We start from the raw sequence: 54,484 nt of genomic DNA, 5'->3' as shown, positions 1-54,484 counted from the left end.
GAGCGACGTGGCCGCGGAGAGCGGGATCGCCGCCTCGGCCGTGCGCTTCTACGAGCGGCAGGGCCTCATCAGCGCGGCCCGGACCGGCGGCAACCAGCGCCGGTTCGACCGCGACGCGGTGTGCCGGGTGAAGGTCGCCCGGGTCGCCCAGCGGGTCGGGCTGAGCGTCGCCGAGATCCGCGAGATGCTCGCCACACTCCCGTCCGATCCCCGGCTGGACGACTGGCTGCGGCTGCGGGTCCAGCTCGCCGACGAGGCGCACCGCCGCATCTCGGCCCTGGAGGCCGTCCTCGACGACATCGCCACCGACCAGAAGCTCTGCGACCTGTGACGGAGCCCGGCGCCATCGTCGCCCGCCCGCGGCCGGCGCCGGTCTGCGACGCGTTCGACGGCGACCTGCCTTCCCACGTCGCGAAGGCCGAGGAGTCCGACGTGCGGCAGGCGCCCGGCCGGCCCGGCCGCGAGGACGTGTTCGTCATGCAGCGCGACTGACGTCTGGTTTACCACTTCGTTTCGGGACGGATACGGCACGGCGACGGCCGGGGTGGCATCATGCGCGCGTACGTGTCCAGCCAGGGAGGATGCATGGACGAAACAACCGTCGCGCCGCACAACGGGCTCGACCGCTACTTCGAGATCAGCGCACGCGGCTCGACGCTGGGCCGGGAGATCCGGGGCGGCCTCGCCACCTTCTTCACGATGGCGTACATCGTGGTCCTCAACCCGCTGATCCTCGGCTCCGGCATCGACGGTGCAAACGGCAAGCTCGCGATCGCCGCCGTCGCCTCGGCCACCGCCCTGGTCGCCGGCGTGATGACGATCCTCATGGGCGCCGTCGCGCGGTTCCCCCTGGCCCTCGCCGCCGGGCTCGGCGTCAACGCGCTCGTCGCCTTCGAGATCGCGCCCCAGATGACCTGGGCCGACGCGATGGGCCTGGTCTTCATCGAGGGCGTGCTCATCACGGTCCTGGTCCTCACCGGGCTGCGGCAGGCGGTCTTCCGGGCGGTGCCGACGCAGCTCAAGTCCGCCATCGGCGTCGGCATCGGCCTGTTCCTGGCCCTGATCGGCTTCGTCGACGCGGGCTTCGTGCGGCGCCTGCCCGACGCGGCCAACACGACCGTGCCGGTCGGGCTGGGCATCGGCGGCAAGCTGATCAGCTGGCCCGCCCTCGCGTTCTGCGTCGGCCTGGTGCTCACGATCGTGCTGGTCGTCCGCAAGGTCCGCGGCGCCATCCTCATCGGCATCCTCGCCTCGACCGTCCTCGCCATCGTCATCGAGGCGATCGCCAAGGTCGGCCCGTCGTTCGTCGACGGCAAGCCCAACCCGAAGGGCTGGAGCCTCAACGTCCCGGCCCTGCCGGAGCAGGTCATCGACCGGCCCGACCTGTCGCTGCTCGGCCACTTCAACGTGCTGCACTCGTGGCAGACGGCCGGCGTCCTGGTCGTGATCATGTTCGTGTTCACCCTGCTCATCACCGACTTCTTCGACACCATGGGCACGATGGTCGCGGTGGGCCAGGAGGGCGGCCTGCTCGACAAGGAGAACATGCCGCCGCGCACCCGGGAGATCCTGATCGTCGACTCCCTGGCCGCCGCGGCGGGCGGTGCGGCCAGCACGTCGAGCAACACGTCGTACATCGAGAGCGCCTCCGGCGTGGCCGAGGGCGCCCGCACCGGCGTCGCCAGCCTGGTGACCGGCGCGCTGTTCCTGGTGGCGATGTTCTTCGCGCCGCTGGTGACGGTCGTGCCGTTCGAGGCGGCATCGGTCGCCCTGGTCGTCGTCGGCTTCCTCATGATGACGGCGGTCCGCACGATCGACTGGTCGGACTACGACATCGCGCTGCCGGCCTTCCTGGCCATCATCCTGATGCCGTTCACGTACTCCATCTCGAACGGCATCGGCGCGGGCATCGTCTCCTACGTGGTGATCAAGCTGGCCCGCGGCAAGGTCCGCGAGGTCCACCCGCTGCTCTACGGCGTCGCGGCGCTGTTCCTGCTGTACTTCCTCCGCGGCCCGATCGAGTCCGTCCTCGGCTGACCGCGGTGCTCCGGGGCCGGCCACGTGCGGCCGGCCCCGGGCTCGGGCCGGCTGCGGGTACACCGCGCGGCGACCGTGACCACGCCGCGTAGCCGCAAGACTACCGCCCGAGATCGCTCCGTCACCGTATGGCACCGCGCGCCGGCACGCTTCGGCCGAACCGGCCGCGAGCAGGGGCCGTGCGGATATCGCCGATGGGCGATCATGTGGTGCATGAGATTCGGCTGGCCCGTGCTCGCCGGCGTCGCGCTCGGGGTCGCCTCCGTCGCCGCCGACCGGGTGGGCGGCGCGCTGCGCACGACGCTGCAGTTCCTGGCCAGCACCGGGTTCTCGTGGGGCTGCGTCGGGTTCGTGGTCGCGCTGCCGGCCCGCACCCGCGGCGCGGCGGTCGCCGCCTCGGTCGTCGCCCTGTGCACCGCGACCGCCTGCTACTACTGGCTCAACCTCGGCGGCGGCCCGCCGGCCGGGGTGCTGCTCGCGTTCGGCTACTGGCTGGCCCTGTCGGTCGCCGGCGGCGCCGCGCTCGGCGCGCTCGCCCACGCGATCCGGCGCGACCACCCGCACCGCGCCGCGATCGCGGCCGGCATCGCGGGCGGGCTGCTGGCCGGCGCCGGGATCCAGATCGCCGTCGTCGACCCCGGACCGGCGCAGCTCATGAACGGCGGCCTGCAGGCGGTCGCCGGCCTGCTCGTCGTCGCCTGGCTGTTCGCCCGCCGCCCGGCACCGCGCCCGTGGCTGCGCTACGCCGGCGCGACGGTCCTCGCCGGCACCGTCGCGGCCCTGGCCTGGGATGCGGTCGAGTCGGTGCAGGTGGTGGGGTTCTGACGAAGCGGGGCCACCGCGGCGCGGTCGGACCATGACAGCGCGTGGCGGCCCGCCCGCGCACGGCGCCGCTGCATGGATCATGGGCGCGCGGAACGGGTGCCGCGCGGGCTACTCGGTGCGCTGGGCCGGGACGAGTGGGGTCGGGTCGGCGGGCTCCGGGTCGCCCGCCCGCGGCTCGTCCACCCACAGCGCGCGGAGCTGGCTCTGCATGAACGCCTGCAGGCGCGTGCGGTAGTCGCGGTCGAACTGCTCCAGCGCCTCGATCTGCTGCTGCAGCCCCTCGCGCTTGACGATCAGGCTGCCCACCACGTCCTGGTAGCGCAGCTCGGCCTGGTGCTTGAGCTCGTCGGCCTTGGCCTGGGCGTCCTTGGCCACCAGCTCGGCCTGCGCGCGGGCGTCGGCCAGGATCTCCTCGGCCTCGTTGCGGGCGGCCTCGGCCTGCGCCTGGGCCTCGCGGGCGATGCGGTCGGCCGTGGCGCGCGCCTCGTCGAGCGTGTCGGCGGCCTCGTCGCGGATGTCGCGGGCGTGGGCCTCGGCGTCGCGGACGATGTCCTCGGCCGCCGCCTGCGCGTCGGCGTGGATCTTGTCGGCCTGGCGGTTGGCGCTCGCCAGGTGCTCCTCGGCGGTGCGCTGGGCCAGGGTGAGCACCTGCAGCGCCTCGCGCTGGGCGACCGGCGCGGGCTTCGCCTCCATCGGGGGCTCCGGCGGGGCCTGAGGCTCCAACGCAGCATGCGGCGGACCAGCCAAGAGACCCTTCACCCGCCCTCTCATACCGTTGTCAGCCATCGCCGACCTCCCTCCGAAACGCCGCCGCATGCTACCAAGCCAGATGGCGCCGAGGCGAGAGCCGGGACGAGGTGTAGTCGGTCGGTCACGGACCGCCGGAAGGCGGACCGTCGGAACGCCGACAGTGGCGGGCGTCCTGTCCCACCACAGTGGACACTCCCCGGCCATGAGACTGACTCGGGTCCTCGTCGTCGTGGCCACGGCCGCGGCGGCCGTGGCCATCGCACCCTCGCCCGCCTTCGCCATCCCGTCCGGTGACGGCTGGTCCGGCTCCTGGAAGTACACCGGCGGCAGCAGCGTGCAGGTGAAGCTCGACGTGCCGGGCGCCAAGCTGGTCGCCAACGGCTGGGACGCGCTCGGCACCCGCGCGTTCGTGCTCAACGTCACCGACACGGTCGCCGACGGCAAGTGCGCCTACGTGAAGTGGACCGCCGCGGCCACCACCGAGCACTGGTCCTGCGGCAACGGCACGACCGTCCAGGTCGCGGGGCTGCCGACGTCGACCAACGCCGTGACGGCCGTACTCTGCCGCGACTCCCTCACCCATGACAACAAGACCAACTGCAACGTCATCGACGTGCCCTCGTCGGCGGCCGACGCGTTCATCCGCACCGAGGGCAACGGCGCGCAGTGGGCGTACTACGACGGCTACGCCGGCGAGGACTGGGGCGCCTGGATCACCATCGGCGACGTCCACTTCGACTACTTCGGCTGGGACGACTGGCCGGCCGGGCAGCGCTTGATCGAGTCGTACCTGACGTTCCTGGAGCCGGCGTGCGGGTCCGGCACGGTGCAGTCGGCCAGCCCGCCGGCCACGGTGAGCGACTGCGTCGACTACGACCTCAGCGTATCCCCGCCCGACACCCACGTCACCGGCACCGCGTGGGGCGTCGGCTGCACCTGGTCGCTGCGCGGCGTCAACCCGCCGCACCACTGCATCAAGCTGCGCGTCCCCCAGCCCAGCTGACGCACGGCCGGCCGGGCCCCCGGGCCCGGCCCGCCAACCGGTCACGGACCGGGCAGCGTGAACGAGAACGTGGCGCCCCGGCCGGGCTCGCTGGTCGCCCACACCCGGCCGCCGTGCCGGTCGACGATGCGCTGGACGGTGGTCAGGCCGATGCCGGTGCCGGGGTACTCCGAGCTGTCGTGCAGCCGCCCGAACGGCTGGAAGAGCTGGCCGGCCCGGTCGGCGGGGAAGCCGGCGCCGTTGTCGCGCACCTGGAACACGGGCTCACTGTCCACAGTGGACGTGCGGACCTCGATCGCCGGGTCGGGGGCGCGGGCGGTGAACTTCCAGGCGTTGCCGACCAGGTTGGCCAGCACCACCCGGACCAGCGGGCCGTCGCACGGTGCCCGCATCCGCGGGTCGATCGTCACCCGCACCGTCCGGGCGGGGTCGCGCTGGCGCAGCTCCTCGACGACGTCCTCGGCGAGCGCGGTGAGGTCGACCAGGGTCCGTTCGAGGGAGCCGCGGTTGGCCCGGGCCAGCTGCAGCAGCGACTCGATGAGCGCGTTCATCCGCAGGGCCGCACCGTGGATGCGGCGAAGGCCGTCGGCCACGTCGGGACCGGCGTCCGGCAGCAGCAGCTCGCTGTAGCTGAGGATGGTCTGCAGCGGCGAGCGCAGGTCGTGGGAGACCGAGCCGCTGAACGCCTCCAGCTCCTTGTTGCGCCACTCCAGCTCCTCGACCAGCTCGGCGCGGGCCTCGGCGTAGCGGCGGGCGGCCCGCTCCTCGGCCGCCTCCATCTCCCGGCGCAGCAGCTCCTCGCGGATGCGCCGGTTCTGTTCGTGCAGGTGCTGGCGGCGCAGGTGGGCCCGGACGTGGGCGCACAGCGTGCCGGTGCCGTCGGACCGGCGCACGTAGTCGTCGGCGCCGACGGCCAGGCAGTCCAGCAGCGCGTCGTCGTCGCCGACCACGATGACCGGCATGTCCCGCAGCCCCGGCACGGCCCGGATCCGCTCGCACAGCTCCCGCCCGTCGATCTCGGGCAGGTGCAGGTCGACGACCGCGCAGTCGGCCGGCTGCACCGCGAGCATCGCGAGGGCGTCGTCGGCGCACCGGGCGGGCACGCCCTCGTAGCCGTCCTCGTGCAGCTGGGCGCACATCTCGTCGAGGTACCGGCCGTCGTCGTCGACGAGCAGCACCCGCGCCACCCCGTGCGCCGTGGCGACCGGCAGCGCGGCGGTGCTCTTGCGCAGCACCGCCGCCAGCTTGGCCAGCACGACCGCCATGTCCTCCTGCTTGCGCACGAACGCGTCGGCGCCGGCGTCGAGGATCTGCAGCTCCGTCGCGTAGTCGTCGGAGGCGGTCAGCAGCAGGCACGGGACGTTGCGCAGGGCCGCGTCGAGGCGCACCCGGCGGATCACGGTGGCGCCGTCGATGCCGGGCAGCACCCCGTCGACGATGATCGCGCCCGGCGGGCGGGCCACGGCCGAGCGCAGGCCCTCCTCGCCACTGACGGTGGTGGTCACCTCGTAGCCGGCGGCGGTGAGGGCGGCGCGCAGCTGCTCGCGGTACGTGAGGCTGTCGTCGACGACGAGGACCGTCCGGCGGTGGTCCGGCGGCGCGGCCCGCAGCAGCTCCCGGCTGCGGGCGACGACGAAGTGCGCGTCGTAGGGTTTGCCGACGTACTCGTCGGCGCCGGTGCGCAGGCCGCGCAGCCGGTCGTGGACCTCGGCCTCGGTCGACAGGAGCAGCACGGCGGTCGCGGCGTGCCGGGGGTGGTCGCGCAGCCGGCGCAGCAGGTCGATGCCGTCGCCGTCGGGCAGCCGCACGTCGAGGACGGCCACCTCGAACGGCACGTGGTCGAACGCGGTGAGCGCCTCGGCGTGCCCGGCGCACAGCACCGTGCGGAACCCCTCCGCCACGAACGCCTCGTCCAGGTCCATGCGCACGGTGAGGCTGTCGTCGACGATGAGGACCGTGTTCACCGGACGGCCCCCGACCGCAGGGCGGCCAGCCGCTGCGCCATCTGCTCGGGGGTGAGCACCTCGGCGGCGGCGCCGAGCGCGACGGCCTCGCGCGGCATGCCGTAGACGACGCTCGTCGCCTCGTCCTGGGCCAGCGTCAGCCCGCCGCAGCGGCGCAGCGCCAGCAGGCCGGCGGCGCCGTCGCGGCCCATGCCGGTGAGCAGGCAGCCGACGGCGGCGCGGCCGGCCTCGGCGGCCACCGACTCGAACAGCGTGTCGACCGACGGCCGGCAGGAGTGGCGGGCCGGCCCGGCGCTCACCTGCAGGTGCCCGTCGCGCAGCAGCAGGTGCAGGTCGGGCGGGGCCATGGTGACCCGCCCGCCGAGCGCCGACAGCGCCTCGCCGCCGCGCGCGTAGCCGACGACGTGCCCGGTCTGCTCGGCCAGCCAGCCGGTGAACGCCTGCGCGAACGACTCGTTGGCCGCCATGTGCTGCACGTAGAGCACCGGCACCGGGAACCCGGGCGGCAGGCCCCGCAGCAGCCGCACGATCACGCCCGGCCCGCCGGTCGAGGCGCCGATGACGACGACCCGGGCGGCGGCGACCGGCGTGACGGGCGGTGGTTGGGGCGGCGGTACCGCGGCCAGCCGCCGCGTCACCACGCGGATCCGCGACACCACCCGCACGGCCGTGCGCAGCCGCCGGCCCCACGTGTCGTCGCCGGCGTCGCCGCGCGGCTTCTCCAGCACGTCGACGGCGCCGGCGGCGAGCGCGTCGTAGGTGGTGAACAGCTCCCGCCGGTCGGCCGAGCTGACCACCAGGATCGGGGTCGGATGCCGGGCCATGATCTGCTCGGTGGCCGCGAGCCCCGACATGACGGGCAGCACCACGTCCATCGTGATGACGTCGGGCCGCAGCCGCCGGCACAGCTCCACGGCCTGCCCGCCGTCGGTGGCCTCGCCGACGACCTGGAACCCGTCGGCGGGGGTGAGCGCCTCGCGCAGGCACTGGCGCACCGTCGCCGAGTCCTCGACGACGAGCACCCGGATCACGGCTCACCCGCCAGGGCGCGGATGTGGCCGAGCAGCTCCTCCTGGTTGAACTCGCTCTTCACCAGGTACGCGCTGGCGCCGGCGCCGAGGCCCCGCCGGCGGTCCTCGGCCGAGGCGCGGGAGCTGACCAGGATCGCCGGCACGTCCCGCTGCGCCGGGTCGGCCCGGGTCCGCTCGACGAACGTGAACCCGTCGATGCCGGGCATGTCGACGTCGACCAGGAACAGCGCGTAGCGCCGCTGGCGGATCCGTTCCAGGGCCTCCTCGGCCGACGCGGCCACGTCGACCCGGTAGCCGGCCGACTCCAGGATGCTGCGCTCCAGCATGCGCGTGGTGAGCGAGTCGTCGACCACGAGGACCGGCTCGCGGGGCGGCGCCTCGGCGGCGTCCGGCGCGGGCCCGGCGGTGCCGGTCTCGGCGGCGGCCGCGGCGAGCGTGTGCGGGTCGAGCACGATCCGCGGGTTGCCGTCGGCGTCCATCGACAGCCCGGTCACGACCGGGCCGGCCGGGGCCAGCTCGGGCAGCGGCCGCACGACGAGCGTCGACGTGCCGAGCAGCCGGTCGGCGCCGACGGCGAGCGCCTGGCCGCCGACCGTGAGCAGCACCGCCACGGCCGAGCCGGCCGGCCCGCCGTCGCCCGGCAGGACCTTGGTCAGGGGCAGGAACGGGATCACCTGGCCGTCGTGGGCGAGCGCCCCGGCGGCCGCCGCGGCGGCGGCCTCGACCGCGGGCAGGAGCACGCACGTGCGGACCGTGTCGAGGGGCAGGGCGGCCACGGTACCGCCGGAGAGCACCACCAGCCCCGACAGCGACACCAGCGACAGCGGCACCACCAGCTCGACCGCCGTGCCCCGGCCCGGCTCGGTGTCGACCGAGACCTCGCCGCCGAGCTGCTCGGCGAGGTCCCGGACGGCGTCGAGCCCGATCCCGCGCCCGGAGACCCCGGTGACCTCGGCCGACGTGCTGATCCCGCCCTGCATGAGCAGCCGCACGAGCTCCCGCACGTCGGCCTCGGCGCCGCCGGCGACCAGCCCGCGCCGCTCGGCCTGCCGGCGGACCGCGGCGAGGTCGAAGCCGCGGCCGTCGTCGTGGCAGCGGAAGGCCGCGTACCGGCCGCGCCGCCGCACGTCGACCGTCACCGTCGCCTGGGCCGGCTTGCCGGCGGCCCGCCGCTCGGCCTCGCTCTCCACGCCGTGCGACACCGCGTTGCGCACGACGTGCAGCAGCGCGTTGCCGGCCTGGGCCAGCACGTGCGGGTCGAGCCGCAGGTCGCCGCCGTGCCCGGTGAACACGACCGCCTTGCCCTCGGCGCCGGCCGCGTCGTACACCGCCCGGTGCAGCGTGGTCAGCACCGTCTCGACCGGGACGAGGCGCAACCGCTCGGCCCGGCCGCGGATGTCGTCGAGCTCCCGCTCGACCTGCTCCACCGTCTCGGCGAGCTGCCGGCCGAGCGTGAGCAGCTCGGCGGTGAGCCGGACGGCATACGCCGCGGCCCGCTCCCGCCCGCCGGTGCGCAACTGCTCGGCGATGCCCTCGGCGGTGCGCCGGGCCCGCTCGACGCTCGCCGACTGCCGGCGCAGCGGCCCGAACCGCGCGTGCGCCTCGTCCACGGCCTCGAGCAGCTCGTCGACGTCGGCCCCGGCCGCGCGGACCGGCGCGGCCGGTTCGGGGGCCTCCTCGGTGGGAGCGGTGCCGCCCGGCGGTTCGACCATGGCGGCGACGAGCGCCTGCATCTCGTCGGTGAGGCCGAGCAGCCGGGCCACGTCGTCCGGCGGGACCGGCCCGGCCCCGTCACGGTGGGGGACGAGCACGTCCTCCACCGTGTGCGCGGCGGTGGCGAGCCCGGCCTGCCGCACGACCCGCGCGGCGCCCTTGAGGGTGTGGGCGTGGCGCAGCAGCGCGGCCACGGCGGCCGCCGGGTCGTCGCCGCCGCGCAGCTCCAGCACGCCCCGGCTGAGCAGGTCGACCAGCTCGCGGGCCTCGATCCGGAAGTACCGCAGCGGATCCTTGTCCGGACTCATGCTTCGCGGTCCGCCGTCACGAGGCGCAGCAGCGACGACGACAGGCCGGCGAGGTGGGCGGCGGTCTGCCGGGTCTGCACCGCGTTGGTCTCGCTCTCCTGGGTCACCCGGGCGGTGTCGGTGACCGCGACGTTGACCTGCTCGACGGCGGTCGTCTGCTGCTTCGTCGACAGCTCGATCTCGCGCGCCGACTCGGTCGTCGTCGCGACCAGGTCGGCGATCTGCTGGAACGAGGCCGTGACGGCGTTGAACTGCCGGGTGCCGGCGTCGACCGCCTTGGCCCCGGTCTCGGTCGCCATGACCGTGGTGTTCACCGCCCCGCGGACGTCCTCGATGAGCGCCCGGATCTCCTTCGCGGACCCGGCGGTACGGTCGGCGAGCTTGCGGATCTCGTCGGCGACGACGGCGAAGCGCCGGCCCCATTCGCCGGCCCCGGAGGCCTCGATGGTGGCGTTGATGGCCAGGATGTTCGTCTGCTCGGCGAGCTCGGAGACCAGGTCGACGACCCCGCCGATCTGCTGCGAGCGCTGCCCGAGCTCCAGCATGTGCTGCACGATGAGGTCGACCTGCTGGCGGATCGCGGTGATCGAGGCGCGGGCCTCCTCGATCGTGGCGTCGCCGGAGCCGGCCGCCGTTGCCGTCTCCTCGGCGATCTTCGCCACCCGCTGGGCGCCCTCGGCGATCTGCCGCGAGGTGATGAGCAGCTCCTCGATCGTCGTGGTGATCTCGCTCATCGCGGTGGCCTGCTCGCGGGCGCCGGTCGCCTGCTGCCCGGCGGCCTGCTCCAGCTGCGCCGACGAGCTGCGGATGTGCCCGACCGTGCCGGCGACCTGGCGGCTCAGCGCGCGGCTCAGCAGCACCGCGACGACGACGCCGAACACGACGGCGAGCGCCGCGATGCCGACCACCAGCCCCACGGCGAGCGAGGCCCGGTCGGAGGCGTCGGCCTGCCGGGTCCGCAGGTCCTGCTCCAGCAGCGTGTACAGCGCGGTGATGGTCCGGTCGAGGTCGTCGCGGGCCGGGACGACGTCCTGCTCGAACTGCCCGGTGATCGCCTCGACCGACGCGCTGCGCGCCTTGAGCGCGATCGTCGCGTCGAGCGCCTGCTGGTGGCGCTGCTCGCCCTGCGCCGCCTCCTCGATGAGCCGGCGCTCGGCGGCGGTGTCGGCGACGTCGCGCAGCCGGGTCAGGGCGCCGGCGAAGTCGGCGCGGGCGGTGTCCATCTGCGTCCGGTAGCGGGCGTCGCCGGTCAGCAGGTAGCCGCGGGAGGTGCTGGACTTGGCCTCCAGCGCGACCCGCAGCTGCTGCGCCCCGACCAGCCCCTCGACGCCGACGTCGATGACCTGGTCCTTGCCGGCGACGACGGTGTCGAGCGCCCACACCGTCACCGCGCCGGTGGCGAGCGTGAGCACCATGGTGACGGCGAAGCCGAGGCCGAGCCGCTGGCCGAAGGTCCATTGTCGTGGCATGCCGGTTCCGTTTCAACTCATGAGCGTCTGGATGGCGGCGCGGACGGCGGGCACGTCGACGATCGGCCGGGCGCCGTCGTCGAGCGGCACGATGCCGCGCAGGCAGCCCCGCGGGCCGTGACCGGTCGCCTCCTCGACGACCCGGTCGCGGGGCACCCGCAGGTGCCCGTCGAGCGCCTCGAACGCGAGGGCGACGGGCGGGGCGCCGGCGGCCAGCACCAGCCACCGCGCCGTCCCGGTCCCTGCGCCGGTCCCTGCGGCGGTCCCGCCGAACACGGCCGCCAGGTCGTACACCGGCACGATCGACCCCCGGAACCCCGCCACGCCCAGCAGGGCGGGCAGCGGGCCGGGCAGCCGGGTCACCGGCCGGTCGGGGAAGAGGCCGGCCGCCTGGGTGAGCCGCAGCGCGTACCGCTGGCCGCCGGCCCGGATCGCCAGCAGGTCGTCGTGCCCGGCCACCTCCTGGCGCGGCGGCTCGGTGAACGAGCGGTCGAACGCCTCCCGCAGGTCGGCCAGGCGCTGGGCGAGCAGGGCGTTCACGACGCGGCCGCGAGCTCGGCCCGGCAGAGGGCGATCAGGACGGTACGGCCGAATCCACCGCCGAAGAGGGCGATGCGTTCGTCGCGCTCCCGGGCCAGCAGCTCGATCGCGCGGTCCAGCTCGCGCTCCGCGGTGGCCCGGTCGCCGAGCCGCCGGGCGAGCAGGCCCAGCCGCAGCCGGGGCAGCGCGAACGCGGGGTCGAGCAGGGCGGCGACCCGGTACTGCTCGATCGCCGCCGGGTGGTCCTCGTCGCCCTCCAGGCAGGTCGCGAGGAGGTGGTGCGCGTCGGGGTGCAGCGTGTCGCGGTCCAGCAGCCGCCGGCACAGCTCGGCGGCCCGGCCGGTGTCGCCGAGCTGGGTGAGCGTGGCGGCCCGCACGAGCAGCACGTCGGCCCGGTCGGCCTCGGCCCCGCCGATCGCGTCGAGCACGGCGAGGGCGTCGGCGAACCGCTCGTCGGCGAGCAGCCCGACGGCGAGCTCGCGGCGCGACCGCTCGGGCCGGGCGGCGTGCACCGGCGCCGGCGCGGCCACCTGCGGCACCTTCTCGTAGTAGAACGTGCCGTGCGACCGGTGCAGGGTCAGCGCGCCCTCGCCGAGCGTGTCGGTGGGCCCGAGGAACAGGTAGCCGCCCGGCGCGAGGGCCCGGGTGATCCGGTCGACGACGCCGGCGGCCGCGTCCGGCGTGAGGTACATGAGCACGTTGCGGCACAGCACGACGTCGTAGATGTCGGGCGCGAACAGCGCCGGGTGGTCGTCGGTGAGGTTGTGCTCGACGAACCGGACCGGGCCGCGCAGCCGCTGGTCGACCTCGACGCCGTCGCCCGCCGGGCGGAACCAGCGCCGCTGGACCGGCTCCGGCGTCTCGCGCAGCGACCACCGGGAGTACCGGCCGGCCATCGCCTTGCGCAGCGCGGACCGGCTGACGTCGAGCCCGACGATCGACAGCTCCCACCGCGAGGCCGGCACCCGGTCGGCGGCGACCATCGCCACGGTGTAGGCCTCCTCGCCGGTGGCGCAGCCGACGGACAGCAGGTTGAGCCGCCGCTGGGCCGCGCGGGCCCGCAGGCGGGCCGGGAGCACCACCTCGCCGAGCGCGTCGAACTGCTCGGCGTTGCGGAAGAAGTACGTCTCGCCGACCGTCACCGCCTCGGCGAGCGCGGCCAGCTCGGCCCGCCACGCGGTGCCGAGCCGGTCGAGGTAGCCGCGCTCGGAGAGGGCGTGCTGGGCGGCCCGCCGCTGGAGCACCCCGGCGAGCAGCTCGTCCTTGCGCGGGTCGAACGCCAGGCCGAGCCGCTCGGCGAGCAGCGCCCGCAGCCGCTCGACGGGGCCCCCGCCGGCCGCCGCGACGACCGCCCGGGCCGGCCCGCGGTCGCGCCGCCAGCCGGCGCCGTCGTCGCGGCGCCGCTCGATACGCTCGTTGCGCCCCGCCGTACCGCGGTCCGCGTGGTCGTCATGCCGCCGCGACATGGACACCTCCGTCGCTGCGCACGAACAGCAGGGGCCGCGCGTCGAGCACCCCGACCGCGGTGACGACCCGGGCGGCGCCCGCGCCGAGGGCCGGGGTCAGCGGCAGCGCCGCGCCGGACGCCACGTCGCGGACCCCGAGCACCGGCCCGGTGGCGAAGGCGACGGCCGCCCGCGTGGTGATGAACCGCTCGGCCGGCGGGGCCGGGACCCCGAGCAGCCGCGCGGTGTCCAGCACCGGCACCGCCTGCCCGCGGATGACGGCGACGCCGAGCAGGGCGTCGGCGCTGTCCGCGACGGCCTGCACCGGCAGGGGCCGGATCGTCTCGACGACGTCCCCCAACGGCAGCGCGCAGAGCAGCTCCCCGACGCTGAAGATCAGTTCCCGGTCCACCGGCCACAGAATATGTGGTTTACCTGCGGATATATCGGGAATATGGGTAAGTTTCGCTGCTTGTGCCCGCGGGCGTGGAACTTTCGCGGCGGCGATCGCGCCCGGCGGGCGGCCGCCCCGGCACGCCTTGACGGTCGTCGACGCATTGACCACTGTCGGTGCATGCGTACCCACCCGGTGCTGCGCCGGCTCGCGCCGGTCGCCGCGTTCGCGCTGCTCGCCGTCGGACTGGTCGCCGCCGGCGGCGGCCGTGGCGGCGGGATGGCGGCGGCATCCACGCCCGCCCCGCCGATCCCGTCGGTCTCGACCCCCGGCACCTCGCCGTTCCCGCCGTCCAAGCCCGGCAACGTGCGGGCCACCGCCACCGCGACGTCGGTGACCCTCAGCTGGACCGCGTCGTCGCCCGGCTGCTGCGCGGTCGAGGGCTACACCATCACGTACAACCAGGCCTTCAACGACATCATGTGGCTCCAGCAGGCCGGCAACGTGACGACCGTGACCATCGCGGCGAACATCCGGCCGGCCCAGCAGTACACCTTCCGCGTCACCGCCCACGACGGGCTGGGGCACAACTCGCTCGGCTCGGACCCGGTCACCGTCGTGACACCGGCCTCCGACAGCGGGCCCGACACGGTGCCGCCGGGCACGCCCGCGAACCTGCAGGCCGGCCCGAGCAGCGGCACCTCCGTCGCGCTCAGCTGGTCGCCGTCGACCGACAACGTCGCCGTCACGGGCTACGACGTGTACCGCTTCGACGGCCTGTTCGTCTCCACGCTGCTGGCCACCGTCAGCGGCACCACCTACACCGCGTCGCTGGCCGGCAGCCGCAACCAGTTCTACGTGCGGGCCCGCGACGCCGCCGGCAACGTCTCGATCGCCTCGAACATCGTGCTCGTGACCGGCCCGACGACGAGCCCCCCGGCCAGCTCGTCACCGCCGCCGCCCGCCCTCTCCTGCCGGGTCACGTTCGCGTTCACCGCCCAGTGGGCGACCGGCTTCGTCGCCGGGATCACGCTGGCGAACACCGGGACGACGCCGATCGTCGACTGGGTGCTCACGTTCACGTTCAACGGCGAGGAGCGCATCATCCAGGCGTGGAACACCACGGCCACGCAGGCCGGCCGGTCGGTGACCGCGGCCGCCGCCTCCTGGAACCGGACCATCCCGCCCGGCGGCACCGTGCAGCTGGGCTTCACCGGCGCCGCGACCGGCACCCTGACCCCGCCGGCCGACTTCTCCGTCAACGGGGTCCGCTGCGCCTCCTGACCGCCTCAGCCGCGGCGCGGACCCCGGTCCGCGCCGCGGCTGACGACAGCCGGCGGCCGGCGGCCTAGCGTCGCCGTTCATGTCACACAGATTGCGCCGCCTCATGGCCGGCACCTGCCTCGTCGCCGCGCCGGTGGGCTACGTCGCCGGGCTGTTCGTCGACCCGGCCCTGCGCGCCGGCGACGCCGCCGTCGACGCCTACGGCCGGCACCCCGGTCAGGTCGCGGTCAGCGCCGCGCTGCTGCACTGGAGCTGGGTGCTGCTCGTGCCCGGCATCGTCGGGATGATCCACCTGGTCCGCCGGCGGGCCGTGGTGTTCGGCCACGTCGCCGGGGCGGTCGCGCTGCTCGGCATCGTGAACTTCTCCGCGCTCATGCTCGGCGACCACTTCTACGCCGTGCTGGAGCGCGACCTCGGCGTCGAGCACGGCGACCGGCTGGGCGACGAGGCGTTCGCGCTCGCCCGATGGGGCTTCCAGGTGCCCGGGTTCCTCGGCCTGCTCGGCGTGCTGCTGCTCGGGTTCGCGCTCGCCTACGGCCGGCAGGTGCCGTGGTGGGCCCCGCCCGCGATGGTCGTCGGCATGCTGACCGGCCCGATCTGGCCCTACGGGATGATCGCCGGCAGCCTGCTGTACCTCGCCGGCTCCGGCGTCATCGGCCTGCGGATCCTGCGGATGCGCGACGCCGACTGGGCTCAGCCGGCCGAGGACAGCGGGAAGGTCGCGGTGACGGCGTAGCCGCCGGCCGGCGCGGGACCGGCGCGCAGGGTGCCGCCGTGCAGCGCGACCCGCTCCCGCATGCCGGTCAGTCCGTGACCGGTGCCGCCCGCCTGGCCGCTCGTCCGGCCGTCGTCGCGGATCTCGATGATCATCGTGCGGCTGTCGTACCGGATGAGCACGGCCACCGACGTGGCCCGCGCGTGCTTGAGGACGTTCGTGAGCGACTCCTGCACGACCCGGTACGCGGCCAGGTCCAGCCCCGCCGGCAGCGGCCGGGCCGGGCCGGCCGTCGCCACCCGCACGTCGAGCCCGGCCGCCCGCAGCGGCCCGGCGAGCCGTTCGAGCTGCCCGACGCCGGCCGCGTCCGGGGTGTCCCGCAGCACCCCGAGCAGCAGCCGCAGCTCCTCGACGGTGTCCCGGCCGGCCCGCTCGACCCCGCGCAGCAGCTCGCGCTCCCGCTCCCGGTCCGGGTCGGCGCCCAGCAGCATCCGCACCCCGCCGGTCTGCAGCGTCATGAGGCTGACGTTGTGCGAGATGACGTCGTGCAGCTCCCGCGCGATGCGGGTCCGCTCGTCCGCGGCGGCGACCGCGGCCCGCTCGGCCATCCGGACCGTCTGCTCGGTCTGCCGGCGCAGGAGGATGCCGCTGCCGTAGGCGACGCCGAGGAAGATGGCGCCGATGAGGCTCTCGGCGACGTCCTGGCCGGGCAGGGTCTGCAGCAGCCCCCACGCGGCGAGCACGGCGAGCAGGCCGCCGGCCCGTTGCTTGCGGGTGTCCGGCCGGCTGCCGACGCTGTGCACCAGGATCAGGTTCGAGTAGAACTGCCACGCCGCCAGCGGGTAGTCGGCGTCCATGACCGTGAGCCGCAGCAGCACCGACAAGGCGGTCAGCGCCAGCAGGGCGGCGAGCGGGGCCGTGCGGCGCACCAGCAGCAGCCCGCCCGCGGTCAGGGCTCCGGCGGCGACGACGGCGGGGGAGTGGACCTGGCCGGGCCCGGGGCCGCTGCGGCCGTACGCCTCGACCACCCCCGCCCCGGCCACCGCCAGGGCGAGCAGGACGTCGAGCCGGGACGGTCTCATCGGTCACCGGGCCGCACCAGGCCCGACTCGTACCCGTAGACGACCGCCTGCACCCGGTCGCGCAGGCCGAGCTTCTGGAACACCCGGCTGACGTGGGTGCGCACGGTCGCCTCGCCGACCGCCAGCCGGTCGCCGATCTCCGCGTTGGCCAGCCCGCGGGCCAGCAGCTCCAGCACGTCGCGCTCCCGCGGGGTCAGCGCGTCGAGCTCCGGCGCGGGCTCCGGGCCCGGCTGGGCGGCGAACGACGCGATGACCCGCGTGGTGACCGCCGGGTCGATGAGCGCGTCGCCGGCCGCCGCGACCCGGACCGCGTCGACGAGCTGCTCGGGCGGCGACACCTTGAGCAGGAACCCGCTGACCCCCAGCCGCAGCGCCGCGTGCAGGTGCTCGTCGGTGTCGAACATGGTCAGCATCACGATCCGGGGCGGCCGCGGGTCGGCGAGCAGCTGCCGCGCCGCCGCGACTCCGTCGAGGCGGGGCATCGCGATGTCCATCACGAGCACGTCGGGCCGCAGCCGCCGGGCCGCGGCGACCGCCTCGACCCCGTCGGCGGCCTCCCCGACCACCACGATCGGCGCTCCGGAGGTCTCCACGACGAGCCGCAGCCCGGCCCGGATCATCGCCTGGTCGTCGGCGATCAACAGCCTGACCTGCTCGGACATGCCAGCATGCTAGCCGCCGCGGCCGGGTCGTCCGCCACGCGGACACGGTCATCCACGCGGCGGATGCGCTTCAGCGCGCCGCCACGGCGCCCCGGATCGCGGTCGCGGCCGCCGAGGCCGCCGCCCGGGCGCTGTTCACGGTCACCTCGGCCAGCATGCCCGGGGCGGCCACGCTGTCCCCGGCCAGCCACACCCCGCCGCCGCGCTCGACGGCCGGCCGGTCCCGCCAGGTCGTCCCCGGCGGGTCGACCGCGCCCGTGCGCTGGTGCGCGAACGCGGTCCGCCGCCAGGCCACCCGGGACCGCCACTGCGGCAGCGCCAGGTCCGCGAGGGCCTCGGCCCGCGCCGTCGCGTCCGGGATCGGCTCCGCCTCGCGGGCCGGGATCTCGATCTGCACCAGGGCGTGGCCGGGCGGTGCGAGGCCCGGGTCGGGCAGCGAGTACCGCTCCAGGAACCCGCCCTCGTCCAGGTCCGACACGACGAACGGGTCCCGCCGGTGCGCCCGCAGGCCCAGGTCGACCAGCGCGGCCCGGCCGCTCGGCCAGCGCAGCGCGTCGTCGCCGAGCAGCGTCCGCGCCGCGTCCAGCCCGGTCGCCACGATCACCGGCCCGGCCGGCAGCGCGTCGACCCGCTCGCCGGTCGCGACGTGCACGCCGAGCCGCCGCGCGTGCTCGGCCATCCGCCCGACCATGGCCGACCAGCCGCCGTGGACGTAGCGGACCGCCGGCCAGCCGGGCGCCGTGGCCCGCAGGACCCGCTCCCAGACGAACGCGGCCGACAGCCGGCCGGGGTCGGCGGTGTACGTGATGACCCCGACCAGCCCCGCCGCGGCCTTCGCGGCGACGGGCCCGAACCGCCGCTGCGCCCAGTCGCCGAACGGCTCGTCGACCGGGGCCGCGACCCGCCGGGCCGCGATCATCCGCAGCAGCGCCGCCGGGGGCCGGGCCCGGACCCGCCCGCCGTGGCGGAACCGGAACCGCAGCAGCTCGCCCACGCTGGGGGCGCTGCACGGCTGGACCAGGCGCCGCTCGGCGAGCCAGCGGAACGGCTCGCCGTCGCGGTACCACACGTGCGTCCCGTCGTTGGCGACGAACGGGCCCGGCGTGGACCGCGCCCGCCCGCCGAGCGTGCGGTGCGCCTCGTGCAGCCGGACGGACAGGCCCTGCTCCGCGCAGGCGATGGCGGCGGTGAGGCCGCCGAGGCCGCCGCCCACGATGGTGATGTCGATGCTCATGTACCGCCAGACGCGCGGCCCGCGCCGCCGCGTGACATGGCGGCCAGCTTGGCCGGGTTCGCCAGCAGGAAGATGGTGCCGATCCGGTCGCCGTCCGGCACGATGGCGAACACCAGCACCACCCGCCCGCCGGCCCGCACGACCGCCGCGGGCGCCCCGTTGACCCCCTCGATCGCGAGCGCGAACGCGGCGCCGTCGGGCACGCCGACCGAGCGCAGGAAGTGCCGGGCGCCCTCCTCGTCGGCGATCGCGGTGAGGAACCGGCCGACCCGGTCCGCGCCGGCCATGACCCGCAGCGGCGCCTTGGCCCGCCCGCCGCCGTCGCCGACCAGCTCGACGTCGGCGACGAACAGCGCCACGAGCGCGTCCAGGTCGCCGGCGAGGCACGCGGCGAGGAACCGCTCGGTCAGCTCGCGCCGCCGGTCCGGCCCGGCCGGGAACCGCGGCCGCCGCTCCCGCACGTGGTCGCGGGCCCGCCGGGCCAGCTGCCGGGTCGCCGGCTCGGTCCGGCCGATGATCGCGGCGACCTCCGCGTACGGCAGGGAGAACGCCTCGTGCAGGACGAACGCGGCCCGCTCCAGCGGCGACAGCGTCTCCAGCACGACGAGCAGCGCCAGCTCGACCGACTCGGCCAGCTCCACCCGCTCGTCCGCGCCGGGCTCGGTGCTCACCGGCTCGGGCAGCCACGGCCCGGGGTACGCCTCCCGGCGGGCCTTCTCGCGGCGCAGCCGGTCGATGGCGAGCCGCGTGGTCACGGTCACCAGGAACGCCTCCGGGTGCTCGACCGCGCTCCGGTCGGCGGCCGACCACCGCAGCCACGCCTCCTGCACCACGTCCTCGGCGTCGGTGACCGTCCCGACGACCCGGTAGGCGACGTCGAGCAGCCGGGGGCGCAGCGCGGTGAACTCTTCGGCGGTCATACCGCGTCAGACGCTACCGCCCCGGGTTTCGTGACATCGGCGTGCCGTTGCGGGTGCCGTTGCGCGGCGCCGGACTGTCGGGTCCCGGTCACGCCGTTGAGGCCGGTTCGGGCCGCCCCCTACCGTCGGCGTCATGATGCGTCGGCTCGGCCTTCTGCTGGCCGCGGTGCTGATCACGGTGGCGGCCGTGCCCGCCACCCCGGCCGCGGCCGCCCCCTGCACCGGCGTGCGGTGCTACCACGTGTACGCCGACATCTCGGTCGTCGCCTGGACCGCCCCGGTGGTGTCGCCCGGCGCCATGCACACGTACACGGCCCAGGTCACGAACACGGGCTGGCGCACGGGCGGCCTGTCGGCCCCCGTCCCGTGGCCCGGCCCGGCATCGGGTGTGGTCTATGTCGGCTTCGAGCCGGGCACCCCGGCGGACGAACGGGTGGGCTGCCACGTCGACGTGGGCCCGCAGTACGGCTGCTTCGGCGGCTACAACAACGGCCTGGCGTTCGACGTGGGCAGCATCCCGTCGGGCGCGACCTATCAGCTGTCGGTGTTCTTCCGGGCCCCGCAGGCCCCGGGCACGTACACGTTCCTGGTCTGGATCTACCCGTTCCAGAGCCCGGCCCCGTGGACCGAGTACGACCCGTCGAACAACAGCGTCACGCTGACCTACCAGGTGGCCTGACGGCGCCGCCCATGATCGTGGGAACCGAAGTGGCCCTCGGTCCCGCCGTGGTGATGATTGTCGAAGCCGGCTCGGGTGTTGAAACTTGCCAACCAAACCGATTCAATGGTGGGAATGTTTCAACATGGAGGTGGTGCCGTGTTGTGGCGAATCGCCCGAGTCGTTGCCGTGGCCGTCGCCGCGGCGGCCGTCGCCGTCGTCCCGGCTACCGGTGGTTCCGCGGCCGCCGGGAAGGACTGCGTGACCAGTCCGGCGACCCCGAAGTACCAGCTGCGCGCGATGTGGATCGCGAGCGTCGTCAACATCGACTGGCCCAGTGCGCCCGGGCGGTCGGAGCGTGAGGTCAAGGCGGAGTACGACGGGTGGCTCGACCTCGCCGTCGCCCAGGGGTTCAACGCCGTCATCGTGCAGGTGCGGCCGCACGCCGACGCGTTCTGGCCCTCGGCGTACGAGCCCTGGTCGCAGTACCTGACCGGGGTTGCCGGGCAGGACCCCGGATGGGACCCGCTCGAGTATCTCGTCCGGCGGGCGCACGAGCGGAACCTCGAGTTCCACGCCTGGTTCAACCCGTACCGGGCCAGCATGCCGGCGCCCGGCGGGGCCGGGACCGACGTCTCGAAGCTGCCCGCGAGCAGCCCGCTGCGCGTGCACCCGGAGTGGGCGGTCGCGTACCCGGTCGACAACGCGGCCGGGCGGCTCTACTTCGACCCGGGCATTCCCGAGGCCCGCGCCTGGGTGCAGGACGCGATCATGGACGCGGTCGCGCGGTACGACGTCGACGGCGTGCACTTCGACGACTACTTCTACCCGTACCCGGCCGCCGGGCAGGACTTCGGCGACGACGGGACGTTCGCGCGGTACGGTGGCGCCTTCCCGAACAAGGCCGACTGGCGCCGGCACAACATCGACCTGCTCATCCAGGAGATGGACCAGCGGATCCACGCCGTCAAGCCGTGGGTGCGCTTCGGCGTGAGCCCGTTCGGCATCTGGCGCAACAAGGCCGCCGACCCGCTCGGCTCCGACACCAACGGCACGCAGTCCTACGACGCCAACTTCGCCGACACGCGCAAGTGGGTGCGGGAGGGCTGGATCGACTACATCGTGCCCCAGGTGTACTGGAACATCGGGTTCGCCGTCGCCGACTACGCGAAGCTCGTGCCCTGGTGGGCCGACGTCGTCGCCGGGACGGACGTCCAGTTGTACATCGGGCAGGCCGACTACAAGGTCGCCGCGGCCGGGCAGCCGGCGGCCTGGTTCGAGCCCGGCGAGCTGTCGTCGCACCTGACGTTCAACCGGCAGTACCCGCAGGTGCGCGGCGACGTGCACTTCAGCGCCGTGCAGGTGCGCGCCGACCGGCTGGGCGCCGAGACGCTGCTGGCCGCCGAGCACCGCAGCCGCCCGGCGTTCCCGCCGAGCTGGGGGCCGGCGCGGCCGATGCTGTTCCCCGTCGTCACGCAGGCGCGGCGCACGGCCGCCGGGGCCGAGCTGCGCTGGCGCGCCCTCGACGCCGCGGCGACCTCGTTCGGGGTGTACCGCTTCGACGGCGTCAGGATCCCGCGCGGCTGCGACCTCGCCGACGCCGCGCACCTCATCGCGACGGTGCGCGGCACGGCGTACACCGACCCGACGGCCGAGCCGGGCCGGCGCTACACCTACGTCGTGACGGCGCTCGACCGGCGCTGGCACGAGAGCCCGCCGAGCCCGCCGCGGATCATCTGACCCCGGTGCCGACCGTCTTCGCGCCGGTGCCGGCCGCCGGCGGGAAGGCGGCGACCGGCATCGCGACGGCGGTGAGCGCGTCGTCGAGGAAGGCGCGCCAGACCGTGCCGGGGAGCGTGGCGCCGGTGACCGGGCGGCCGGCCCGGTCGATCAGGTTGTGCTCCTCGGCCCGGTTGCCGACCCACACCGCGGCGGCGAGCCCCGGCGACTTTGCGGCCGGGTCGGACGCGGTGTGCCCGACCATCCAGGCGTGGGCGACGCCGGTCGTCGGGCCGAACTGCCACGTCCCGGTCTTGCCGGCGACCGGGCGCCCGCCGGCCAGGCCCAGGCCGTAGCGCGCCGGCACTCCCTGCAGGACCGCGTTCACGTCATCGGCCATCTCCACGGTGAGGCCGGGGACGCGGGTGGGCCGGACGACCTCGCCGAAGGTCTTCTTGCCGTCGGTCCAGACCTCCTTGAGGAAGTGGGTGTGCGCGGCCAGGCCGCGGGCGGCGAACGTGGCCATGCCGGCGGCCTGGTCGAGGACGGTCACCGGATACTGGCCGATGCCGGCCTCGGTGCCGAAGTACTTCGGGGACACGGCCTTGCCGTCGTGGTGGGCGACGTCGACCCGCTGCATCGCGCCGTCGACGGTCGCCCACATCTCGCTGATGCCGGCGGCCCGGGCCACGTCGATGACCTTGTCCGCGCCGACCGCCTCGGTGAGCCCGTAGTACGGCGTGTTGAGCGACATGACCGCCGCCTCGTCCAGGGTGCACCACGTCGGCTTGCCCGACCGGCAGGCCGGCGCGTCCGCGGCGCCCTCGCCGGCGTTCTTGACCGGGTTGCCCTGCTTGAGCGTGCGGCCGCTCGTCGGGAACTCCTGCGGCGACGTGCCGTTCCAGCCCGAGTCGGTGCGGTAGCCGGCCATGAGCCCGGCCGCGAGCGCGTACACGCCGAACGTGGCGCCCGGCGGGTGGCCGCCGCAGCAGGTCTCGTTGCCGTCGCCGAGGACGGGGTCGTCGTAGTGGCCGGCGTAGTCGTTGCCGTGGCCCTGGTCGCCGCCGTAGTACGCCTTGACGGCGCCGGTCGTGGGCTCGACGGCGACGAGGGCCGCCTGCAGGTTCTCCGGCTGGTCCTGCATCACCGACCCGGCGGATGTGCGCGACGCGGCCCGGACCGCCGCCTCCTGGATCCGCTGGTCGACCGTCGTCACGATCTTCAGGCCGCCGTTGCGGACCTTGTCGAAGTTCCGCTTGCCGTCCCGGTCCTGGTCCGCGTAGAGGAGCTGGCCGGTGCGCGGGTCGGTGAGCGCGGCGACCTCGCCGAGGACGTGGTGCACGATGAGCCCGCCGGGCCCGGCCAGCGCGGCCTTGAGCTTCGTGTCGTCCGACCGGGTCTCGTCGGCGGTGCGGATCCGCGCCGGATAGTCGAGGCCGCCGGCCTGCAGGAAGCCGAGCCCGACCATCGCGGCCTGGATCTCGGTGAACCGCTGCCGCACCGGACCGGCGTCCGCCGCCGGGTCGGCCTGCGGATCGCCGATGAGCGCGGCCAGGACGATCCCCTCGGCGGTCGTGAGGTCCTTCGCGGCCTTGCCGAAGTACGCCTGCGCGGCGGCCTGGATGCCGTGCGCGCCGCGTCCGAAGTCGCAGATGTTGAGGTACATCTCGAGGACCTTGGTCTTCTCGTACTGCTGGTTCAGCTTGATCGCGATGACCGACTCGCGCGCCTTCCGCGCGTAGCCGTCGCCCTCGAGCGCCGCCCACTGGCGCGCGTACTGCTGGCTGATCGTCGCGTGACCGCGCCACTCGTCCTCGGAATACCACGCGGCGCGCGCGAAGTCGCCGTAGCCGGCGCCGCTGTTCGCGTAGAAGGTCGGGTCCTCGGCGGCGACCACCGCGTGCTGCACGTCCGGCGGCACCTGGTCGATCGGGATCACCGTGCGGTTGGTGTCGCCGATGCGGGCGATGGGGGTCACGCCGTCGGCGTAGTAGATCGTGGTCGACCGCGCCATCGCGACGTCCTCGGGGAGCGCGACGTTGTCGAAGTAGTACGTGCCGGCCGCGGCCGTGCCGCCGGCGAGCACGGCGACCACCACGCCGCAGATGATGAGGACCTTCCGCCAGCGGCGTTTCTTCCCTGCCGCCGCATCGATGTCTGCCACCGGGTCACCGTACCGTCTGGACAGATTCGGCACCTGCCCGCTCTCTCTAGGGACAGGCGCCGAACGAGGGAGCGTGGATGATCGACAACAGGCGACGGTCCGTCGCGCCGCACGAGGTCGGCCTCGCGCCGCCCGACTTCACCGAGTTCTACGTGGCCAGCGCGGCGCGCGTGCTGCACGCGATGACCGCCTTCGCGGGCGCCGACCTGGCCCGGGAGGCGGTCGCCGAGAGCTTCGCCCGCATCCTGGAGCGCTGGGCGAGCCTGCAGCACCTCGACGACGCCCAGCGGCGGGCCTACGTGCTGACCACCGCGAAGAACTACGTCCGCCGCCACGCCCTGGTCAGCGCGCGCTTCGAGCCGCTGGCCGAGGACGCCGACGCCGGCGGCGACGACCCGGCGCTCGACCGGGTGACCGACCGGCTGAGCCTGGAGCGGGCCGTCCGCGCGCTCATCGACGGCCAGCCCGTCCGGCGGCGCCAGGTGGCGCTGCTGTACTTCCTGCACGACGACAGCTACGCGGAGATCGCGAGCTACCTCGACATCACCGAGTCCACCGTGCGCAGCCACGTCGCCGAGGTGCGGCGCCTGCTGCAGCCCTACGTGCGCCGGTACCAGTCCCTGACGGAGGCCAGCGATGCCGACCGACCTCACGCGTGACCTCGTGCGTCGCGCCTATCGCGCCGACGCTGACCTCGACGTCACCGCGGGCCTGCTCGACGTGCTGCGCCGGGCCGATCCGCCGCCGGTCGAGCCGGCCTTCGGCGCGCCGGAACCGCGCGCGCGGCGCGGACACCTGCTCGCGGTGGCGGCCGCGATCCTCGTCGTGATCGTCGGGATCGCGGTGGGCCTGCGCGGCGCCGGGGCCGGCGACGGCGCGGTGCCGGCGGCGTCGCGCGGCGCGTCGGCCGGCGCCACGGGGGCGCTCGGCCTGCCGTCCGCGACGGTCCCGGCGCCGGGGAACGTCCTGCCGTCGCAGTGCGCCGTCGCCTGGAGGCTCGCGCTGCGCGGCAAGACCTTCGACGTCCTGCCCCGCGAGGGTGCCACCTGCCCGGGGGTGCTCGCCGAGCTGACCTACCTGGCCGACGTCACGGAGGGCAACGGGCGGATCGAGGAGGGCTTCGCGACCGTCTGGCCGATCCTGCCCACCGGCGGCGCCGCGAGCGTGACCGCGCCGTTCTCGTTCAGCGTGCCGGGCTGGCCCGGGCCGGTGGCCGGCCACACGTACGAGCTCTGGCACGTGCAGGAGGGCCCGCGCGCGCAGCCGGGCGACGACGCGACGGTCATCTACGAGCACGCGCGCCAGCTGGCGACAGCGCTGGTGAACTGACCTCGTCCTCGGCCGCCGCGGGCGCTTCGTCCGCGGCGGCCGGCGTGCGGAACTCGTCGATGCGCACCAGCACGACGCCGGTGACGATGAGGGCGCCGCCGACGAACTGGACGCCGGTGGGCAGCTCGCCGAGCACCAGCCAGGCGATGAGCACGGCGAACATGACCTCGGTCAGCCCCACGAACGACGAGAGCCGCGCGCCGAGGATGCGGGCGGCGCCGATCCCGGCGACGTAGGACACGACGGCCGCCACGATCGACAGGCCGGCGAGCGGCACGATCCAGCTCATGCGGTGGCCGGCGAATTCGACGGTACCGAACGTGGCATGCAGCGACAGGACACCCACCGCGCCCAGTCCGGCCAGCGCGAGCGCGCCGACCGCCATGCCGGCGCTGGCCAGCGCCACGGACGGCAGCCCGTCGTCGCCGCGGGCGGACAGCACGAAGTAGGCGGCCAGCCCGACCGCCGCGCCGAGCCCCCAGAGGACGCCGACCGGGTCGAGGTCGCCGCCGCCGGTGAGGTCGAGGACGAACACCAGCCCGAGCACGGCGACGCCCGCGCCGGCGACGGTGAGGCGGCGGGGCCGCTGGCCGTGGACCGCCCACATCCAGCCCACCACGAGGATGATGCCGAGGTACTCCAGCAGCAGCGCGACGCCGATCGGCAGGTACTGCACCGCGTTGAAGAAGAACGCCTGGGCCGCCCCGACGGCGAGCAGCCCGAACAGCCCCACCGTGCCGAGGTTGCGGCGCAGCGTGCCCCACTTCCCGCGCAGCGACCACACGGCGGCCGGGGCGAGCACGAGCGCGGCGACGCCCACCCGCGCGGCGACGGCGGCCTCGGCCGTCCACCCGGCGTCGATGAGCGACCGGGCGAACGTGCCGGACGTGGCGAACGTGACCGCCGACAGCAGCGCCAGCCCGAGGCCGGCGGTGGAGTGGCGACGCATGGCGGCCTCCCGGGCCTGTAATAAGCTAAAGTTGCCGACGGTCATGACACTAGGCGGCCGTGCTGACAGGAGTCAAGATGGTTTTTGCCCATGACACGGAGCTGGCCATCGCCTGCGCCGTCGCGTTGGCGAACACCGACGGCCAGGACGGCGAGCAGCTCCCCGACGTGGCGGCGCTGACCGCGTTCCTGGCGGAGTGGGGCTTCACCGGCCGCCACGAGCGCACGGAGGCGGAGCTCCGCTCGGTCCGGGCCCTGCGCGCCCGCCTGCGCCGCTTGTGGGACCTGGACGAGGACGCACTGGCGGCCGAGGTGAACGGCATCCTGCGCGACTCCCGGGCCCTGCCCCAGCTGGTGCGGCACGACGACTACCCGTATCACCTGCACGCGACCCCGACGGACGCGCCCCTGGCGACGCGGATGGCGGTGGAGGCGGCGATGGCCTTCGTGGACGTGGTCCGCAGCGGCGAGCTGTCCCGGCTCCGCTCGTGCGCGTCGGACACCTGCGACAGCGTCCTCATCGACCTGTCGAAGAACCGCTCCAAGCGCTACTGCGACGGCGGCTGCGGCAACCGCGCCGCGGTAACGGCCTACCGGGCCCGCAAGGCCGCGACACCCGGCGCACGCTCGTGACCGATGGAGCGTTCCGGCTGCGGCCCTGACGGCCGTAGGGTCTGCGGCGTGGAGACACATCACCGGCCCGCGGCCCGCATCGTCTGCCTCGACCGCGCGCAGCGGGTCCTGCTGCTGCACTGGCGGGACCCGTTCGACGGCAGCCGCCTGTGGGAGCCGCCCGGCGGCGGCATCGACCCGGGCGAGACGCCCCTGGAGGCGGCGCGGCGGGAGCTGGCCGAGGAGACCGGGCTCGACCCGGCGGCGGTCGGCGAGGCGTTCGTCGCCGTCGAGCGGGACGTGCGGTGGAACGGCAAGCGGTTCGTGGGCGAGGAGCAGTTCTTCCTCGCCCGGTTCGACGCCGAGCGGCCGGCCCTCGCGCGCACCGGCCTGCTGCCGGACGAGCAGCTCAACCTGCAGGCCCACGTCTGGGTCGGGCCGGCCGAACTGGTCGCGCTGCCCGACCGGCTGGAGCCGCCCGGCCTCGCCGCGGTCATCGCCGCGCTCGCGCCGGGCGGCGTCTGGGGTGCGGACGAGCCTTAAGGCTGGCGGGTCGTGTCGCCCTCGCCGGTGTGCTCCTTGGCCGCGTCGACGGCCTTGTCGATGTGGTCGCTGTACTTGTTGCCGGTGCGCTCGTCAATCTGGTCGCCGACCTTGTCCAGCGCCGCGTCGACCTTGTCGTCGTGCTGGCCGGCGAGATCCTTCACCTTGTCGAAGAAGCTGTTCATCCCCTCACCGTACCGGTGCACCCTCCGCGGCCCCGGCCGCGACGCCGAAGAAGTCGCCGCCTTTGCGGCGGACGTCGTCGGTGCCCCAGGCCCGGTCCTCGGCGGTCACCTTCCGCAGGTGGGGGATGTGCTTCGCGCAGTGGATGTAGGCCTCCTCGACGAACACGTTGACCCACCGCTCCGCCCGCCGCCCGGGCACCGGGTCGACCGGCAGGCCGGGGAACGCCGTGCGCATCTCGGCGTCGGCGGCGATCGTCGCGTGGCCGTTGACGTGCAGCCCGATGACGTCGCGGAAGAAGTCCACGAACAGCAGCCCCACGTTCGGGTTCTCGATCATGTTGCCGACGCTCGCCAGCACGCCGTTGCCGCGGTACTCCGGCCAGGCCAGCCGCCCGGGCCCGAGCACCCGCACGAAGCCCGGCGGCCCGGCCCGGAACGTGCAGTCGCAGTGCCCGAGCGCGCTCGCGGTCGACACGAACATCATCTCCTGGCGACCGACGAACTCGGCCATGTGGTTGTTGAGCTCGGGCAGCACCTGCTGGCGGTAGAACCGCTCCGCCCGCTCCACGGTGCCGGCCCGCACCTGCATGAGGTGCTCGCCGGCCGTGCCCGGCAACCCCCTGTCCAAGGAGTCCACGCTCGCCCTCCCCGCCCTCGAAGTGGTGATCCACCCTGACACCGAGGGTCGCGGGAGCATCGCACACGGTGTGCGTCAGAGGGTCAGCGCCGGATCCAGGGCGTGGCGCGGGTGGTGCGGCTCGACGGCGTCGGTCACGGCACGGGCAGTGTCGGCGGGCGGGCACGGTGCGGCGTGCCCGCAGGCGGGGCAGGTCCCGCCGGCGTCGGCGTGCCGGTCGAGCATCTCGGCGGCCGTGCGGGCGAGCACGCTGCCGGGTCGGACGATGTACACGGAAGGCTCCTCGGTCGGTGCCGCGCACGGCGCTCGGACAGCCGCCCGACTGCCCGGTGGCACCGCCGCGAAACCAACGTCACCCTCCTCCCGGCCGGGTGAAGTCGGTGGTGCCGAGCTGCGTGCCGGCGCCGTCGTAGGCGAAGCCCAGCGGCCGGCCGGGGATGCCGACGGCCCAGAAGACCCGCAGCCGCGGGTGGGCGCTCCACGCGCCCGAGCCGTGCCGGGCTGCCGCGCCGGCCGTGCCGCGCATCTCGACCGTGGCGGCGGCCCCGGCGTACTGGCCCACGCTGACCACGCCGCCGTCGCCCAGGTCGAACGTGTGGAAGCCGCCGTAGAAGCCGATGTCGAACGGCGGCCGCTGCAGGGTGACGAGCGCCCGCAGCGGCGTGACCGTTCCGGCGGCGTCGACGCAGCCGGCGTACAGCACCGCCGAGTGCTCGTCGCCCTGGAACCAGAAGACCAGCTCGCCGAGCGTGGGCGAGGCGAGGCCGGTGCCGATCCGCGCGCCGATCTGCGTCGCCGAGTCGTGCTGGAGGATCGCGCCGTCGCTGCGCCGCGGCCGGTCGCCGGTGGCGATCACCCGGCCCCGGCCGTCGACGGCGCTGATCGCCAGGTCGGCCGGCCCGCCGCCGGGCACGCCCGTCGGGCCGACCGCGGCGCCGGTGCGGCGGGCCCAGAACAGGGTCGCGCCGGCGACGCCCGGGACGGGCGCGGTCGTCGCGCTCGTCGTCGTCCCGTCGGCGGTGACCCGGACGGCGGCGCCGGCCGCCCCGAAGACGCCGTAGTCGACGATCCCGCCGTTGCGGTCGTCGAGCTCCAGGGTCATGCCGAACCGGCCGGCCTGCGGTACACCCGCAGCCCCGTCCAACCGGCGGACCTTGCCCGTCGCGGTGTGCCGCACCCCGGCCAGCACGCCGTTGATGTCGTCCTGGTACCACAGGACGAGCTCCTCCTCCGTCCCGAACCGCACGCCGGTGTGGACGGCCGGCCCGGCCGGCGGCAGCGACTCGAACGGTTCGAGGGAGACCGTCCCGCCCACGCTCGCGGAGCCCGTCGCCGGGGCCGGCGAGGGCGACGGGCCGCCCGCGGTCAGGGCGGCGGCGGAGCCGGCCGCCACGGCGCCGGCGAGCAGGGCCGCCAGTCCGCCGGAGACCGCCCGCAGCCGCCGCCGGCGCACCGCCCGCCGGACGTCGTCGAACGTCGTGCGGGTCGTGCGGCCGGCGGCCTCGTCGGCCAGCGCGCGGCGCAGTTCGTCGAGGGTGTGCATCACGACGCCTCCTGCCGGGTCACGGGGCGCAGCTCGGGGTGGACGCGCAGCTTGCCCAGGGCCCGGGCGGTCGCGCTCTTGACCGTCCCGAGCGCGATGCCCAGCTCGTCCGCGGTCTGCTGCTCGGTGAGGTCGAGGTAGTAGCGGCACACGACGACGGCCCGCTCGCGCCGGGTCAGCTGGCGCAGGGCCCGGGTCAGCCCGGTGCGGGCGACCGCCGTGTCGGCCGGGTCCCGCCCGGTCGCGGGGCGGTCGGGCAGCAGCGCGGCCGGCTGCTCCCGCCGCAGCAGCCGCCGCCACCGGTCGGTGTGCAGGTTCACCAGGATGCGGCGGGCGTAGCCGTACGGGTCACCGCGGTCGAGCCGGGCCCACGCCGTGTAGGTGCGCACCAGGGCGTGCTGGGTCAGCTCCTCGGCCTCTCCGGCGTCGCCGCTGAGCAGGTACGCGACCCGGTAGAGCCGGTCTTTGGCGGTGGCCATGAACGCCGCGAACGGTTCGTCGTGCTCCACGCCTTCTCCTACGCCGCCGCGCCGGGAAAGGTTCCGTCACCGCCGCAGCAACGCCTCGATCATGTCGCGGAGCGGGCCGGCGAGGTCGTCCTCGGTCGCGGTGCCGAGCGGCTCCAGGCCGGACTTGCGCAGCAGGACCAGGCCGGCGGTGGCGGCGAGCACGACCTGCGCCTCGAGCAGCCGGTGCGGCTCGCCGGCGGCCGCGGCGAGGCGCTCGCTGTAGCCGCGCAGGACGCCCAGCCGGATCTGCTCGGCGCGCTCGTCGCCGGAGGAGCGCAGCAGGAGCAGCAGCTGGTACGGCCGCTCGGGCAGGGCCCGGCCGACGATCTGCGCCGCGATGGCGGCCGGGGCGGTCTCCAGGGACGCGTCGCCGGGGGAGCGGCGCAGCTCGTCGCCGGCCTTCGTCAGGCAGGCGGCGAACAGCCCCTCCTTGGACTCGAAGTACCGGCTGACGAGCGCGACGTTGACCCGGGCGTCCTCGGCGACGTCCCGCAGCCGGGTGGCCGCGTAGCCGTCCCGGGTGAACCGGACGAGGGCGGCGTCGAGCAGCAGCCGCCGGGTCCGGTCGGCGTCGCGGCGGCGCGGGCTGGGTTCCACCCGCACCAGGGTATCGAGGCCGCCGGTGTGATGTAAACCGCTGTTGACTTGATTCCGGGATGGTCGCTACCGTTCAAGTCAACAATCGTTTACTTGAGGGGTTTGCCGTGTCACCAACCGTCACGGAGGCGCGCACCGGGCGCCATGCCAACAGCACGCTCGTCGTGCTGTTCCTGTCGCTCGGCGGCCTCGCGTTCGCGGTGCTGCAGTCGCTGGTCGCGCCGGCGCTGCCGATCATCGCGCGCGACCTCGACGCCTCCACGGGCGACATCAGCTGGATTCTGACCGCCTACCTGCTGTCCGCCTCGGTGCTGACGCCGATCCTCGGCCGCCTCGGCGACATGGTCGGCAAGCGGAAGGTCATGCTCGTCGTCCTGGTGCTGCTGGCCGCCGGCACCCTGCTGGCCGCCCTGGCCCCGAACCTCGCGGTGCTCATCGTCGCCCGGGCCCTGCAGGGCGCGGCCGGCGCGATCATGCCGCTGTCGATCGGCATCGTCCGCGACGAGCTGCCCCGCGAGCGGGTCGGCGTGACCGTCGGCCTGCTCTCGGCGATCTTCGGCATCGGCGCGGGCGTCGGCATCGTCGCCGCCGGCCCGATCGTCGACCACCTCTCCTGGCACTGGCTGTTCTGGTTCCCGCTCGTCATCGTCGCCGTCGCCCTGGCCGGCGTGTACTTCGGCGTGCCCGAGTCGCCGGTGCGCGCCCCCGGCCGCCTCGACCTGGTCGGCGCGGCGATCCTCTCGGTCTCGCTCGTCGCGCTGCTGCTGGCGATCAGCAAGGGCCGCGAGTGGGGCTGGGGCAGCACGCAGACAGTCGGCCTGCTTGCCCTGGGTGTGCTCGCCCTCGTCGTGTTCGTCGTGGTCGAGCTGCGGGTCCGCGAGCCGCTCGTCGACATCCGGCTCATGGCGCTGCGCGGCGTGTGGGCGACGAACCTGGTCGCGCTCATCTTCGGCTTCGCGATGTTCGGCACGTTCGTGCTCGTCCCGACGCTGCTCGAACTGCCCGCCGCGACCGGCTACGGCTTCGGCAAGTCGGTCTCCCAGGCCGGCCTGTTCCTGCTGCCCACGACCCTGATGATGCTGGTGTTCGGACCACTGGCCGGGCTGCTCGACCGCCGCTTCGGGCCGAAGGTGCCGATGACCCTCGGCGCGATCGCGGTCACCGCGGCGTTCGCCCTGCCGGCCGTCGGGCACGGCGAGCTGTGGCAGATCCTGGTCTCCGGCCTGCTCACGGGCGCCGGCATCGGCCTGGCGTTCGCGGCGATGTCCAACGCGATCATCGAGAGCGTCCCCGTCACGCACACCGGCGAGGCGGCCAGCGTCAACACGATCGCGCGGACGATCGGCAGCAGCATCGGTACCGCCGTGATCGCCGCGGTCATCGCGTCCAACACGACGCCGCAGGGGCTGCCGACCGACGACGCCTTCACCGAGGGCTTCTGGCTCTGCGCGGGCGTGGCGGTGCTCGGCATCGTCGCCGCGCTGATCCTGCCGTCGGCCCGCCGCCGCCACCAGCAGGCGGTGGAGGTGGGCGTCGAGGACCTCCCGCCGGAGCCGGAGGGCCTGCACCACGCCGCGCACGCGCGGACCGGCTGACCCCCGGTTCCCGCCGTCCCCGAGCGTCCGTTCGGTGCATACCGGGGAGCCGCCGGCGCCGGTACGCTGAGGCCGCTCGATCGACAACGGGGGAGGGGTCGATGGCGTACCAGTCGTATCAGGTGCCGCAGCAGCCGCAGCGCAGCCGGACGCTGCGCACCGTGCTCATCGTGGTCGGCGTCGTCCTGGCGGTGTGCTGCGTCGGCGCGGGTGTCGGCGGCTACTTCCTGTTCCGCAATGTGAAGGACGCGGTCGGCCCGACCCGCGACGCCGCCGAGGCGTTCGTCCAGTACCTCGAGGCCGGCAACACCGACGCCGCCTACGACTCGCTCTGCGCGGACACCCGCGGCGCATACACGCGGGAGGCCTTCGCCGCGGGCGTCGCCAAGCAGCCGAAGATCAAGGACCACGCCGTCCAGGGCGTCTTCGTGAACACCGGCTCCAACGGCCGCACGACCGGCACCGTCACCATGCGCCTCACGCTGGACACCGGCTTCACCGATCAGCACACGTTCGTCCTGCTGAAGGAGAACGGCACCTGGCGGGTCTGCGGGCAGCCGTACTGATGCTGGTCGCGTTCGTCGGCGACGTGCACGGGCGGCTGCTGCACGCGTTCGCGGCGCTGCTCCTGCTGCAGCGGCGTCGCGGTGTGCGGCTCGACGCCGTCGTGCAGGTCGGCGACCTCGGGGCGTTTCCCAGCGTGGAGCGGATGGACGCGCCCAGCCGGCGGTTCCTCGCCGAGCACCCGGCCGAGGGCGACTTCTTCCGGCTGCTCGACCCGGACCCCGGCCTGGCCGCGGCCGTCCGCGGGGCGCTGGAACTGCTGCCGCCGATGCTGTTCGTCAGCGGCAACCACGAGGACTTCGAGTTCCTGGCCGCCCTGCACGACGGCCCGGTCGGCCCGGTCGCCGCGGTCGACCCGCTGGGTGCCGTCCGGCACGTCGCCGACGGCTCGGTCATCGAGGTGGCCGGGCAGCGGGTGGCGTTCCTCGGCCGGGTGGAGGAGCCGGGGTACATGGACCTCGACCCCGCCGCCCACGCCGAGCTGCTCGCCGCGCCGCCCGGCAGCGCCGACATCCTCGTCACGCACGACGGGCCGCACGGGCTGTGCACGAACTGGCGGGGCGAGCCGCAGGGGTCGCCGAAGCTCACCGCGCTCATCGACCACCTGCGGCCCGCGCTGCACGTGAGCGGGCACTACCACCACCCGAACGGCCCCCGCCGCTACGGGCGGACCGTCTCGTACGCGCTGTCCGAGCTGGTCTACCCGCGGCACAACCGGCGGCGCCCGGAGCAGAGCAACCCCGACCAGCGCGTGATGCCCGGCGCGATCGGGCTGTACGACACCGCGGCGGGCACCTTCGAGCTCGTCGCGGATCCGTGGCTGAGCGAGGTCCACGGCGACCACCTCGACCTCGCCTCCTACCTGGAAGGGCACTCCTGATGCGATCCAGGTTCGTGCGGGAACACTGACAGCGGTTGTCAGGGTTTGCTGGCACCGTTGCCGGCATGACCACACCACTGAGCGGGAAGGTGGCGCTCGTCGCCGGGGCCACGCGCGGGGCCGGGCGGCAGATCGCCGTGCAGCTCGGCGCCGCCGGAGCCACCGTGTACTGCACCGGCCGCACCACCCGCACCCAGCAGTCCGAGTACCAGCGCCCCGAGACCATCGAGGACACCGCCGAGCTCGTCACCGCGGCCGGCGGCACCGGCATCGCGATCCAGGCCGACCACCTCGACCCGGAGCAGGTCCGGGGCGTCGTCGAGCGGATCGACGCCGAGCAGCGGCGGCTCGACGTGCTCGTCAACGACATCTGGGGCGGCGAGGGCAGCTTCGCCTGGGACAAGCCGCTGTGGGAGGACGACCTCGAGCGCGGCCTGCGGCTGCTGCGCCGGCAGGTCGAGACGCACGTCATCACCAGCCACGCCGCGCTGCCGCTGCTCGTGCGCAAGCCCGGTGGCCTGGTCGTCGAGATGACCGACGGGACCGCGGAGTACAACGCCCAGCGGTACCGGGTGAGCTTCTTCTATGACCTGGCGAAGGCCTCCGTGCTGCGGATGGCCTTCGCGCTCGCGCACGAGCTGGAGCCGCACGGGGCCACCGCGGTCGCGCTCACGCCGGGCTGGATGCGCTCGGAGGTGATGCTCGAGCACTACGGCGTGACCGAGGACACCTGGCACGACGTCACGGAGCCGCACTTCGTCATGTCGGAGTCGCCGGTGTACGTCGGGCGGGCGGTCGCCGCGCTCGCCGCCGACCCCGACGTGGCCCGCTGGAACGGCAGGTCGCTGTCGAGCGGCGGGCTGGCGCAGGAGTACGGCTTCACCGACGCCGACGGGAGCCGGCCCGACTGGTGGCGGTACGACGCCGAGGTGATGACGCCGGGCCGCCCGGCCGACCCCACGGGCTACCGTTAGCCGTGCGCGTCTCCCGGCTCATCTCGCTCGTCCTGCTGCTGCAGGCGGGCGGGCCGCGCACGGCCGCCGAGCTGGCCGCGGAGCTGGAGGTGTCGGAGCGCACGATCTACCGTGACGTGCTGGCCCTGTCCGCGGCGGGGGTGCCCGTCTACGCGGAGCAGGGCCGCGCCGGCGGCTACCGGCTGCTCGACGGTTACCGCACGCGGCTCAACGGCCTCAGCCGGGCCGAGGCCGAGGCCCTGTTCCTGTCCGGGCTGCCCGGCCCGGCCCGGGACATGGGCCTCGGCGAGGCGCTCGCGGCGGCCGAGCTGAAGGTCGCCGCCGCCCTCCCGGGCACCCTGCGCCAGGCGTCGGCGAGCGCCCGCCAGCGCTTCCACCTCGACGCTCCCGGCTGGTTCCGCGACGCCGACCCGCCGCCGCTGCTGGCCGGCCTCGCGCGGGCCGTGTGGGAGGACCGGGTGGTGGCCGTCGTCTACGCGGGCCGGGCCGCCGAGGTGACCCGCACCGTCGAGCCGCTCGGGCTGGTCCTGAAGAACGGGACGTGGTATCTCGTGGGCCGCGTCGGCGCGACCCCGCGCACCTACCGCGTGGACCGCGTCCGCTCCGCGGCCGAGACCGGCGCCCGCTTCGACCGCGACGAGTCCTTCGACCTGGCGTCGTTCTGGGCCGAGCAGGCCGCCGGCTTCGAGCGCGCGCTGCTGTCGGAGACGGTGACGGTGCGGCTGAGCGAGGCCGGCGTGCGCCACCTCCGGCACGCGGTGGAGCCCCTCGCCTACCGCGCGGCCCTGCAGAGCGCGACGGCGCCGGACGCGGCCGGCTGGGTGACGGTGACGCTGCCCTCGGAGTCCGTCCGGGTCGCCCACTCGCAGCTGCTCTCGCTGGGCCCGGAGGCGGAGGTCCTGTCCCCGCCCGAGCTCCGTTCGCTGCTCGCCGGCTCGGCGGCCCGCCTGGCCGCGCTCTACGCCGGCGGATCGTGACTAGAGTGGGGCCGGTGAGGGAGACCGAGAACCTGTGGCTGCGCAAGGTTGCCGAGGACCCGGGGCACTCGCAGTGGTACATCGAACGGTTCCGGGCGATGGCCGAGCGCGGGGAGGACCTGGCCGGTGAGGCGCGGTTCATCGACGCCATGGTGCCGCGCAAGGCGCGCATCCTCGATGCCGGATGCGGCAGCGGGCGGGTGGCCGGGGCGCTGGCCGCCGCCGGGCACGACGTGGTGGCGGTCGACCTCGACCCGCAGCTGATAGCGGCGGCGCGGGAGGATCATCCCGGGCCGCGGTACCTCGTCGGGGACCTCGCCGAGCTCGACCTGCCCGACCGGTTCGACGTCGTGGTCAGCGCGGGCAACGTGCTCGCGTTCCTCGCGCCGTCCACGCGGGTGGACGTCCTGCGCCGGTGCGCGGCGCACCTCGCGCCCGGTGGACGGGTGGTGACCGGGTTCGGGGCCGGCCGCGGGTACGAGTTCGACGCCTTCCTCGCCGACGCCGCGAGCGCCGGGCTGACGCCCGACCACCTCCTCGGCACGTGGGACCTGCGGCCCTTCACCCCCTCGTCGGACTTCCTGGTGGCGGTCTTCAGCGCCCGCTGACGCCGGCCGCGGTGTCCAGGATGTGCTCCGTGGCACGCAGCAGGCAGGTGCGCCAGTTCTCGCCGGGCTCGCGGAACTGGTCGGCCTGCGCGAACGCCCAGTCGAAGGCCAGGCCGGTGAGCCGGCCCGCCTCCGCCTCGTCCGGGACGTCGAAGCGGATCCAGGTGTACACCTCGTCCCAGAGCTGCTCGCGGAGCCGGTGCAGCTCGACCCGGGGGTCGTCCGCCGGCCGGGGCCGCGGCGCCGGCTTCCGTTGCGGAAGCGGTGGCAGCGGCGCGCCCGGGCCGGCGAGCCGCTGCCGAAGCGGGACGCGGCCCTCCCCGGCCCGCTGGGGGAGCGGCGGCACCGGCAGGCGCTGCGGGAGCGGCATGCTGGAGACCGCGACGCTGTGCAGCCGGGCCGGCGCGTCCGTCCCGTGCCGGACGGTCTCCGCGCCGGGTCGCGGGATGATCGACATCCAGTCGTTCAGGCTGTGCAGCCGGGCCCGCTGGATGATCCGGTCGGCCTCGCGCGCGGCCTCGTCCACGATGCGCCGGGCGTGCTCCTGCGACTCCTCCAGGATCCGCCGCGCCTCGGCCCGCGCCTCCGCGACGATCCGGGCCCGCTCGGCACCGGCCCGCTGCAGGGTCCGGTCGAGGTGATGGCGCGCGCCGTACCCGTCGGTGTTGTACTGCGAGACCCGCCGCACCGCCGACCCCGACCGCACGGTCCGGGCCGGGTTCGCCGGGTTCGCCGGGTTCGCCGGCTCGGCGGGCGACCGGGCCGATCGTGGCGGCGGCGTGTACCGCCCGGCGGCGCTCTGCACGATCTCCTCGGCCCGCTGCCGGGCCCGGTCGAGCGCCGCCGCGACCTCGAGGTCGGCGATGCGCCGGGCGCGGGCCATGATCTCGGACGCGACCTCCAGGGCCGTGGCCTCCCACTGCCGCTGCTGCTCGGCCAGCCGGTCGCCGGTCTCCACGCCGGCGGCGCCGTCCTGCGCGCGCTGCTTGACCGCGGCGAGCCGGCGCAGGACGTGGCCCCGGTCGGCGTGCGGCCGGGCCGGGTCGAGGGCGCGCGCCGACCGCAGCTCGGCGACCAGCCGGGCCACCGCGGCGGAGCGCTCAGCCGAGGTCATGCGCGCTCCAGTCCCGTCCGGCGCGGTGCGGCGAGGGCAGCGGCTCCCAGCACCGGGCCAGCTCGGCGCCGACGCGTACCGCCGGGGCCTCCAGCAGCGCGACGATCCGGCGGGGGCGCATCGGCCCGTAGATCTGCTGGACCAGCCGTTGCTGGGCGTCGTCCATCGCGGTGACCCGCTGGTCGAGCCACCCGTGGGTGTCGAAGCGCCGGCCGGGGTCGAGCGCGGGCGGGGGGGCCGGGCGGGGACTCAGCGCGTTCCACTGGTCGGTGAGCATCCGGTCCCAGCGCCAGCCGCGCAGCAGGAAGGCCAGCGAGAGCGCGTCGAGGAACGGGGCGGGCACGTCGTCGCGGCCCGACATCCGCACGAGGGTCAGCGCGTTCTCGACGGCCTGCGGCGCGTCCGCGTCGCTGCCGCCGAGCAGTTGCATGATGTCGACGGTCTCGCTGTACGAGTCCATGAAGAACACGTCGAACCGTGACGACTCGGCGAGCCAGAGGCCGTCGCCGCGGCGGTCCCGGTTGGCCGCGGCGAGCTGTTCGCTGTCGTGGTTCATGAGCGGGCGGGTCATCGTGGGCCCCGGTGCGCGGGGCCGGCTGGTTCTCGGTCCATGTGACCTGTCTCACAGAGTTTGACGTTTCGGGTCCGGGGGGACCTCTAGGTACTGGAGCCACGAGGCGCGACCGCGCGGTTACGTGGCGAACGAGCGAGGCACGGTCCGCCGTGTCTTGAGGGGGCCCGCCGTCCCGCGCTCCGGCCAAAGAGAAGGTCGGGTCGGCGGGCCCAGCTTCAGCCGTCGATGAGCAACTGGCTCAGGCTGCGGCGGGCGAGCGCGAGGTTCGACCGCACCGCCTCCGGCCGCTTGCCGATGATCCGCGCGATCTCCAGGGGCCGGTAACCGTCGAACACCAGAGCGAGGATCTCCCGCTGGCTCGGCGGCAGGGACCGGATCGCGCGCCGCGCGACGTCCTGCTCGGCGTGGTGGCGGGCCGGGTCGCCGGCCGGGCCGGCGTGGTCCGGGGGTGGCTCGAGCCGCTCGTGGGACACGCCGGCGGGCACCGCCGCGGCGCGCAGGCGCATCGCCCGCAGCCAGTTGTTGCGCGCGACGACCCGGATCCAGGCGGCGGGCTTGTCGATCCGGCGCGGGTGCAGCAACAGCGACATCATGGCACTCTGCACGGCGTCCTCCGCCTCGGCGGGATCGGCACCGAACCTGATCAGGAATGCGACCACGGGGCCGAACTGGGTGCGATAGAAATTCTCGAAAGCGGTTGGCGTCATCGAGCCTTCTCGCGGATCGTAGACCATTTCGTCTCCGCTGCCGTAATGGACGGATGGCCGGGCGGGGTCGCCGCCCGGCCGGTGTTCGTCAGGGCCGCTCGCGAACGAGCGTGATCATTTCGAGAAACCGTCGGGTGTACGGCGCGGCGACATATCCGCAGCCGAGCGCGCAGCACGCGAAATGCATTCCGTCGACCCAGGCGCCCGGCACCGCGGCGGGCGGCAGCAGCCCGATCGCGGCTCGTGACAGGCTCAGCACGGCCAGTGTGACCGCGGCCCGGTGGTAGTACTTGAACAATCCGAACACCTTTCGGTATTCGGCGGCGGACACGACGGTCCGCCCTGACCCGCGCGAGGCCATGGCACTCCCTGTTGATGTCTTGAGGGGACCGCACTCAATCGCTCCGGCCAAGAAGGTTCGAGTGGGGTCCAGCGGCACGAACCGGGCCACTATAGCGAACCGGACATCGCCCGCCGGCGAATGCGGCGAGCGGGTCGCCCTTTCCCGCGGCGGCCCGGATCCCGGGCTGACCTGGCTCGACGACCGGGCGTCGCAGGCCCGTCACGGCGCGCGCCCGAATCTGCAAGTTGCAGCGCATCGGGCGCAGCAGGCGATATTTTCGGTCGTCTATTGCAAAAGCGTCATGACACCGCAGCGGCCGGTAATGGTCACGGTTTCGTAGCGAAGGGCGTGTCGGGCCGGCACGCCCGCTTGGTACGGTGCGGCGTGCCTACCAGCTACCTGTCCTGGGGCGAGGCCGTCGCGCTGTTCGAGCGGCGCGGCCTGCCGGAGTCGACGTACCGCAACCTGTACGACGAGGAGTACATCCTCGTGCCGGGGCCCGCCACGGTCGGCGGGACACTGTCGCTCTCCGACCACGAGCACACCCCGTGGGGCACCGGGGAGACGGCCGAGCGCGCGACCGGGTACGTCGTCGACGGAGACCTCACGATCGACGGCAACCTCATCGACGAGGACGACGGCGCGCAGGCGCTCATCGTGCTCGGCCGGCTGCGGGTGGGCGACGTGTTCTTCGGCTGCGACCCGAAGCTGCTCGTCCTCGGCGACCTCGACGCGCGCACGTTCGGCGGCACGATGACCGACAAGCTGGTCATGGTCCACGGCGACCTGCGCGCCACGGTCACGGTCCTCGACGACGAGTTCGTCCCCGACCTGGTGACCGGCACGGTGCGGACCCGCCTGGTCGCACCGTCGTACATCGAGCTGGAGCGGGTCGAGGACCCCACCCCCGGCCGCCCCCTGGCCGACCTGGTCGTCGCCGAGGTCCTCCGCGAGGACGGCACCGACATCGACATCGACGCCTGGCGCGAGCGCATCGAGCGGGACGAGCCGGTCCTGCGCTGAGGGTCTCCCGTCGGTACCACGATTCGCCCGCCCTCCGGCCATCCGTATCCCCGAGCGGAATCCGCTCGTTAGCCGACTGGGACCCGTACCGAGGACGGTGGTGTCACGATCATGGACGATGTGTCCGCATGGCCTTGGCGGAAGAGCAGCCGGAGCGCGATCACCAATGACTGTGTCGAGGTGGCGGTCCTGCCCACCGGCGTCGCCGTCCGGGACTCGAAGGACCGGCGCGGGCCGCACGTGATGGTGAACGCGGCCGCCTGGGACGGTTTTCTGGCGCATCTGCGCGCCGGGGCATTCGACCGAGGCTGACGGTCAACCGTCGTCGGCGTACCGCGCGGCCAGGCGCCACAGTCGCCGTGGTCGGTCGCTCAGCGTCCGCGCCGGCGGCTGAGGTAGAGGGCGACGGCAGCGCCGAGCGTCGCGCCGATCACCACGGCCACCGCCCGGTCCGTCGACCGCCGCCGGGAACGCGAGGCGGACGCCGGTGCCGGGTCCGGCGCCACGTCCGGGACCGGCTCTGCGGCATCCCGCGCGGCCGCCTGCGCGCAGGCGGCCGTCAGCAGATCCACGAAAGCTCGCCGGCGCCGCGACTTGAGGTACGTAGGCCAGTACTCCTGCCACCACTCGCGCGCCAGGGCGCTCTCGAACAGCCGGGTCGCGCCGGCCCGCACCGCGTCCTCGGTCATGGCGTCCATGTCCCAGCACATGGCCCAGTGGCTCACCGTCAGGTTGGCGTAGACCTTCAGGACCGCGTCAGGGTCGCTTGCTGGACGACGGCCCTCCACGAACAGGTACCGGTGGTCGTCGAGGGCGAGCCGGACGAGTTCGAAGTGCCGCTGCCGCAGCGAGTGCACCTGCGTGATGCGGTTCTGCCGCCACTGCAGCAGTAGCGAAACCGCCACACCGCAGAAGGCCAGGCCGGACAGCACCGCGGTCGTGGCGCCGTACGCCTGGCCCACGTCCGCCAGCAGGTGCCAGTCGACGGAGGCTGACCCGACGCCGGCCAGCAGAAGCGGCGACGCGACGACCAGCACCACCAAGACGGCGCTGAGCGCCGTGACCGACGCGACGGTGGTGGCGGGCGAGCGCTTCATGTCGCGCTCCGCCCGAGAGCCCGGGCATCCATGGGTCTCATTGTGGCCGGAGCCTTCAACCGGCCCGTGCTCGGCGTGCGGGGCGCATTCGTGGCGACCGCGCCCTGGGGCGCTGGCCGCGCCGTCCGGGGCGTGGTTCGACCCGATTGCTCAGGTTCGTCCCGCCCGTGCCGATGACATCGATCGGCAGTTCACGTGTGGGTGAGGGGCAGGGTTGTGATGGCCGGCAGCAGCGGGCGCGGCGGGTGGTTCGCGAACCTCGGGGTCGCGACGAAGATCCTGACGGCCGTCCTGACCGTCGTCGTGGTGGCCGCCGTGGTGAGCGCGATCGGGCTGCTGCGCATGGGCGCGCTCAACGACGATCTCACCGGCATGAAGGAGCAGCACGTCAGGACGATGTCGTACGTCGCCGCGATCCGCGGGGCGATGGCCGACGGGTACCGCGCGCTCGTGCTCCAGCTCGCCGCCACGACCGACGCCCAGCACGCCGAGGCGCAGCAGCTGTCGGCGCAGTCCGACAGCGCCGTCGACCGGGCGCTCGCGGCGTACACCACGGCGGCCGCCGGCAGCCGGCACGACGCGCTCGACAAGTTCGGCACGGCGTCGCGGGACTACCGGACGCTGCGCGACGTCGTCATCTACCGTAAGGCACCGCCCGCCGGCTTCACCATGCCCAGCGACGTGCGGGGCGCCTTCCAGAGCGCCGAGACCGCGATGAACGAGGCCGCCGTCGCCCTGGAGGAGGCCGAGGTCAGCTCGGCCGACCGGATGGCCGCCGACGCCACCGACTCGTACCGGCGCTCCCGCGCCGTCGTCCTCACCTGCCTCGTCGCCGGGCTGCTGCTCGCGCTCGCCCTCGGCCTGTACGTGGCCTCGCGCATCAAGCGGCAGGTCCGCAGCGCCGGCGCGGCGCTCGACGCGGTCGCCGACGGCGACCTGACCAGGCCGGCCGAGGTGCTGTCCAGCGACGAGATCGGGGCGATGGCCGCGGCCGTCAACCGGGCCCGCGACGGGCTGCGGGAGACCGTGGCCGCGCTGGCCGGCAGCGCCCGGACGCTCGGCGTGTCCAGCGGGCAGCTCGACGGCGTCGCCGCCCGCATCGCCGCCTCCGCCGAGGAGGCCGCCGCGCAGGCCAACGTCGTCGCGGGGGCGGCCGAGGAGGTGTCGTCGAACGTGTCGACGGTCGCCGCCGGCTCCCAGGAGATGGGCGCCTCGATCCGCGAGATCAGCCAGAACGCCAACGACGCCGCGCGGGTCGCCGCCGAGGCCGTCGGGGTCGCCGGGACCACGAACCGGATCGTGTCGAAGCTCGGCGAGTCCAGCACCGAGATCGGCAACGTCGTCAAGGTCATCACCGCGATCGCCGAGCAGACCAACCTGCTCGCCCTCAACGCGACGATCGAGGCGGCCCGGGCCGGCGACGCCGGCAAGGGGTTCGCCGTGGTCGCCGGCGAGGTCAAGGACCTGGCCCAGGAGACGGCGAAGGCGACCGACGACATCGGCAAGCGGGTGCAGGCGATCCAGGCCGACACCGAGAACGCGGTCGAGGCGATCGGCGAGATCAGCCGGATCATCGGCCGGATCAACGACTACCAGGTGACGATCGCCTCGGCGGTCGAGGAGCAGACGGCCACGACGAGCGAGATGAGCCGCAGCGTCGGCGACGCCTCCGACGGCAGCGCGAACATCGCCACGAACATCGGCGGCGTCGCCGTCGCCACCCAGCGGACGACCGCCGCGCTCACCGAGGCGAACGCCACGGCCGCCGAGCTGTCCCGCGTGTCCGACGAGCTGCAGCGGGTGGTCGCCCGCTTCAGGGTCTGAGCACGCAGCCGCGCTCTCCCCCCGCGATCCAGGTTGCAAACGCGGTGTCAGGGGAACTCGGCGGGTGCCCGCACCGCACCTGTGGCCGCCGAGGAGAGTGCCATGCCGAACGTCCTGAACGGCGCCGACACCGCCTGGGTGCTGATCTGCGCCGCGCTGGTGTTGTTCATGACCCCTGGCCTGGCGTTCTTCTACGCCGGCCAGGTGCCGAGCCGCAACACCCTGGCCATGCTGCAGCAGAACTTCATCCCGCTCGGCGTGGTGAGCATCACCTGGATCCTGCTGGGCTACACCATCGCGTTCGGCGACGACGCCGGCACCGGCCTGGTCGGCAACCTCAAGCTGTTCGGGCTGATGCGTGCCGGGACGACGCCCGCGCCCGCGCCCGCGTTCCACGTGGTGGCCCCGGGCGTCACCATCCCCACGCTGGCGTTCGTGACGTTCCAGATGATGTTCGCGATCATCACCCCCGCGCTCATCACCGGGGCGACCGCGGGACGCCTGCGGCTCTTCGGCTGGGCGGTCTTCATCGCCGTCTGGTCGGTGATCGTGTACGCGCCGATCGCGCACTGGCTCTGGCACCCCGGCGGCTGGCTGGCCAAGTTCGGGGCGCAGGACTGGGCCGGCGGCCTGGTGGTGCACACCTCCGCGGGCGCCGCGGTGCTGGCCATGCTCCTCGTCGTCGGCCGCCGCCGGAACTGGCCGCGCGTGGGAACCCTGCCCAACTCGCTGCCGTTGACGATCGTCGGCGCCGGCATCCTCTGGTTCGGATGGTTCGGCTTCAACGCGGGCGACGGGCTGCGCGCGGACGGCATCGCGGCGCAGGCGCTGCTCAACACCCATGTCGCCGCGGCGGCCGGCCTGGTGGTCTGGCTGATCCTGGAACGGCTCCGCAGCGGCCACGCCACGGTGCTGGGTGGTGCGTCCGGCGCCGTCGCCGGCCTCGCGACGGTCACCCCGTGTGCGGGCTTCGTCAGCACGTTGTCGGCACTGGCCATCGGGGCGATCGCGGGCCTCGTCTGCTACCTGGCGCTGCGGGTGAAGTACTTCTTCCGGTTCGACGACGCGCTCGATGTCGTCGCCGTGCACTTCGTCGGCGGCATGACCGGCACCCTGCTGCTGGGCTTCTTCGGCCAGCGATCGGCCAACAGCCTCGGCGCCAACGGCCTGTTCTTCGGCGGTGGCGGCGGCCTTCTCGGCCGCCAGGTCGTCGCGGTGCTGGCAGTCGCGGCGTTCTCGTTCTGCCTCACCTGGGTCATCGCCTTCGCCGTCGAGAAGACCGTCGGCCTGCGGGTCGCACCGGCCGACGAGGGCCGCCTCGACCGGGTCCAGCAGGCCATCGAGGCGTACCACCTCGACGCGATCTCGGGCCTGCCCGGCTCGGGCGGCCCGGAAGCCAAGCCCGCGGCCGCGCCCACCAGGGCGGCCCCACGCCCCGTGGCCGCCGGGCCCGACGGCACCACCAGCCTCGTCACCGGCCTGCTCGATCCCGAACGCGTCCACACCGACGAGCTCGAAGACGCCCTGGCACACGCCGGCGCAACATCGGTCGTGGTCACCGAGGCACACGCCGCCGTCGAGACACCCCAGGCACAGACGGTCCGCGGATACCGGCGCAACCTCGAACTCGTCAGCCGGCTGCGGGTCGAGGTCCTCGTCCCCGAACGCAACGTCGGGGCGGTCCTGCACCTGTTCGACCGGTTCTCGGCCGAACACCCGGAGGGATTCGTGCAGGTCGTCACGCCCAGCGCCAGCGTCGAGCGTTGATCGCGCCGCCCGGCCGCGCCCGCTGAGCCGCTGCGCTCATCGCCGGCGCCGCAGCGACCGCAGCGTCAGCATGAGTGCGACGAGGACGAGCAGCACGAGGGCGAAGGTCAGCATCGGACGGTTCGAGCTCAGCGTGCCGAGGAAGGCTCCGCTGACGTAGCCCGCGAGCCCGAGCAGTCCCAGCGCCGCGCCCTGGGATGCCTTCCGGCGGGCCTGGCCGCTGCCGGTCATCCAGGCGACGAGGCGTTCCCCGGTCTTCATGACGGTTCCCGAGTGGTACGTGATCGTGGTGGCGATCCCCGCGGTCCGGACGAACAGCCCGCCGAAACAGCCCATGAAGAAGGCGCCCGCGGCGGCGAGCACGGCCCGCGGGCCCGGGGCACCCGGGACACCGCGGTCGAGCGCGGCGTCCACGACCGCCCAGAGGATCAGGGCGGCGAGCGCCAGACCGAACTCGACGACGGCGGGATCCGGACCGCGAACGCGGCGCACCCGGGACGCGATCCCCGCGCCGACGCCGAACGCGCCGATCGAAGCCGCCGATGCGGGCCACAACGGGTCGTGGCCGGCCAGTCCCATGCCCACGTGGATGAGATTGCCCGACTGGTTGGCGACGAAGACGCCGTACCGCGTCAGGGCCAAGGCGTCCATGAGGCCCGCGACAGCCGTGGCCATGGCCAGTGCCAGCACCGGGAATCTGAACTCCGCTTGGGAGTCCGGCGCCCCCACCCGGCTCAGTGCTTCGGTCTGGCGGTGGTGACCGCCGTCGCCTCCTCGACTCGCTCGTGGTGCGGAATCGGGGCGAAGTCCCGCTTCGGCAGCAGGAACAGCCAGGTGGCGACCACGAACGGCGCCGTCAGCGTGGGGACGCCCAACGGCGTCAGCGCGGTGGTGAGCGCGGCCTGCACGCCGACGGTGGTGAGCGTCCCGAGCAACGCATAGGCGGTCACGGCCGCCGACGGCCGGTAGAGCACCGCACCCAGCGCGACCGCCGTGAGCACCGCGTTGAAGCCCCAGATGCCCTTGCCGACCGGGTCGCCGGGCACGCCCAGGCCGACCGCGACGAGGGTGCCCACCACCGTGCCCAGGATCGCGGCGAGGGCGACCACGCGGGAGTTGACCGCCAGCGCGACCAGGATGACGGCGCCGCTGATCCAGTCGTCGATGAGGAAGACCTGGGCGACCCCCTTCGCCATGCCGGTGGCCAGGTACTCGACGGTCAGCGGCACATGGGCGGACTCCGGCGGGGCCGGGAGCGCGGGGTGACTCAGGGTGCTGATCCTGATCCGGGCGAACTGGTAGGCGCCCATCAGCAGGAACCAGGACGTCAGCACGAACGGGAAGGTCAGGGCGGCCACGCCCCAGGTCCCGAGGACGTTGCTCAGCGCGAGCGTGACCACGGTGGTCACGGCCGCCCCCACCACCACGTACACCCACAGCAGCGGCCGGACCGCGAGGAACGTGGGCAGCGCCGCGCCGGTCAGCAGCGGGCTGAACCCGAACAGGCCCTGCCGCCACGACGACGCGTCGACCCGCAGCAGCAGGGCCGTGAGCGTGCCGACGACCAGCGCCACCAGCACGCCGACGAGGACCGCCGGGGTGCCCGTCCGGATCGAGCCCCAGGCGATGGCGGCCAGGATGAGCAGGCCGGTGAGCGGGTTGTTCTGCAGCATCACCTGGCTGGCACCGCGCAGGCACGCGTCGACGAACCGCCCGGCCGGGTGCCGGTCGGCCATCGAGTCCCAGGTCCGGACGATCCGGTTCACCGCCATCAGCGCCAACTGAACGCCGGCGCGAGCGGCACGCCGACGATCTCGCGGCGGACCAGCGCCCAGAAGTCCCGTACCGCGGCGCGCACCGGTTCCGAGTCCGCCCCGAGCACCTTGTAGATCAGGCCGGCGCCGTTCGGCAGCCGGCTCACCCCGGCCACGACCGGGTCGGCCGCGCCGAAGGTGACCGGGACCTGGTCGATCACGCGCTCGGCGCGGGCGGCCGAGGTGAGCAGGACGACGTTGGCGAGGACGTGGAACCCGGCCATCACCGCGCAGCGATCGACCGGAAAGCGACCCGGCTCGACGACGAACTTCTCCACGAACAGTTCGCGGCCGTCGGGGCGGGCGACCCGCAGCGTCGAGGAGAACAGGTCGTACCCGAACAGTTCGCTGTCGCGGTGGTACTTGCGGCCGGGCAGGATGATCTCGGCGTACAGCATCGTCGCGCTCTCCGGCAGCGACACCCGGGTCCGGGTGATGTACCGGCTGTTCCGGTACGGGATCACCGGGTCCGGCAGGTACTCGAGATACGCCCCCTCCTCCAGCGCGATGTCCTGCGTCTGCGCCGCGTAGTTCGCGTCCATCTGCTGGATCTTCGTCGCGGACTGGGTCGTCAGGTGGGCCTGCGCGTGCTCGGCGAGCCGCACCCGGATCGTGTGCCGGTCACCCTGCAGCAGCCCGCCCGACGTCGTGATGATGAACACGCAGGCGAGGCCGGGCATCGCCTCGTCCCAGTACAGGGCCTGCTGCACCAGCAGCGGGGCCTGCCGGTGCAGGTCGGCGAGGATCGTCCGGTCGCCGCGGCGCTCGAACCCGAGACGCAGCACTCCGCGCTTGCCGGGCGCGCCGCTGGGCAGCTGCGCCGGCTCGTCGTGGTACGGCGCCAGCTCGACGGCGTCGTCCAGCTCGGTCATTCGTTCAGCGCCATTCCGAACAGGGTCTCGCGGCGGATGACCGTGAGGACCTCGTCGACACCCTCGCCGGTCTTGCAGTTGGTGAAGACGACCGGCTTGCCGCCCCGCATCGTGTCGGCGTCGCGCCGCATCACGGCCAGATCCGCGTCGACGTAGGGCGCCAGGTCCACCTTGTTGACCACGAGCAGATCCGACCGCGAGATGCCCGGGCCGTTCTTGCGCGGGATCTTGTCGCCGGCCGCCACGTCGATCACGTAGACGAAGAAGTCCACCAGGGCCGGGCTGAACGTGAGGGTGAGGTTGTCGCCGCCGCTCTCGATCAGGACGACGTCGGTGTCGGGGAACCTGGATTCCATGTCCTCGACCGCGGCGAGGTTCATGCTCGGGTCCTCCCGCACGGCGGTGTGCGGGCAGGCGCCCGTCTCCACCCCGATGATCCGGTCCGCCTGCAGCACGCCGGTGAGCACCCGCCGGACGTGCGCGGCGTCCTCGGTGGTGACCACGTCGTTCGTCACGACGAGCACCCGGAGCCCGCTGGCGACCAGCCGCGGCACCAGCGCCTCGATGATCGCCGTCTTCCCGCTGCCGACCGGCCCCCCGACACCGATGCGACTGGCTGTCTTCATGCTTCCCCCGGTGAAATCTCGGTGAGCCTCGGTGAGGCTGCGTGAACCTCGGTGACTCTCGGTGAGCCTCAGTTGATGAACATCCGAACGTGCGCCCGTACGTGCGCCGCGGCCAGGACGTCGGTCACCGGCGCGAACGACGACATGTCCTCGATCGTCGCCGCGGCCACGCGTTCGTAGTGCCGGTGTGCCGTGGCGTTGACGGCGAACAGCACCGTCTGGGCGTCGAGATGGTGGATCGGCATGAGCCGGACGGCGGCGCCCAGGATCATCGCCGCCGTCCCGTACTGGTGCGCGGCGAACGCGGCCTCCTCGGGCAGCCCGAGCACGGCGAAGAGCACCCCGGCACCGACCGGGTACGTGCCGGGAACGGTGCCCGCGGCGATCTCCCCGGCGTGCCGGGTCAGGACCGGGTCCGCGACGACGGCGGCGGCGCCCTCCACCAGCTTGCGGCCCATGCGGGTGGTCATCGTGCGCATCTCCTCGTTGAGCTTGCGCGCGTAGACGGCCTCGTCCGCCCGCCTGACCCGGTCCGCGTCGCCGGCGCGGGTGGCGCGGTGGCTCTCCAGCAGCGCGATGCCGTCAGTGCCGGCCGCGACGTGGGTCGCGGTGCGCACGAACTCCTCCAGCGTCGACCGGTCGTGGACGACGCCGTGCTGCACCGCCGGCTCCAGCGCGTTGGAGAACGAGAACGCCCCGACCGGGAACATCGAGTCGGTGAACTGGAGGACCCGCATCAGCTCCGGGATCATCGGTGCCCCCGGGACGACGTTCAACCGGGCTCCGCGGCGAGATGCGCGTGCCCGGCCACGTCGGCCCCGCCGAACAGCCGCCGTGCCTCGTGCGGGGCCAGGAACGCCAGGACCTCGGTGCCGTCCACGAACCCGTGGGAGACCCCGGCGAACGCGTGGGTCCGCATGACCGAGTCCATGACCTTGCGATCGACGGTGACCGGTACGTACACCGTCGTGCCCTTCACGACGGCCGGCCAGTGCTGGTTGCCGATGGCGTGCCCGAACTCGACCGCCGTGCGGACCAGCGTCTCGGGCGGGAGCGACGCGACCTCGCCGAGGTCGACCGCCATCACCTCGCCGAGCATGAGGTGGACGACGGTCGCCGTGCCGCCCGGATCGTCCCAGGCGAGGATGTCGCCGTCCCTGAGCCGCGTCCCGCGCCCCAGCGACAGCGCCACCTCGACCCCTCCGCTCGTGTGCTTGCGCAGCCGATGCTTCTGGGCCTCCCACTGGTCCAGGACGAGCCGGTCCACGTGGATCCCGGCCAGCCGGTCCTGCCAGCCGGGGTCGGCGGCGTTGCCGAGCACTGATTCGACGAGCATCGCGCGCTCCCTCTTCGTCGGGTCAGCTGAAGAAGTACAGCTGGTTCATGGAGAGCGCCGAGGCCGGCGGCACGGTGGCGTGCACGCCGTCGACCTTGACGGCGAAGGTCTCCGGGTCGACGTCGATCTGCGGGGTCTTGTCGTTGCGCACCATGTCCTGCTTGGTCAGCCCGCGCGTCCCCTTGATCGGCATGACCTGACGCCGCAGGCCGAGCCGCTCGCCCACGCCGGCGTCGTAGCCCGCCTGCGACATGAACGTCACGCAGGTCTGCGCCTGCGCCGCCCCGAACGCCCCGAACATCGGCTTGTACATCACGGGCTCGGTCAGCGGCAACGACGCGTCCGAGCTTCCGGCGGCCGCCCAGCTGATGACGCCACCCTTGATCACCATCTTCGGCTTGGCGCCGAAGAAGCCCGGTTCCCACAGCACGAGGTCGGCCAGCTTGCCGTGCTCGATCGAGCCGAGCACGTGGGCCACGCCCTGGGTGATGGCCGGGTTGATCGTCACCTTCGCGAGGTACCGCAGCACCCGGAAGTTGTCGTTGCCCGGCGCGTCCTCGGGGAGCTTGCCGCGGGCGGCCTTCATCGCCTGCGCGAGCTGGATCGCGCGCAGGAAGCTCTCACCGACCCGGCCCATCGCCTGGCTGTCGCTGGAGATCATCGAGATGGCGCCGAGGTCGTGCAGGACGTTCTCGGCGGCGATCGTCTCCGGCCGGACCCGGCTCTCGGCGAACGCGACGTCCGAGGGGACCTTCGGGTTGAGGTTGTGGCAGAACATGATCATGTCGAACAGTTCGGACTGCGAGTTGACGCCGTACGGCAGCGTCGGATTCGTCGAGCTCGGCAGGACGCTCGTCTGGCCGGCGACCTTGATGATGTCCGGTGCGTGCCCGCCACCCGCGCCCTCCGTGTGGAAGGTGTGGATCGTGCGGCCCTCGAACGCGGCGATGGTGTCCTCCACGAAGCCGCTCTCGTTGAGCGTGTCCGTGTGCAGGCTGATCTGGATGTCGAAGTCGTCGGCGGCGCTCAGCGCGGCCCTGATCACCGAGGGGGTCGCACCCCAGTCCTCGTGGATCTTCAGCCCCGCCGCGCCGGCGGCGATCTGCTCGTCCAGCGGTTCGCGCGTCGAGCAGCTGCCCTTGCCCAGGAACCCGAGGTTGACCGGCACGCCCTCGGCGGCCCGCATCATCGTGGCGAGGTTCCACACGCCGGACGAGATCGTGGTGCCGTTGGTACCGTCCGTCGGCCCGACCCCGCCGCCCCAGAGCGTCGTGATGCCGTTGCTCAGCGCGTCGTACGCCTGCTGCGGCGACACGTAGTGCACGTGCGCGTCGAACCCGGCCGCGGTCAGGATGAGGTGCTCCCCGGAGATCGCGTCCGTCGCCGGGCCCACGGCCAGGCTCGGGGTGACGCCGTCCATCGTGCTGGGATTGCCGGCCTTGCCGATGCCGACGATCAGGCCGTCCTTGATCCCGACGTCGGCCTTGACGACGCCGACGACGGCATCGACGACCACCACGTTGGTGATGACGAGGTCGAGCGCTCCGCCCGCGCTGGACAGCGAGTTGTCCATCCCCATGCCGTCGCGCAGCGTCTTGCCGCCGCCGTAGATCGCCTCGTCGCCGAGCACGCGCAGATCCTGCTCGATCTCGATGTACAGGTCGGTGTCGCCGAGACGAATCTTGTCGCCGAGCGTCGGACCGTAGAGGTCGACGTACTGGCTCCGCGATATCCGGCTCATCCCCGCCGCTCCTTCGCGCTCGGCTTCCTCGACGTGGCCGGTGTGCCGGTGCCGTCGCCCTCGCTCGTCGCCGGGCGGGACTTGAAACCACGCCGGGCGGCCCGGGCGGCCGCCTCGCTGCGCTCGGGCTGGTACCCGGGGGCGCCCGTGCCGGCCCAGCCGTCCACCAGACCGTTGAACCCCTGCACCCGCTGCTTCCCGCCGAACGGGACGAGGGCGATCGTCTTCCTGTCGCCGGGCTCGAACCGCACGGCCGTGGTCGCCGGGATGTCCAGGCGCATGCCGAAGGCGGCGTCACGGTCGAACTCGAGATAGCGGTTGACTTCGTAGAAGTGGAAATGCGAGCCGACCTGGACGGGTCGGTCTCCCGTGTTGACAACCTCGATCGTCGAGGTCGGCCGGCCGGCGTTGAGCTCCAACGGCTCGTCCGCGAGCACGTACCCGCCGATCGGCCGGATCGCCTTGTGCCGGGTCTCCGCATGGCTGGGCTTCGACATGTCCGCTGCTCCTTACCGGATCGGGGTGTGTACCGTGACCAGCCGGCTTCCGTCGGTGAACACGGCTTCGACCTGGATGTACGGCACCAGGTCCGCGACGCCTTCCATGACGTCGTCCTTGCTCAGCGCGGACCGCGCCTCCGTCATCACGTCCTCAACCGTCCTGCCCTCCCGGGCGCCCTCGAGCGCCGCCGCGCAGATGACCGCCACCGCCTCGGGATGGTTGAGCTTCAAACCCTTCGCTTTCCGCGCCTGGGCGATCTGCGCCAGGGAAAGCACCTGCAGCTTGTCGATTTCTCTGGGAGTGAGCTTCATGACACGCGTTCCAATCTGTCCGCGTCGCTGTGCGGGCCAGACGGCCGGTGTGCGCCCCGCGTCTCGCGATGCCCGCAGCGAGCCTGGCCAGCTGCGATCCAGCCTAGTCATGATCATCGTGCGCGTCGGATGAACAGGGGAACGGCCCGGCCGGCGCCGGGGTGAATTCATGGGACGCGCGGCGGTTGATGCCGCCCTCGGACCCCTGGCGATCACGCTCGGGGCGAACTGGAGGGGGAGTTGCCGCCGGTCGCATCGAACGCGACACCCGCAAACGTCTGACCATGTCCGGTGTGGACGGTGGATGTCACGCGCGCACCGTGCGGGTGATGGCGGACGCCACCGACGGCGAGGCTCCCGATCGGGAACCCCGCCGCCGGCACCGCGGCTAGGCGCAGGTCCAGATCATCCGTGCGGCCCCTTCCACGCCACACAGATGCGCGCGGCCGGCCGCCGGGTTGGGTGGCTACGCGGCGCCGAGCCGCCGGGCCACCGCGTCGCGCACGTCGTCGTCGCCCGGGACAGGCACGCCGGCCGCCTCGGCCATCCGGCGCAGGGAGGTCATCGTGACGCCGTCGAGCCGGCAGGCGACGAACCGCTCGTAGACGCTCAGGTCGGAGTCGACGTTGATGGCGAAGCCGTGGCTGGTGACGCCCCCGCGGATGCGCATGCCGATCGACACCAGCTTGTGGTGCTCGGGCGTCCAGACGCCGACGAGGGAGTCCCCGCCTGCCGGGGTCTCCCGCCGTACCGTGGGAAAACCGAGATCCGCGAAGGCCTCGATCAGAGCGAGCTCGAGCCAGCGGACCACGTCGCCCGGCCCGCGCTGTTTCAGGTTGACGACGAGGTAGCCGACGAGCTGCCCGGGCCCGTGATAGGTCGCGTGCCCGCCCCGGTCGACCTCGACGACGTCGAGCGACCCGTCCTGCGGCAGGTCCTCGGCGGGCGTGTGCCGGCCGTACGTGACCACGGGCGGATGGCTGAGCAGGAAGAGCCGGTCGGGGACGGCGCCGGCCTGCCGTTCGGCGACCCAGCCCCGCATGGCCTCGACGGCCGCGCCGTAGGGCACCTCACCCAGATCCACCCGCACGATGTCCGCCACGCCCCCATCCTGCCGCGCCCGCGCCCCGCCCGGCGTGCGACGAGCGTCACCCGCCCGCCGGACCCGGCCCGGCGCGGACCGGCAGCGACGTCGGGGCGTGGACGATCGGGTCGTGGGCGCGCCACGTGACCGGGCCGTCCAGGGACAGCCGGGGGAACCTCGCGCGCAGCGCCGTCAGGGCGGCCTGGGCCGTCAGGCGGGTCAGGGCGGCGCCGGGGCAGTAGTGCGGGCCCAGGCCGAAGGACAGGTGCGGGTTGGGGGAGCGGGACGGGTCGAAGCGCTCCGGGTCCGGGAAGCGCGCCGGGTCGCGGTTCGCCGCCGCCGTCATCACCACCAGCTCGGCGCCCGCCGCGACCGGGACGCCGGACAGCGCCGTCTCGCGGGTCGCCCGGCGCAGGACGCCGAGGACCGGCGGGGCCAGGCGGGTCGCCTCCTCGACCGTGCCGGCCAATGTCGCCGGCGTCAGCGCCGGCCAGCGGGAGGCGTCGAGCAGCAGGAGGTGCACGGCGTTCGCGACGAGGTTCTGGGTGGTCTCGACGCCGGCGAACAGCAGCATCAGGCTGTGCGCGCCGGCCGTGTCGTCGTCGCCGGGCCAGGCGGCGCGCAGGTGGGCCGGCACCGGGGCCAGGCGGGCGCCCGAGGCGAGCTGGTCGCGCACCGCCTGCGTCGCCTCCGCCATCGCGGTCAGGCCGGCCTCGCGGGCCGCCGGGTCGCGCGCGTCGGCGTCGGCCCGCTCCAGGGCCCGCGCGCGGGCGAGGAAGGCCTCGGTCTCCGGGCCGGGCCGGCACAGCAGGCCGGCGACGACCCGCGCGGCGAGCGGGTGCGCGTAGTCCAGCAGGACGTCGAAGCCGGCCGCCGGCAACCGGGCGGCCAGCCGGAGCGCGAGGTCGTCGATCGACGGGGCCAGGCCGGACACCGTGCGCGGGGACAGGGCGCGGGACACCGGCGCCCGCCGTACCGAGTGCTCCGGCGGATCCTGGAAGAACAGCCACCGGGCCGACCAGTCGGTGAACCCGGCGAGCCGCGCCCGGTCCCGCGGCGGCACCCGGGGCACGACCGCCGAGGAGAAGGTGGCCGGGTCGCGGAGCACGGCGGTGACGTCGGCGTGGCCGGTCACCACCCAGCGGCCCTTATCCCAGAACAGCGTCCACCGCCTCGACGGCCCGGGCGAAGCGCTCGTCGTGGCTGCCGGTGAGGCGGACGTACCGCCGGCCGAGGCGCTGCAGCTCGCGCTCGGTCGCGACGGAGTAGTCGAACCGCTCGGCCGGCCGGTCGTACGCGGAGTGGCCGGTGAACGGCAGTTCGGCGGAGGCG

Annotated in this window: 61 protein-coding genes (2 of these 61 only partly in view); 24 read left to right on the top strand and 37 right to left on the bottom strand. The window is 74.1% G+C overall.

Features of this window, described 5'->3' with window-relative positions; genetic code table 11:
- The 4 genes from IEZ31_RS16895 to IEZ31_RS16880 all read left to right on the top strand — a co-directional run.
- On the top strand, window positions 1–331 hold the 3' portion of the coding sequence (locus IEZ31_RS16895) for a MerR family transcriptional regulator (protein WP_190250810.1). 29 nt of this gene lie to the left of the window's left edge; only the last 331 of its 360 coding nucleotides appear in the window; its start codon lies off the left edge, out of view; its stop codon occupies window positions 329–331.
- Window positions 328–492: a hypothetical protein gene (locus IEZ31_RS16890; RefSeq protein WP_190250809.1), complete on the top strand. Its 165-nt coding sequence runs from the start codon at window positions 328–330 to the stop codon at window positions 490–492. The genes IEZ31_RS16895 and IEZ31_RS16890 overlap by 4 nt, the downstream gene beginning before the upstream one ends.
- 93 nt (window positions 493–585) lie before the next feature.
- Entirely contained in the window at window positions 586–2,037 is a 1,452-nt protein-coding gene (locus IEZ31_RS16885) for an NCS2 family permease (RefSeq protein ID WP_190250808.1), read from the top strand.
- Between the two features lie 213 nt (window positions 2,038–2,250).
- Window positions 2,251–2,862 carry a DUF6518 family protein gene (locus tag IEZ31_RS16880; protein ID WP_190250807.1) on the top strand — a complete coding sequence of 204 codons (612 nt, stop codon included), beginning with the start codon at window positions 2,251–2,253 and terminating at the stop codon, window positions 2,860–2,862.
- A gap of 108 nt (window positions 2,863–2,970) precedes the next feature.
- Here IEZ31_RS16880 and IEZ31_RS16875 read toward each other — a convergent pair whose 3' ends face one another.
- On the bottom strand, window positions 2,971–3,555 hold the full coding sequence (locus tag IEZ31_RS16875; protein ID WP_190250806.1) for a DivIVA domain-containing protein: 585 nt from the start codon (window positions 3,553–3,555) through the stop codon (window positions 2,971–2,973).
- Window positions 3,556–3,814: 259 nt separating this feature from the next.
- On the opposite strand from IEZ31_RS16875, the gene IEZ31_RS16870 reads away from it, so the two are divergent.
- Window positions 3,815–4,615 carry a hypothetical protein gene (locus IEZ31_RS16870; protein WP_190250805.1) on the top strand — a complete coding sequence of 267 codons (801 nt, stop codon included), beginning with the start codon at window positions 3,815–3,817 and terminating at the stop codon, window positions 4,613–4,615.
- Between the two features lie 41 nt (window positions 4,616–4,656).
- On the opposite strand, the gene IEZ31_RS16865 is transcribed toward IEZ31_RS16870, so the two are convergent.
- Genes IEZ31_RS16865 through IEZ31_RS16835 form a run of 7 tightly spaced genes read right to left on the bottom strand, consistent with a single transcriptional unit; the run spans window position 4,657 to window position 13,497 of the window.
- Window positions 4,657–6,579: a response regulator gene (locus IEZ31_RS16865; protein ID WP_229835257.1), complete on the bottom strand. Its 1,923-nt coding sequence runs from the start codon at window positions 6,577–6,579 to the stop codon at window positions 4,657–4,659.
- Complete coding sequence (gene cheB, locus IEZ31_RS16860; RefSeq protein ID WP_190250804.1) at window positions 6,576–7,610, bottom strand: chemotaxis-specific protein-glutamate methyltransferase CheB; 1,035 nt, start codon at window positions 7,608–7,610, stop codon at window positions 6,576–6,578. The genes IEZ31_RS16865 and cheB overlap by 4 nt, the downstream gene beginning before the upstream one ends.
- The gene (locus tag IEZ31_RS16855) at window positions 7,607–9,631 is read right to left on the bottom strand and encodes a hybrid sensor histidine kinase/response regulator (protein WP_190250803.1); all 2,025 of its coding nucleotides are present in this window, start codon (window positions 9,629–9,631) and stop codon (window positions 7,607–7,609) included. Before IEZ31_RS16855 ends, cheB begins: the two co-directional genes overlap by 4 nt.
- Window positions 9,628–11,100 (bottom strand): HAMP domain-containing methyl-accepting chemotaxis protein, encoded by a 1,473-nt coding sequence (locus tag IEZ31_RS16850; protein ID WP_190250802.1) that lies wholly within the window; start codon window positions 11,098–11,100, stop codon window positions 9,628–9,630. The genes IEZ31_RS16855 and IEZ31_RS16850 overlap by 4 nt, the downstream gene beginning before the upstream one ends.
- A 12-nt stretch (window positions 11,101–11,112) precedes the next feature.
- A complete protein-coding gene (locus IEZ31_RS16845; protein WP_190250801.1) occupies window positions 11,113–11,640 on the bottom strand; it encodes a chemotaxis protein CheW in 528 nt (175 codons plus the stop codon).
- The gene (locus IEZ31_RS16840) at window positions 11,637–13,106 is read right to left on the bottom strand and encodes a CheR family methyltransferase (RefSeq protein ID WP_190250800.1); all 1,470 of its coding nucleotides are present in this window, start codon (window positions 13,104–13,106) and stop codon (window positions 11,637–11,639) included. Before IEZ31_RS16840 ends, IEZ31_RS16845 begins: the two co-directional genes overlap by 4 nt.
- A complete protein-coding gene (locus tag IEZ31_RS16835; RefSeq protein ID WP_190250799.1) occupies window positions 13,090–13,497 on the bottom strand; it encodes a chemotaxis protein CheW in 408 nt (135 codons plus the stop codon). The genes IEZ31_RS16840 and IEZ31_RS16835 overlap by 17 nt, the downstream gene beginning before the upstream one ends.
- 162 nt (window positions 13,498–13,659) lie before the next feature.
- Between IEZ31_RS16835 and IEZ31_RS16830 the strand changes: the two genes are divergently transcribed.
- On the top strand, window positions 13,660–14,763 hold the full coding sequence (locus IEZ31_RS16830) for a cellulose binding domain-containing protein (RefSeq protein ID WP_190250798.1): 1,104 nt from the start codon (window positions 13,660–13,662) through the stop codon (window positions 14,761–14,763).
- Window positions 14,764–14,842: 79 nt separating this feature from the next.
- The gene (locus IEZ31_RS16825) at window positions 14,843–15,499 is read left to right on the top strand and encodes a hypothetical protein (RefSeq protein WP_190250797.1); all 657 of its coding nucleotides are present in this window, start codon (window positions 14,843–14,845) and stop codon (window positions 15,497–15,499) included.
- Here IEZ31_RS16825 and IEZ31_RS16820 read toward each other — a convergent pair.
- The 4 genes from IEZ31_RS16820 to sigJ form a co-directional block, all read right to left on the bottom strand.
- A complete protein-coding gene (locus IEZ31_RS16820) occupies window positions 15,457–16,560 on the bottom strand; it encodes a sensor histidine kinase (RefSeq protein ID WP_190250796.1) in 1,104 nt (367 codons plus the stop codon). The genes IEZ31_RS16825 and IEZ31_RS16820 overlap by 43 nt on opposite strands.
- Complete coding sequence (locus IEZ31_RS16815; RefSeq protein WP_190250795.1) at window positions 16,557–17,222, bottom strand: response regulator; 666 nt, start codon at window positions 17,220–17,222, stop codon at window positions 16,557–16,559. Before IEZ31_RS16815 ends, IEZ31_RS16820 begins: the two co-directional genes overlap by 4 nt.
- Window positions 17,223–17,292: 70 nt before the next feature.
- Complete coding sequence (locus IEZ31_RS16810; RefSeq protein WP_229835255.1) at window positions 17,293–18,456, bottom strand: NAD(P)-binding protein; 1,164 nt, start codon at window positions 18,454–18,456, stop codon at window positions 17,293–17,295.
- A complete protein-coding gene (sigJ, locus tag IEZ31_RS16805; protein WP_190250794.1) occupies window positions 18,453–19,376 on the bottom strand; it encodes an RNA polymerase sigma factor SigJ in 924 nt (307 codons plus the stop codon). The genes IEZ31_RS16810 and sigJ overlap by 4 nt, the downstream gene beginning before the upstream one ends.
- 133 nt (window positions 19,377–19,509) lie before the next feature.
- On the opposite strand from sigJ, the gene IEZ31_RS16800 reads away from it, so the two are divergent.
- The gene (locus IEZ31_RS16800) at window positions 19,510–20,055 is read left to right on the top strand and encodes a hypothetical protein (RefSeq protein ID WP_190250793.1); all 546 of its coding nucleotides are present in this window, start codon (window positions 19,510–19,512) and stop codon (window positions 20,053–20,055) included.
- A gap of 138 nt (window positions 20,056–20,193) precedes the next feature.
- Window positions 20,194–21,774 (top strand): glycoside hydrolase family 10-like protein, encoded by a 1,581-nt coding sequence (locus tag IEZ31_RS16795; RefSeq protein ID WP_229835253.1) that lies wholly within the window; start codon window positions 20,194–20,196, stop codon window positions 21,772–21,774.
- Here IEZ31_RS16795 and IEZ31_RS16790 read toward each other — a convergent pair.
- Window positions 21,767–23,917, bottom strand: a complete 2,151-nt coding sequence (locus IEZ31_RS16790) for a transglycosylase domain-containing protein (protein WP_190250791.1) — start codon at window positions 23,915–23,917, stop codon at window positions 21,767–21,769. The genes IEZ31_RS16795 and IEZ31_RS16790 overlap by 8 nt on opposite strands.
- 77 nt (window positions 23,918–23,994) lie before the next feature.
- On the opposite strand from IEZ31_RS16790, the gene IEZ31_RS16785 reads away from it, so the two are divergent.
- Window positions 23,995–24,576 carry an RNA polymerase sigma factor gene (locus tag IEZ31_RS16785; protein WP_190250790.1) on the top strand — a complete coding sequence of 194 codons (582 nt, stop codon included), beginning with the start codon at window positions 23,995–23,997 and terminating at the stop codon, window positions 24,574–24,576.
- Window positions 24,554–25,246 carry a hypothetical protein gene (locus tag IEZ31_RS16780; RefSeq protein WP_190250789.1) on the top strand — a complete coding sequence of 231 codons (693 nt, stop codon included), beginning with the start codon at window positions 24,554–24,556 and terminating at the stop codon, window positions 25,244–25,246. Before IEZ31_RS16785 ends, IEZ31_RS16780 begins: the two co-directional genes overlap by 23 nt.
- Here IEZ31_RS16780 and IEZ31_RS16775 read toward each other — a convergent pair.
- A complete protein-coding gene (locus IEZ31_RS16775; protein ID WP_190250788.1) occupies window positions 25,200–26,195 on the bottom strand; it encodes an EamA family transporter in 996 nt (331 codons plus the stop codon). The two genes, IEZ31_RS16780 and IEZ31_RS16775, sit on opposite strands and share 47 nt — an antisense overlap.
- A 77-nt stretch (window positions 26,196–26,272) precedes the next feature.
- On the opposite strand from IEZ31_RS16775, the gene IEZ31_RS16770 reads away from it, so the two are divergent.
- A complete protein-coding gene (locus tag IEZ31_RS16770; protein ID WP_190250787.1) occupies window positions 26,273–26,827 on the top strand; it encodes a CGNR zinc finger domain-containing protein in 555 nt (184 codons plus the stop codon).
- Window positions 26,828–26,830: 3 nt separating this feature from the next.
- Window positions 26,831–27,349, top strand: a complete 519-nt coding sequence (locus tag IEZ31_RS16765) for an NUDIX hydrolase (protein ID WP_190250786.1) — start codon at window positions 26,831–26,833, stop codon at window positions 27,347–27,349.
- Here IEZ31_RS16765 and IEZ31_RS16760 read toward each other — a convergent pair.
- The 6 genes from IEZ31_RS16760 to IEZ31_RS16735 form a co-directional block, all read right to left on the bottom strand.
- Window positions 27,346–27,534 (bottom strand): antitoxin, encoded by a 189-nt coding sequence (locus tag IEZ31_RS16760; RefSeq protein WP_190250785.1) that lies wholly within the window; start codon window positions 27,532–27,534, stop codon window positions 27,346–27,348. The genes IEZ31_RS16765 and IEZ31_RS16760 overlap by 4 nt on opposite strands.
- A gap of 4 nt (window positions 27,535–27,538) precedes the next feature.
- The gene (locus tag IEZ31_RS16755; RefSeq protein ID WP_229835251.1) at window positions 27,539–28,171 is read right to left on the bottom strand and encodes a pyridoxamine 5'-phosphate oxidase family protein; all 633 of its coding nucleotides are present in this window, start codon (window positions 28,169–28,171) and stop codon (window positions 27,539–27,541) included.
- A 75-nt stretch (window positions 28,172–28,246) separates the two neighbouring features.
- Window positions 28,247–28,444: a hypothetical protein gene (locus tag IEZ31_RS16750; RefSeq protein WP_190250783.1), complete on the bottom strand. Its 198-nt coding sequence runs from the start codon at window positions 28,442–28,444 to the stop codon at window positions 28,247–28,249.
- 79 nt (window positions 28,445–28,523) lie between these two features.
- Window positions 28,524–29,717: a hypothetical protein gene (locus IEZ31_RS16745; protein WP_190250782.1), complete on the bottom strand. Its 1,194-nt coding sequence runs from the start codon at window positions 29,715–29,717 to the stop codon at window positions 28,524–28,526.
- A complete protein-coding gene (locus IEZ31_RS16740; protein ID WP_229835250.1) occupies window positions 29,714–30,223 on the bottom strand; it encodes a SigE family RNA polymerase sigma factor in 510 nt (169 codons plus the stop codon). The genes IEZ31_RS16745 and IEZ31_RS16740 overlap by 4 nt, the downstream gene beginning before the upstream one ends.
- Window positions 30,224–30,259: 36 nt before the next feature.
- Window positions 30,260–30,820 (bottom strand): TetR/AcrR family transcriptional regulator, encoded by a 561-nt coding sequence (locus IEZ31_RS16735; protein WP_229835249.1) that lies wholly within the window; start codon window positions 30,818–30,820, stop codon window positions 30,260–30,262.
- Window positions 30,821–30,927: 107 nt separating this feature from the next.
- Here IEZ31_RS16735 and IEZ31_RS16730 point away from each other — a divergent pair, with 107 nt between their 5' ends.
- The 6 genes from IEZ31_RS16730 (at window position 30,928) to IEZ31_RS16705 (ending at window position 36,418) form a co-directional block, all read left to right on the top strand.
- Entirely contained in the window at window positions 30,928–32,415 is a 1,488-nt protein-coding gene (locus IEZ31_RS16730) for an MFS transporter (RefSeq protein ID WP_229835247.1), read from the top strand.
- A gap of 101 nt (window positions 32,416–32,516) precedes the next feature.
- A complete protein-coding gene (locus IEZ31_RS16725; RefSeq protein WP_190250780.1) occupies window positions 32,517–32,981 on the top strand; it encodes an Rv0361 family membrane protein in 465 nt (154 codons plus the stop codon).
- Window positions 32,981–33,859 (top strand): metallophosphoesterase family protein, encoded by an 879-nt coding sequence (locus tag IEZ31_RS16720; RefSeq protein WP_190250779.1) that lies wholly within the window; start codon window positions 32,981–32,983, stop codon window positions 33,857–33,859. The genes IEZ31_RS16725 and IEZ31_RS16720 overlap by 1 nt, the downstream gene beginning before the upstream one ends.
- Window positions 33,860–33,924: 65 nt before the next feature.
- Window positions 33,925–34,833, top strand: coding sequence for an SDR family oxidoreductase (locus IEZ31_RS16715; RefSeq protein ID WP_190250778.1), 909 nt, complete (start codon window positions 33,925–33,927; stop codon window positions 34,831–34,833).
- A gap of 2 nt (window positions 34,834–34,835) precedes the next feature.
- A complete protein-coding gene (locus IEZ31_RS16710) occupies window positions 34,836–35,810 on the top strand; it encodes a helix-turn-helix transcriptional regulator (RefSeq protein ID WP_190250777.1) in 975 nt (324 codons plus the stop codon).
- Window positions 35,811–35,908: 98 nt separating this feature from the next.
- Window positions 35,909–36,418: a class I SAM-dependent methyltransferase gene (locus IEZ31_RS16705; RefSeq protein WP_190250855.1), complete on the top strand. Its 510-nt coding sequence runs from the start codon at window positions 35,909–35,911 to the stop codon at window positions 36,416–36,418.
- Here the strand turns inward: IEZ31_RS16705 and IEZ31_RS16700 are convergent.
- From IEZ31_RS16700 to IEZ31_RS16685, 4 genes are all read right to left on the bottom strand, one after another.
- The gene (locus tag IEZ31_RS16700; protein ID WP_190250776.1) at window positions 36,405–37,532 is read right to left on the bottom strand and encodes a hypothetical protein; all 1,128 of its coding nucleotides are present in this window, start codon (window positions 37,530–37,532) and stop codon (window positions 36,405–36,407) included. The two genes, IEZ31_RS16705 and IEZ31_RS16700, sit on opposite strands and share 14 nt — an antisense overlap.
- Complete coding sequence (locus IEZ31_RS16695; protein WP_190250775.1) at window positions 37,519–38,088, bottom strand: hypothetical protein; 570 nt, start codon at window positions 38,086–38,088, stop codon at window positions 37,519–37,521. Before IEZ31_RS16695 ends, IEZ31_RS16700 begins: the two co-directional genes overlap by 14 nt.
- A 233-nt stretch (window positions 38,089–38,321) precedes the next feature.
- On the bottom strand, window positions 38,322–38,813 hold the full coding sequence (locus IEZ31_RS16690; RefSeq protein WP_190250774.1) for a sigma-70 family RNA polymerase sigma factor: 492 nt from the start codon (window positions 38,811–38,813) through the stop codon (window positions 38,322–38,324).
- A gap of 88 nt (window positions 38,814–38,901) precedes the next feature.
- On the bottom strand, window positions 38,902–39,144 hold the full coding sequence (locus IEZ31_RS16685) for a hypothetical protein (protein ID WP_190250773.1): 243 nt from the start codon (window positions 39,142–39,144) through the stop codon (window positions 38,902–38,904).
- Between the two features lie 91 nt (window positions 39,145–39,235).
- Between IEZ31_RS16685 and IEZ31_RS16680 the strand changes: the two genes are divergently transcribed.
- The 3 genes from IEZ31_RS16680 to IEZ31_RS16670 all read left to right on the top strand — a co-directional run bounded on the left by IEZ31_RS16680 (window position 39,236) and on the right by IEZ31_RS16670 (window position 40,491).
- On the top strand, window positions 39,236–39,496 hold the full coding sequence (locus IEZ31_RS16680) for a hypothetical protein (protein ID WP_190250772.1): 261 nt from the start codon (window positions 39,236–39,238) through the stop codon (window positions 39,494–39,496).
- A 44-nt stretch (window positions 39,497–39,540) separates the two neighbouring features.
- Window positions 39,541–40,179 carry a hypothetical protein gene (locus tag IEZ31_RS16675; protein WP_190250771.1) on the top strand — a complete coding sequence of 213 codons (639 nt, stop codon included), beginning with the start codon at window positions 39,541–39,543 and terminating at the stop codon, window positions 40,177–40,179.
- A 111-nt stretch (window positions 40,180–40,290) separates the two neighbouring features.
- Complete coding sequence (locus IEZ31_RS16670; protein WP_190250770.1) at window positions 40,291–40,491, top strand: DUF397 domain-containing protein; 201 nt, start codon at window positions 40,291–40,293, stop codon at window positions 40,489–40,491.
- Between the two features lie 59 nt (window positions 40,492–40,550).
- Here IEZ31_RS16670 and IEZ31_RS16665 read toward each other — a convergent pair whose 3' ends face one another.
- Window positions 40,551–41,276: a DUF6082 family protein gene (locus IEZ31_RS16665; RefSeq protein ID WP_190250769.1), complete on the bottom strand. Its 726-nt coding sequence runs from the start codon at window positions 41,274–41,276 to the stop codon at window positions 40,551–40,553.
- Window positions 41,277–41,495: 219 nt separating this feature from the next.
- On the opposite strand from IEZ31_RS16665, the gene IEZ31_RS16660 reads away from it, so the two are divergent.
- Both IEZ31_RS16660 and amt read left to right on the top strand, forming a co-directional pair.
- A complete protein-coding gene (locus IEZ31_RS16660; protein WP_190250768.1) occupies window positions 41,496–43,100 on the top strand; it encodes a methyl-accepting chemotaxis protein in 1,605 nt (534 codons plus the stop codon).
- Window positions 43,101–43,202: 102 nt separating this feature from the next.
- Window positions 43,203–44,867, top strand: a complete 1,665-nt coding sequence (gene amt, locus IEZ31_RS16655) for an ammonium transporter (protein WP_190250767.1) — start codon at window positions 43,203–43,205, stop codon at window positions 44,865–44,867.
- Window positions 44,868–44,903: 36 nt separating this feature from the next.
- Here amt and IEZ31_RS16650 read toward each other — a convergent pair whose 3' ends face one another.
- From IEZ31_RS16650 to IEZ31_RS16595, 12 genes are all read right to left on the bottom strand, one after another.
- On the bottom strand, window positions 44,904–45,542 hold the full coding sequence (locus tag IEZ31_RS16650) for a DUF1275 family protein (protein WP_190250766.1): 639 nt from the start codon (window positions 45,540–45,542) through the stop codon (window positions 44,904–44,906).
- A 59-nt stretch (window positions 45,543–45,601) separates the two neighbouring features.
- Entirely contained in the window at window positions 45,602–46,639 is a 1,038-nt protein-coding gene (gene yut / locus IEZ31_RS16645; RefSeq protein ID WP_190250765.1) for an urea transporter, read from the bottom strand.
- The gene (locus tag IEZ31_RS16640) at window positions 46,639–47,553 is read right to left on the bottom strand and encodes an urease accessory protein UreD (protein ID WP_190250764.1); all 915 of its coding nucleotides are present in this window, start codon (window positions 47,551–47,553) and stop codon (window positions 46,639–46,641) included. The genes yut and IEZ31_RS16640 overlap by 1 nt, the downstream gene beginning before the upstream one ends.
- Window positions 47,550–48,179 (bottom strand): urease accessory protein UreG, encoded by a 630-nt coding sequence (gene ureG, locus IEZ31_RS16635; RefSeq protein WP_190250763.1) that lies wholly within the window; start codon window positions 48,177–48,179, stop codon window positions 47,550–47,552. Before ureG ends, IEZ31_RS16640 begins: the two co-directional genes overlap by 4 nt.
- Window positions 48,180–48,247: 68 nt before the next feature.
- Complete coding sequence (locus IEZ31_RS16630; protein WP_229835238.1) at window positions 48,248–48,955, bottom strand: urease accessory protein UreF; 708 nt, start codon at window positions 48,953–48,955, stop codon at window positions 48,248–48,250.
- Window positions 48,952–49,515 (bottom strand): urease accessory protein UreE, encoded by a 564-nt coding sequence (locus tag IEZ31_RS16625; RefSeq protein ID WP_190250762.1) that lies wholly within the window; start codon window positions 49,513–49,515, stop codon window positions 48,952–48,954. The genes IEZ31_RS16630 and IEZ31_RS16625 overlap by 4 nt, the downstream gene beginning before the upstream one ends.
- Window positions 49,516–49,537: 22 nt before the next feature.
- Window positions 49,538–51,256 carry an urease subunit alpha gene (locus IEZ31_RS16620; protein WP_190250761.1) on the bottom strand — a complete coding sequence of 573 codons (1,719 nt, stop codon included), beginning with the start codon at window positions 51,254–51,256 and terminating at the stop codon, window positions 49,538–49,540.
- The gene (gene ureB, locus IEZ31_RS16615) at window positions 51,253–51,753 is read right to left on the bottom strand and encodes an urease subunit beta (RefSeq protein ID WP_190250760.1); all 501 of its coding nucleotides are present in this window, start codon (window positions 51,751–51,753) and stop codon (window positions 51,253–51,255) included. Before ureB ends, IEZ31_RS16620 begins: the two co-directional genes overlap by 4 nt.
- 12 nt (window positions 51,754–51,765) lie before the next feature.
- Entirely contained in the window at window positions 51,766–52,068 is a 303-nt protein-coding gene (locus IEZ31_RS16610; protein WP_190250759.1) for an urease subunit gamma, read from the bottom strand.
- A 466-nt stretch (window positions 52,069–52,534) separates the two neighbouring features.
- Window positions 52,535–53,170, bottom strand: coding sequence for a lipoyl(octanoyl) transferase LipB (gene lipB / locus IEZ31_RS16605; RefSeq protein ID WP_229835237.1), 636 nt, complete (start codon window positions 53,168–53,170; stop codon window positions 52,535–52,537).
- 46 nt (window positions 53,171–53,216) lie between these two features.
- The gene (locus IEZ31_RS16600) at window positions 53,217–54,290 is read right to left on the bottom strand and encodes a cytochrome P450 (protein WP_190250758.1); all 1,074 of its coding nucleotides are present in this window, start codon (window positions 54,288–54,290) and stop codon (window positions 53,217–53,219) included.
- 10 nt (window positions 54,291–54,300) lie between these two features.
- Window positions 54,301–54,484, bottom strand: partial view of an AAA family ATPase gene (locus tag IEZ31_RS16595; protein WP_190250757.1) — the end only. It continues 887 nt past the right edge of the window; the window shows 184 of its 1,071 coding nt (coding positions 888–1,071); its start codon lies beyond the right edge, outside the window; it ends in the stop codon at window positions 54,301–54,303.

It is taken from the genome of Dactylosporangium sucinum (assembly GCF_014647515.1).
Lineage (GTDB): Bacteria > Actinomycetota > Actinomycetes > Mycobacteriales > Micromonosporaceae > Dactylosporangium > Dactylosporangium sucinum.
Note: the sequence above shows the minus strand (reverse complement) of the source record. Positions and strands in the feature narration are given on the sequence as shown.

Coding starts and splice junctions, on each gene's coding strand:
- IEZ31_RS16640 (WP_190250764.1), bottom strand. CDS start 47,553: ATGACCGAGCTGGACGACGCCGTCGAGCTGGCGCCGTACCACGACGAG.
- IEZ31_RS16665 (WP_190250769.1), bottom strand. CDS start 41,276: ATGAAGCGCTCGCCCGCCACCACCGTCGCGTCGGTCACGGCGCTCAGC.
- IEZ31_RS16620 (WP_190250761.1), bottom strand. CDS start 51,256: ATGAGCCGGATATCGCGGAGCCAGTACGTCGACCTCTACGGTCCGACG.
- IEZ31_RS16690 (WP_190250774.1), bottom strand. CDS start 38,813: ATGACGCCAACCGCTTTCGAGAATTTCTATCGCACCCAGTTCGGCCCC.
- IEZ31_RS16850 (WP_190250802.1), bottom strand. CDS start 11,100: ATGCCACGACAATGGACCTTCGGCCAGCGGCTCGGCCTCGGCTTCGCC.
- IEZ31_RS16670 (WP_190250770.1), top strand. CDS start 40,291: ATGGACGATGTGTCCGCATGGCCTTGGCGGAAGAGCAGCCGGAGCGCG.
- yut (WP_190250765.1), bottom strand. CDS start 46,639: ATGGCGGTGAACCGGATCGTCCGGACCTGGGACTCGATGGCCGACCGG.
- IEZ31_RS16815 (WP_190250795.1), bottom strand. CDS start 17,222: ATGTCCGAGCAGGTCAGGCTGTTGATCGCCGACGACCAGGCGATGATC.
- IEZ31_RS16765 (WP_190250786.1), top strand. CDS start 26,831: ATGGAGCGTTCCGGCTGCGGCCCTGACGGCCGTAGGGTCTGCGGCGTG.
- IEZ31_RS16820 (WP_190250796.1), bottom strand. CDS start 16,560: ATGAGACCGTCCCGGCTCGACGTCCTGCTCGCCCTGGCGGTGGCCGGG.
- IEZ31_RS16610 (WP_190250759.1), bottom strand. CDS start 52,068: ATGAAGCTCACTCCCAGAGAAATCGACAAGCTGCAGGTGCTTTCCCTG.
- IEZ31_RS16875 (WP_190250806.1), bottom strand. CDS start 3,555: ATGGAGGCGAAGCCCGCGCCGGTCGCCCAGCGCGAGGCGCTGCAGGTG.
- IEZ31_RS16650 (WP_190250766.1), bottom strand. CDS start 45,542: ATGGCCACGGCTGTCGCGGGCCTCATGGACGCCTTGGCCCTGACGCGG.
- IEZ31_RS16870 (WP_190250805.1), top strand. CDS start 3,815: ATGAGACTGACTCGGGTCCTCGTCGTCGTGGCCACGGCCGCGGCGGCC.
- IEZ31_RS16780 (WP_190250789.1), top strand. CDS start 24,554: ATGCCGACCGACCTCACGCGTGACCTCGTGCGTCGCGCCTATCGCGCC.
- IEZ31_RS16830 (WP_190250798.1), top strand. CDS start 13,660: ATGCGTACCCACCCGGTGCTGCGCCGGCTCGCGCCGGTCGCCGCGTTC.
- IEZ31_RS16660 (WP_190250768.1), top strand. CDS start 41,496: ATGGCCGGCAGCAGCGGGCGCGGCGGGTGGTTCGCGAACCTCGGGGTC.
- IEZ31_RS16720 (WP_190250779.1), top strand. CDS start 32,981: ATGCTGGTCGCGTTCGTCGGCGACGTGCACGGGCGGCTGCTGCACGCG.
- IEZ31_RS16775 (WP_190250788.1), bottom strand. CDS start 26,195: ATGCGTCGCCACTCCACCGCCGGCCTCGGGCTGGCGCTGCTGTCGGCG.
- IEZ31_RS16770 (WP_190250787.1), top strand. CDS start 26,273: ATGGTTTTTGCCCATGACACGGAGCTGGCCATCGCCTGCGCCGTCGCG.
- sigJ (WP_190250794.1), bottom strand. CDS start 19,376: ATGACCGCCGAAGAGTTCACCGCGCTGCGCCCCCGGCTGCTCGACGTC.
- ureB (WP_190250760.1), bottom strand. CDS start 51,753: ATGTCGAAGCCCAGCCATGCGGAGACCCGGCACAAGGCGATCCGGCCG.
- ureG (WP_190250763.1), bottom strand. CDS start 48,179: ATGAAGACAGCCAGTCGCATCGGTGTCGGGGGGCCGGTCGGCAGCGGG.
- IEZ31_RS16825 (WP_190250797.1), top strand. CDS start 14,843: ATGTCACACAGATTGCGCCGCCTCATGGCCGGCACCTGCCTCGTCGCC.
- IEZ31_RS16715 (WP_190250778.1), top strand. CDS start 33,925: ATGACCACACCACTGAGCGGGAAGGTGGCGCTCGTCGCCGGGGCCACG.
- IEZ31_RS16840 (WP_190250800.1), bottom strand. CDS start 13,106: ATGTCGCGGCGGCATGACGACCACGCGGACCGCGGTACGGCGGGGCGC.
- IEZ31_RS16885 (WP_190250808.1), top strand. CDS start 586: ATGGACGAAACAACCGTCGCGCCGCACAACGGGCTCGACCGCTACTTC.
- amt (WP_190250767.1), top strand. CDS start 43,203: ATGCCGAACGTCCTGAACGGCGCCGACACCGCCTGGGTGCTGATCTGC.
- IEZ31_RS16855 (WP_190250803.1), bottom strand. CDS start 9,631: ATGAGTCCGGACAAGGATCCGCTGCGGTACTTCCGGATCGAGGCCCGC.
- IEZ31_RS16725 (WP_190250780.1), top strand. CDS start 32,517: ATGGCGTACCAGTCGTATCAGGTGCCGCAGCAGCCGCAGCGCAGCCGG.
- IEZ31_RS16800 (WP_190250793.1), top strand. CDS start 19,510: ATGATGCGTCGGCTCGGCCTTCTGCTGGCCGCGGTGCTGATCACGGTG.
- IEZ31_RS16695 (WP_190250775.1), bottom strand. CDS start 38,088: ATGAACCACGACAGCGAACAGCTCGCCGCGGCCAACCGGGACCGCCGC.
- IEZ31_RS16880 (WP_190250807.1), top strand. CDS start 2,251: ATGAGATTCGGCTGGCCCGTGCTCGCCGGCGTCGCGCTCGGGGTCGCC.
- IEZ31_RS16705 (WP_190250855.1), top strand. CDS start 35,909: ATGGCCGAGCGCGGGGAGGACCTGGCCGGTGAGGCGCGGTTCATCGAC.
- IEZ31_RS16810 (WP_229835255.1), bottom strand. CDS start 18,456: ATGAGCATCGACATCACCATCGTGGGCGGCGGCCTCGGCGGCCTCACC.
- IEZ31_RS16760 (WP_190250785.1), bottom strand. CDS start 27,534: ATGAACAGCTTCTTCGACAAGGTGAAGGATCTCGCCGGCCAGCACGAC.
- IEZ31_RS16625 (WP_190250762.1), bottom strand. CDS start 49,515: ATGCTCGTCGAATCAGTGCTCGGCAACGCCGCCGACCCCGGCTGGCAG.
- IEZ31_RS16700 (WP_190250776.1), bottom strand. CDS start 37,532: ATGACCTCGGCTGAGCGCTCCGCCGCGGTGGCCCGGCTGGTCGCCGAG.
- IEZ31_RS16785 (WP_190250790.1), top strand. CDS start 23,995: ATGATCGACAACAGGCGACGGTCCGTCGCGCCGCACGAGGTCGGCCTC.